We start from the raw sequence: 51,475 nt of genomic DNA on the forward strand, positions 1-51,475 counted from the left end.
CCTGCGCCGACCCACACGCATGACCCTGCGGGTGCAATGCGCCAGCGCCCGCCGCCGGGGCTCCACCGTCCCGGAGGCGTCGTCCCTCCCCGCTCTGAAGAGCGGATGAGGATCATACAGAGCCGAGAGCGCTCGACAGGTCGCGAGCCGACGGCCACGGTCCCGAAACGCGCGGTCCGGCCTCCCCCTCCATCCGAGAGCGGCAGGTGAACGACGTCGCTGGAGAATCGACCACGCCGCCAGCCTGGGATATTCCCCCTCCCGATGTGCGGAACCGGAGGATGCGCAGCGGGTCGCCTTAGGCGTCGCGGGCCCGCACCAGCCCATCGATGACGCCCTACCCCGTCCATCGGTCGAGCATCAATTGCTGGCCTGATTCGACGTCGGTGCCCCTCGTAGTCCCGTGCGCGAACGAGGCGCTCCCGAAGAGCGCCTCTCCGGAGCGCCGCGGCGGTGCGTGACCGATCAACTCTGCCCACGCCCGCGGGCGGCTGATCGTAGGACTGAGCCGTGGCATCGCCCATCGGGTGCTGCGAGCGAGCCTACGGAGGCATCCCCGTAATCGGTGCAGCGAGGGGTGGAGCCTGTCCGAGGACTGCAGCAGCGCCACGAGACCGTCCCGAGCGTTCATGAGACGGTGTCGAAGAAGCGGACCGTCGCGCACGTCGACGCCGCGACGTGGTGCGACGCCACGCGAGAGCAGCGTTGGCCCTGTCTACCCCCTGCCCTGCCCGATGGCCGTCCGTCGACCAAGCTACCAGGCGCGTAGGAAAAGCCGTGAGCGGCTGGGGCCGTCATGGACCGCTCCGGGGTGAAACTCCGATCGACCCGTCGCGGCCGATCGTGAATGGAAGGACGAGTTTGGTAGGTGGAGGATAACTCGATCGTGACGTGCGCGCGTCGAACCGCATCCAGGGCGACGTACCCGGGGATCCTCGCGCGACCGCCACGGAGCCATGCACCCTCGGACGGCATCCGGGTGCCTAGCCTGGTTCCTCCAGGACCCGCCGCGCGCGGTCGCGCCGAGGGGGGAGGGGGAACACCCGCGGGCCTCGGCGCATCGGATGCGCACCGACCGGAGTGGTCCCTGCCCCGCTCGATGTACGATCCGGAGGGATGGCGAGCGCCCGAGCGCATGGGACCGGCTCCGGTCACAATGTTGACCCGTGTCGCCCGCCGTGCTGGCGGAGTCGCTGTGCCGGGTCGCCGCGATGCCCTCCGCAGGGCCGATCCCGGGTCAGCGGTCCGCTTCCGTCGGGTGACGGATGCCGGACCAAGTCGATCGTCGCACGCCGAGCGTCCACGGTCACGGCGTCGCACGGATCTATGCCTTTGCGCGCGTACCGTGTGCGGCGACGGTACGGAAAGCGTTCGCGTGCCGCCGCCGTGTCGTCGCGCCGACGCCGCTTGACCGATCCCGTCCTTTCCGATGGCGCGAAGCCACGGCGTCCGGCACTCGATCCCAATGCGTGCGCACGCAGATTCCACCTAACGGCTCGGGCGCACCATCGATCGAGCGCTCGAGCGAGTGGGGTCGATGAACGCTCGGGGCGGACCGCGAAATCTCGGCGACGACATGAGTGAGAGATGCCCCCCGTGCCTGTGAAATTACCCGCGTGGTGCACCGCCCGAGCCGGGGTCCCGCCCCGCGCTGTCCCTGCACCGCCGATCTGACGGTTTCCACCGACGGCTTCGGTCTGGCGTCGGCCGTTGTCCGACCGATGGGCCAGGCATCTCAGCGCCAGGGTGGTCGCTCCGCCACCCATGAGCGTGCCCGCCTCTTCCCTTCGCCCTGGCTACGGCGCTTGTGGGGTCATCCCCGCTATGATGACGACCGGATCCCTGAAGGCCCGGGCTTAGCGGTAACTCGTCGCACCCGGGCCAGATGTGGCATACGCCATTCGTGGGCCTGTTCGCGATGCGCGATAGAGCGAGGCACTCGGGCAACGCGCGGCGGAGCCGGGTGCCGATCGGCGGCATCGTCCGCACGCCAATCCCGACCATCAGCATACATTCATCTGGTCCTACGGAATTCGTCGCGGAGGCCCCGCTCCACACTGCGCGCCGACACAGGCCGGGGTCGTACGCGTTCCGGCCGGATCGGTAGTCGCCCTGGCCGGATCCGGCCCAATCGGCGCCCGTCCGAGGCGATCGTTGGTGGACGATGCGCTCCGTCCGTTCATCCCACGGCGGGAGCGGCGAGGTCCCAACGGCGATCCATCGCGCGCACCCCGTCCGGGTGTTTTGGACGGATGCCGCCCTCGCCGCGCAGTCTCGACCCGAGCGCGTTCGGGTTCGAGGTGCTCGGGGCAACGTCTGGGACGTTGTGGCGACGCTCGAAACGATTCGCAGCATCGACCCATCAGTCCGCGCCCTGGGCACGTTCCAGACCCACTTATCAACAGTTTCGAATCGGCTCGTGAGCTCGACACCGCGTCCGCATCGACCACCGCCTGACCTCGAACCTCAGCCTCGGCTCGGGTCCGGCACGCGCCACGGGACCTTCCGCGGTCGGCGCAGAGGCGTCGCTCGAAGTCGCCCGTCGAGCGAGTAAAGCACTGTATCTTCGTGCAAATGAGCTGTGGCGATAAATCGGGCGATGATTCCGTGACGTGCGTCGGAACCGTCCCGCCACATTGCGGGCATGTCCGTTCCCGCAGTCGTCGAGCGATCCGGGTCGACCCGGCGTTAGCCGCGGCTAACCACGCCGTCCGGCTCACCAAACCGGCCGACTTGCCACGGCCCGGGGATAGCAACTATGGTTTGCCATCGCTGGATCGTCGATTCCTCGGCTGCCAGCGATGCTATTGGTGGAAGAGGGGATGAGCGTGGCCCAGGCGCGGATGGGGGGCGAGACGGCGGACGCGGCAGCCTCCGCGCTGAAGGACCTCGTGCAGAGGCACGGCGAAGCGCTGTCAATCGAACTGCAGGCGCACCAGAGGAAGACGTTCGCACCGGAGTCCGAGAAGACGATACGCCCCTTCGCGCCCGCCGAGGCGGCGCGACTGCTCGGCATCCACGAATCCTACCTGCGGCAGGTCGCGGCCGGCGACAAGGCCGGCGCTTCGGCCCAGAAGGGGGCGCGGCGGAGCTACAGCGTCCAGGACATCAGCGACCTCCGCCACGCCCTCGACCAGGGCGCGCGGGGCAACCGGCGCTACCTGCCGCACCGCGGCGGCGACGAGCACCTGCAGGTCGTCACCGTGATGAACTTCAAGGGCGGCAGCGGCAAGACGACCACCGCCGCCCACCTGTCGCAGCACCTCGCGCTCCATGGCTACCGGGTGCTCGCCATCGACCTCGATCCGCAGGCGAGCCTGTCGGCCCTGTTCGGGCATCAACCGGAGACCATGGTCGGGCCGAACGAGACGCTCTACGGGGCGATCAGGTACGACGAGGCGAGGCGGCCCATCGCCGAGATCGTCCGGGGGACGTACATCCCCGAGCTGCACCTGATCCCCGCCAACCTCGAGCTGATGGAGTTCGAGCACGACACCCCGAAGGCCCTCATGGGCCGGCGGGAGGGCGACACGCTGTTCTTCGCGCGCATCGGGCAGGCGATCGCCCAGGCGCAGAACCTCTACGACGTTGTGGTCATCGACTGCCCGCCACAGCTCGGCTACCTAACCCTCTCGGCCCTGACCGCCGCGACGGCCGTGCTCATCACCGTCCACCCGCAGATGCTCGACGTGATGTCGATGTCGCAATTCCTGCAGATGACCGGTGACCTCCTCGACGAGGTGTCGCGGCACGGGGCTTCGACGTCCTATGATTGGATGAGGTACCTCGTCACCCGCTTCGAGCCGGGCGACGGACCGCAGAACCAGATGGTCGCGTTCCTGCGATCGATCTTCGGCGAGCACGTCCTCATCCACCCGATGCTGAAGAGCACCGCGATCTCCGACGCCGGCCTCACGAACCAGACGATCTTCGAGGTCGAGCGTCAACAATTCACGCGGGCCACCTACGATCGCGCGCTCGAGTCGGTCACGAACGTGAGCGCCGAGATCGAGGGGCAGATCCGCAAGGCCTGGGGGAGGGCGTGATGAGCCGCAAGGCGTTGTTCGTTGGGCGCGCGGCGCCCGACCCCGCCGTCCAGGCCGAGCCCACGGGAGCTCAGGCCCTGAACCGCCAGCGCGCGCGCCCGATCCTGGGCGCACCGGGTCTCATCCCGGACGCCGAGGCCCGGCCTGTGGGCGCGATCGGCCAGTCGCTCGGCGAGTTCAGCGAGCGCGCGCGGCGCGCCGAGGAGGTCGAGCGCCGCCTGACCGAGGGGCAGGTCATCGTTGAGCTCGACACCGACCTCGTCGATCCCTCGTTCGTCTCCGACCGCATGCCGGTCTCCGAGCAGGCCCTGTCCAGCCTGACCGAGATGATCCGCGACCACGGGCAACTCAACCCCATCCTCGTGCGTCCGAGCCCGGACGACGGCGGCCGGTACCAGGTCGCTTTTGGGCACCGCCGCCTGCGCGCCGTGAAGGCCCTTGGCCGGGGCGTCCGGGCGGTCGTCCGCAAGCTGACCGACGAGGAACTCGTCATCGCGCAGGGGCAGGAGAACCACGAGCGCGAGGACCTGTCCTACGTGGAGAAGGCGCTGTTCGCGCATAGGCTGGAGGGGCGCGGCTTCCCCAGAGCCACAATCATGGCCGCGATGTCGATCTACAAGAGCGACCTTTCGAACATGCTGTCTGTCGCGACAAAGATTCCCGAGCCGGTGATCTCCGCCATCGGCCCGGCCCCCGGGATGGGACGGCGGGGCTGGATCGAGCTCGCTGGCCTCTTCGAGCGGCACCGCGGGGACGTCGAGGCGGCGATCGCGTCCCCATCTTTCGGGGGGCTCGACAGCAACGCTCGCTTCAAAGCCGTGATCGGCGCCACCCGGACGAGGCCCGCGAAGGCCGCGGCCGAGACGTGGTCGACGGCGGGCGGGCGCTCGCTGGCCAAGGTCGTGAGGAACGAGGACCGGATCACGCTGACGATCGACCGGCGCAGGTCGCCGGAGTTCGCTGAGCGCGTCCTCGCGCGGTTGCGCGACCTCGTCCAGGAATTCGAAGCCGCCCCGTAAGGGATGGCCGCGATGGCGTGAGTACCCCACTAACCAGGAGCAACAGCGGCAAAAGAAAAAAGGCCCCCGAAGCGTCTCCGCCCCGGAAGCCCTCTCTTGTGTTTGGCGACTGAGAGAATCACACTTCCGCACATCGCAGTCAAGGTGCGACGCCGTTTCGGCGACTGGATTTCTTTGCCCTCGCGAAAGGCAAGGATCATGGGACACATAACGACGCCCTTCGGGCGGCGAACGCTGTCGCTCGGCATGGCGGCGGCGCAGGTCGCCGTGCGCGATCTCGAGGGCAAGGTCGCCCACAAATGGAAGGTCTTCCGCTCGATCACGGAGTGCAAGGAACTGGTCGGCGTCTCGGACAGGGCCCTGGTGGTGCTGAATGCGCTGCTGACTTGCCTGCCGGAGACCGCGCTGGCGGCCGGCGACCTCGTCGTCTTTCCCTCCAACAAGGCGCTCTCGCTGCGGTCCCACGGCATGGCCGAGACCACCCTTCGGCGACACCTCGCGTCCCTGGTGGACGCCGGCCTCCTGATCCGGAGGGACAGCCCGAACGGCAAGAGGTACGCTCACCGGGGGGAGGGGGGCATCGAGCTCGCCTACGGCTTCGACCTGTCGCCGCTGCTCGCGAGGGCCGAGGAGTTCTCCCGCTTGGCCGCGGAGGTCGAAGCGGCCAAGCGCAGCGCGGCGATGGCGCGCGAGCGCGTGACCATCTATCGCCGGGACATCGGCAAGATGATCGAGGCCGGCGCGGCTGCCGGGGCAGATTGGCGGCCCTACCGGGAGGCGTTTGCCGGTCTTTGCCAACGTCTTCCCCGCAAGGTCACCGTGGAAAGTGTCGCCCCTTTGGTTGACTCCCTGCACGCTTTGGCGATGGAGGTCAGCAGCGCCTTGGAGTGCCTCGTCTCGAATCAGAAACTAGGCGGCAATGCGACCCAGGACGGCGCGCAGATCGAGAATTCAAATACAGATCCCATTACTGAACTTGAACCTGCCTATCAAAAGGAGCAGGGAGGAGGGACGGCGCCAAGACGGCTCCCCCTGGAGCTGGTATTGCGGGCGTGCCCTGACATAGCGATGTACGGGCGGGAAGGGGTGGGCGACTGGAGGGACCTGCTCACCGCCGCGGGCCTTGTGCGCGGTATGCTTGGCATCAGCCCTTCTGCCTGGCAGGCGGCGCGGGAGACGATGGGCGACGAGGTCGCGTCCGTCGCGGTGGCGGCCATTCTGCAGCGGACCGACGCGATCCGGAGCCCGGGCGGTTACCTCCGCGCCTTGACCGAGAAGAGCAGGGCGGGGACGTTCTCGGCTTGGCCCGTGCTCCTCGCGCTCGTCAGGAGTGGTGGTCCGACCGAGGCGGGATCGACGGCGCTCGTCCCGGTGGCCCGACCCGGGCCGCGTGCGCTGAGGCAATAGCGGGGGGCGCACCGGACGCGGTTCGGGGCGAGACGCCCCGTCGATCCCCCGTGCACGCCCGCGCTCTTTCGCGGCCCGTCGCTCGACCTCGTCCCTGAGCAGGCGGCTTCGCGGGTGCGCGTGCCATCGCGAGGGGCCTTCGACATGCGTCCGTGTGCGTCGTCGCGCTGGCCGGGACCGCGCCCGTCCCGACCGGAACCTTGCGACTGTGGAGGGAAAGGGCGGTGCGCCGCTTGTGATTAGGCGTGGAATTTTGACCCCCATGTGAGGGGGATCGGCGTCCAACTTTGACCCCCTCGAGTGCAATTCGAGCAAGCTGCACGTCCTTGTTGCGGGACGGGCGGTGGGGGGGATGAAAGGCGTGGACACGATTGCGCGCATCAGGCGCGAGTTCTTCATTCGAGGCCGGTCCATCAAGGAGATCGTCCGGGATCTGCACGTGTCCCGGAACACCGTGCGCAAGGTGGTGCGCACCGGCCGCACCGCGTTCGAGTACGAGCGTGAGGTCCAGCCGATGCCCAAGTTCGGGCAGTGGCGGGCTGATCTGGACGAGATGCTGGCCGCCAACGACAGCAAGGCGGCCCGCGAGCGGCTCACCATGATCCGCGTGTTCGAGGATCTGCGCGGCCGCGGCTATGCGGGCGGCTACGACGCTGTCCGGCGCTACGCCCGGGGCTGGCGGCGCGAGCGGGTCGCGGTGACGGCCGCCGCCCACGTGCCGCTGAGCTTTGATCCGGGCGAGGCCTACCAGTTCGACTGGAGCCACGAGATCGTGCTGATCAACGGCACCACCGTCACCATCAAGGTGGCCCACGTCCGGCTCTGCCACAGCCGCATGCTGTTTGCGCGGGCCTATCCGCGCGAAAGCCAGGAGATGGTGTTCGACGCCCACGACAAGGCCTTCGCCTTCTTCGAGGCGCCTGCCGCCGCGGCATCTACGACAACATGAAGACGGCAGTCGAAACGATCCTCGTCGGCAAGGAACGACAATATAACCGCCGTTTTCAGCAGATGTGCGCTCACTATCTCGTCGATCCCGTCGCCTGCACGCCGGCGTCGGGATGGGAGAAGGGCCAAGTCGAGAACCGGTCGGCCGGTGCGCGAGCGCTTCTTCACGCCCCGCCTGCGCGTGAAGAGCATCGAGGAGCTGAACAGGTGGCTCCTCGATCAGTGCGTCGCTTACGCCAAGGGCCATCCCCATCCCGAGAACAAGGAGATCACGGTCTGGCAGGCGTTCGAGGCGGAGCGGCCGAGCCTCGTGCCCTATGTCAGCGCCTTCGACGGTTTCCACGCCGTGCCGGTCTCGGTGTCCAAGACGTGCCTGATCCGCTTCGACAACAACCGTTACTCGGTGATGGCGAGCGCCGTCGGCCGCCCCGTCGAAGTGCGGGCCTATGCGGAGCGGATCGAGTTGCGCCAGGGCGGCCATGTCGTGGGCGAGCATGTTCGCAGGTTCGGCCGCAACGAGACCGTATTCGAGCCCTGGCATTATGTGCCGGTGCTGGCCGCAAGCCCGGCGCCCTGCGTAACGGGGCGCCGTTCAAGGATTGGTGCTGCCGCCCGCCTTCGAGCGCGTCCGGCGCAAGCTCGCCGGCGCCGACGATGGCGATCGCCAGATGGTGGGCCTGCTGACGGCCGCCATGGACGACGGGCTGGAGGCCGTCGAGGCTGCCTGCCTGGAGGCGCTCGAAGCCGGCGTCCACTCGGCCGACATCATCCTCAACATCCTGGCCCGACGCCGCGAACCCGCGCGCGTCATCACCATCGATACCCCTGACGCGCTGCGCCTGCAGCACGAGCCCGTCGCCGACTGCGCGCGCTATGACACTCTGAGGAGCATCATGTGATGGAACGTTCCGAAATCCTGGCCACGATGGTGGACCTGAAGCTTTACGGCATGAAGGCCGGCTACGACGAGATCATCACCACGGCGTTGAAGCGCCAGCACGAGCCGCAACGCATCGTCGGTGATCTGCTGCAGGCCGAGATCGCCGAGAAACAGGCGCGCTCGATCAAGTATCAGATCACCATCTCCAAGCTGCCTTTAGCCAAGGACATCGAGGATTTCCGGTTCGAAGGCACGCTCATCAACGAGATGCTGGTGCGCGATCTCGCCGGCGGCGAGTTCCTTGCTCACCAGCGCAACGCTGTCCTGGTGGGCGGCACCGGGACCGGCAAGACTCACCTCGCCATCGGGATCGCCCGAGCCTGCATCCGCAACGGCGCCCGTGGCCGCTATTTCAACGTCGTCGACCTCGTGAACCGGCTCGAAGCCGAAGGCCGCGCCGGCCGCCACGGCCGCATGGCCGACTACCTGTCGCGCATGGACTTCATCGTGCTCGACGAACTCGGCTATCTGCCCTTTGCCCAGTCTGGCGGGCAACTCCTCTTCCATCTCATCAGCCGCCTCTACGAGCAGACCTCCGTCATCGTGACGACCAACCTGGCCTTCGGTGAATGGCCGAACGTGTTCGGCGATGCCAAGATGACGACCGCACTGCTGGACCGGCTCACCCACCATTGCGAGATCGTCGAGACCGGCAACGAGAGTTGGCGCTTCAAAAACCGCGCCTCGGCCTGAGCATCACGCCACCGCAGCCGCCCGGCTGCGCAACCCTGACCCGCTTCGCCGGGCGGCCGCTACCGCCTCAGATTGCAGCAAGGGGGTCAACATTGGACGCCGATAGGGGGTCAAATTTCAACGCCGATTGACAGTTCTCATGCCGACCGATGATGCGGTGCAGTTGGGTCTGTTGACCAACGCCATCAAATATGCGCCTCCGAGAGTGCCGGGCGACATCGCGCTGACCGTGACGGAGCTTGAACAGGGCGAGATCCGCTTCGAGCTTCGCGACCACGGCCTCGGGTTGCCGGCGCAGTTCGATGCAGCGACGTCGCGGAGCCTCGGCATGAAGCTGATCGCACGCCTCGCTCGCCAGCTCGGTGGCAAGCCGGTCTGGCAGAACGCCGATCCCGGCACGCGCTTCGTGTTGGAGTTCACTCCTCAGGAACGGGCTGACTGAGGTTCGCCGTGCGCGGCGACGCCGAGCATCTGACCTTCGACGCCGGTCTGCCCGGGCGTCGGCGATCCTGGTCTGCCGACCCCTGTCCAGTGAACCCACCGCAGCGGTCGGCCTCCACGCCGTGGCATGAACTCTTCCAGGTTGGCCATGCCTGTCGATCGAGAAGGCGTCCTCACGCTGCCGAGCTTCGAAGGGGCGTCCGAGACGCACACCGGTCGCCCTGCAGCCGTGCCCAACGAAAGCAGTTCCGACCGTCACTCTTGGCTCGGTACAGGGCGGCATCGGCCACGGTCAGAAGATCGAGCCCTGGCTCTCCCGCCACCCGCGTGACGCAGCCGGCGCTGATGGTGACGACGCCGTGCTGACTCGCGGCATGCGGGTCCCGCAGATCCGAGACGGCTCGCAGCACCTCTCCGGCGACCCGATCGGCCTCGGTGAAGCCGAGCCCCGGTACGACGGCCACGAACTCCTCCCCGCCGTAGCGCGCGACCAGTCCGCCCAGGGGCGACATGACACCATCTATGGCGGAGCCGACGCGGCGCAGCACGGCATCGCCGGCGACGTGGCCGTAGCTGTCGTTGTAGGCTTTGAACTGGTCCACGTCGATCATGAGCAGGGTCAGCGCCTTGGCATCTGCGATCGCGGCCGACAGGACCTGCTCGAGCCCGCGGCGGTTGGCGAGCCCGGTGAGCGGGTCGGTCAACGTTTGCTCGACGAGCCGGTCCTCACGATCTTTCTCCGCCGTGATGTCGATCACGACGCCGGCGATGCCCGACACGAGCGGGCCGTTGTGGACGGCACGGCGAAAGCACCTCAACCATCGCACCTCGCCGAGCGCGTCGACGATCCTGAACTCCTCGGTTCTCTGAGCCACCCTGCCATTCAGCAGGTCGATGAAGCAGGTGTCGTCTCGATCGTCAGGGTGGACGACGTCCAGCCACTCGGCCATGCTCATGACGGGCAGGTAGCGCGCGCCGAGGAGACGGGAGAAGCTGGGTCCGAGATCGAAGGTACGGCGGACGGCGTCGTAGAACCAGTGCGCGCCGCCGAGCGCCTCCATGGCAAGAGAGAGCCTTGCATTCGACTGCTCGAGCTCGTCTCTGATGCGACGTTCCTCGGTGACGTCGGTGACGATGCCGAGAATGCTCGGCCACCCATCCGGTCCCTTTGCCAGCGGGTAGAGGGTCGTCCGAATGGTCATGTCCCCGCGAGGGGTCGGCACGGTGCTGTCGCGCTCGAGGGTGCGTGCCGTGCGCAGGCAGAGGTCGTAGCTTCCAGCGATGCGCTGGGCGATGTCCTCTGGAAAGGCCTCGGACAACGACCCTGGCCATGTGATCGCGTCACCCCGGCCCGTCCATAGCTCGACGGCCGCCGCGTTGACCTGGGCGAAGACGTAGCCCTCCGCTCCCCGATGTTCCACCACATAGGCGGGGACGGCGATCTCCGCGACAGCGATCATGAGCGGGCTCTCGAACGGGTCGGCCGTGCGCGAGTGCTCGACGCGGTTCGGTGACCATGGCGCTGATGGTACAGCGTCTTCCTGCTGCCGAATTAATGGGCAATCGTTGCGGAATGTTGAAGATGCTTCATGGTCGAGGATGAGAATCGACCTGTGATGATCGCGTACCGTGCGCATCGCTGAGACGTCGAGATTGCGCTGTCCGTCGGCGGTCTCGCCGTCGTGGACGAGCAGGGCCCCACTCAAGGTAGGCTCCTGTCGAGCCGTCGTTTCCCCCACGGGGTAGGGGTTCATGTCCGGACATGATGACACCTCTCGGGACCGGGTGTCAGGGACACGCTCTGCCCAGTTCGTCATCGCGTTGTCGCCAACTGTGCGCAGCTAACGATCATCGCGCAGGAGTTAACCGAACTGGCAGAAAGATCTTCAACACGGCGGCTTCTAGGTTAATGTGTGTTAACCAGCATTCAGCGGAGCAGATCGTGCTGCAGCGCCTCATCGGTCGACCATCGTTACCTCTTTCCCTGCTGTTCTCGACCCTCTGGGTTCTGGGATGCACTGGCGAGGCTAGCGCCCACGTGAAATGGTTCTGCGCCTTCGACGTCGCCGGCCAACCGGTCGGCCTGGCGAACGTGCTGTGCCTCGACTTCGAAGAGCTGACGGCCCTGACGATCTTCGTGCTGGTCGCGGCCGGCATCATCGAGCGGACGCCGCTCGGCACCGCGCTGCTGCGGTCCATCGTCAGCTTCATGGCACCGGTCCGGTGGAACTCGGACATCCTGATCCGGGCCGTCGCGGGGTTCTTCTTCGTCAACCTGTGGAGCATCGGCGGCATCATCATCACGCCCGAGCTCAAGACGACGTCCCAGCTCATCCCGCTCCTGCAGCTCGGGATCGCCGCCTGCCTGCTGTGGCGCCATACCCTCGTGCTGTCGGCCGCCGGCATCGTCGTCCTCTACGGGGTCGCGCTGCACGACTACGGCCTGTTCCACCTGCTCGACTATCCGATCTTCCTCGGCCTCGCCGCCTATCTGGCGCTGACGGGCCTCGGCCGGGAGCCCTTCGGCCTGCGCCCGCTCGACATCGCCCGCTGGGCCGCCGCGGTCACGCTGATGTGGGCGTCCATCGAGAAGTGGGCCTATCCGGAGTGGACCTCGCCGCTCTTCGTCACCCACCCCAACGTCGCCATGGGCTTCAGCCCGAGCTTCTTCATGCAGGCGGCCGGCGCGGTGGAGTTCGGCCTATCCTTCGCCCTGATCTGGACGCCGCTCTGCCGCCGCGCCTCGGCGCTGATCCTCGCCGGCATGTTCCTGTCCGCCGTGCTGGAGTTCGGCAAGATCGACGCCATCGGCCATTCCTGCATCATCGCCCTGGTGTTGGCCATCGCGGCGGACGACCGGGTCGAGCCGGTCCGGGTGCGGCAGATCGTGTGGACGCCGCTCGGCTACGCCGCCTCCCTCGCAGTCATCCTGCTCGGCTACTACGAGCTCCACGCTGTGCTGTTCGGCACCACCCTGACCTGAACGCCTCCCACGCCCATCCTTCGACCGCCCGGGATCCGCGCCCGGGCGGTTCGGCGTCCGGCGCCTGTCACTCCCGCACCGTCACCGCCAGCTTCATCTTGGGGTGGATGCCGCAGAGCACGTTGAACGTGCCGGCCTTAGTGAACACGATGTCGGCCTTGGCGCCCGGCTCCTGATCGCCGGAGTCGAAAGAGAAGTCGGGATCGTCGATATAGGCGTGGTGCATGAGATCGCCGTCGTCGTTGACGACCTCGACCGTGTCGCCCCGGTGGATCGTCAGCGCCCCCGGCAGGAAGGCCCGTCCGCGCTGGGAGACCACGAACTTGATGCCCGTCGCCGCCAGGGACGCCCCGGTCGTGAGGGTCAGAAGTACCGCCAGAACGGGTAGGGCTGATGCGGTTCTCGACAACTGACATGTGCGAAGCTGCATGGACCATCCCTCCGCGCGTTGAGGAGTCGCTTGACCGATCTTCAAGTCGCGAGGGGATCGTCGCCGTCCTGAGTTAAGCCTCAGTTGCGACGCGGAGGCTGGCTTCATCAGACATTTACCCTCTCACCTCAAGGTTGATCGATCTAGGGCGCGTGACGTAGGGCGAGAGATATGCGGTTGGCTTCCGTGGCACGGCGCTTCCGGCACGGCACCAGTCTCGACAGGGTAGCGCGGCTCGTCCTCACGATCAGAGCCCGGATCCTCATCGCCTTCCTGATCATGACCGCCATCACCGCCGCCCTCGGGAGCTTCGCGGTGGTGCGCCTGCAGGAGGTGGGTCAGCTCATGACCCGCACCTACGACCAGTCCCTGATGTCGGTGAACTACGCTCGTGCCGCTGCCGCCGACTTCGCCGCGATGGAGAACGCCTTCATTCGCTGCTCGCTGGCGACCGACCCCGCCGAGGTGGGTAGGCTGCGCCAATCAGTCGGAACTCTGCACACATCGCTGCTTGAGGACATCACGATCGCGAGCGAGCGGGCGCAGTCTGCCCGCGCCATGATGGCGGGCGAGCGCGCCCGGCAGGCCGTCGAGCGATGGGACGTGGCCCGCTCCGAGGCGGGGTCGCGACGGGAACGGGACTGGCGCGCCCTCGACGTGGACGCCGCGGCGTTGAATGAGCAGATCGACCTGCTCGTCAACTACACGGCCGGTGACGGCTTCGCCTACCGAGGCGAGGCCAGGGCCATCGTGGCCTCTGATGTCCGCGCCACGCTGATCTACACTGCTACGGCCCTGCTGCTCGCCGCCTTGGTGGTGTTCTACATGGCGAAGCGCATCGTCGGCCCGGTGGCGGCGGCATCCGATGCCGCCCGCGAGATCGCGGGCGGCAGGCTCGACGGCGTCATCCCGCAAGGCTACGGCGACGAGCTCGGCGCCCTGCTGGCCGCCATGACGGTGATGCGCGACAACATCCGGGGCATGATGGAGCGAGAAGTCGCCCAGCGGCGGTTCGCCCAGACCCGCCTCGCCGACGCGCTGGCGGGGTCCGACGAGGGCATCGCCGTCGTCGACGCATCCGGAGCGATCGTGCTGGCCAACCAGCGACTGGCGACGTTCCTCGAGATCTCCCCGAAACTCCTGCGGGCCGGCACGCCGGCGGACGCCGTGGCGGCGATGCTCGACACACCCGCGCTGCGCAGCGGGGCCGTGCTGGAGTCCGACATCCCCGGGCCAGACGACGGAGAGATGCGCCGCATCGGCGATCGCTGGCTGCGGATCAGCCGCAGCCCGACACAGGACGGCGGCTTCGTCGCCATGGTTGGCGACGTCACAGCTCTGAAGCGACAGGAGGAGAGGCTCCGCGCCACCAATCTCGGCTTCGATGCGGCGCTGGAGAACATGTCCCAGGGCCTGTGCCTTTACGACGATCGAAGCCGCCTCGTGGTGGTCAACCGCCGGTTCGCCGAGATCTACCGGCTTGACCCGGCCGACGTCCGCCCCGGCATCAGCTTCCGCGAGGTGATCGGGCTGAGAAGCATCGCCGGCCACCACGGGCCCTGCGACTTGGACGAACTGCACGACAGCCGGCTCGAGGCCATACGGCGCGGCGGGGGCGCCGTACTGGAGGAGTTGAGCGACGGCCGCACGATCGCCATCGCGCATCGGGGCACGGCCGACGGAGGCTGGGTGGCCACCTACGAGGACATCACGGAGCGCCTCGCGGCCGAGCGTCAGATCACCTTCTTGGCCCGCCACGACGCGCTGACGCGGCTGCCGAACCGCACCGTCTTCGCCGAGCGGGGCGAGGAGGCGGTGAAACGCCTCGGCCGGGGCGAGGGCTTCGCAGTGCTGTACCTGGACCTCGACCGATTCAAGCAGATCAACGACACGCTGGGCCACGCGGCCGGCGACGCGCTGCTGCGGGGCGTCGCTGACCGGCTCGAGGCCTGCGCACGCGAGGTCGACACCGTGTGCCGGTTCGGCGGCGACGAGTTCGCGATCCTGCAGTGCGGGGTGGCGCGCGACGAGGATGCCGTCGTGCTGGCGAAGCGCATCGTCGAGGTGCTGCGTCCGCCGTTCGACGTCGGCGGCAGGCCTGTGTCGGCCGGGGTGAGCATCGGCATCGCCGTTGCGCCCCGGGACGGCTCCTCCTTCCTCGCTCTCACGCGCAATGCCGACGCGGCCCTGTACCGGGCCAAGGCGGACGGCCGCGGCGTGTGGCGCTGCTTCGAGCCCGAGATGGATGCGCGCCTGCAGGCGCGCAGCGCGCTCGAGGTGGATCTGCGCCGCGCCCTCGTCGATGCGGAGTTCGAGGTCCACTATCAGCCGCTCCACGATCTCGCGCTCGACCGTTTCGGCGGCTGTGAGGCGTTGGTGCGCTGGCGCCATCCGTCGCGCGGGCTGGTGTCGCCGGCGGAGTTCATCCCCGTCGCCGAGGCGATCGGGCTGATCGTGCCTCTGGGCGAGTGGGTGCTGCGTCAAGCCTGCCTCGACGCCAGCTCCTGGCCGCCACACGTCAAGGTGGCGGTGAATGTGTCCTCGGCTCAGTTCGCACAAGGCCGGCTTGTGCGGGCCGTCGAGGGCGCCCTCGCGACCTCCGGGCTGGAGCCGAGCCGCCTGGAGCTCGAGATCACGGAAACGGCGCTGCTGTCGGAGGCGGACGCGACGAAGGAGGCCCTGCACGCGCTGCGGCGCCTGGGCGTGCGCATCGCTATGGACGACTTCGGCACGGGCTACTCGTCGCTGAGCTATCTGCTGAGCTTCCCGTTCGACAAGATCAAGATCGACCAGTCCTTCGTGCGCGACCTGGAAACGCGGAGCGAGGCCGGGACGCTGGTGCGCACGATGGTGCAGCTCGGGCGCAGCCTCGGCATGCGGGTCACGGCCGAGGGGGTCGAGACCGAGCGACAGCTGGAGCAACTGCGCCGGGACGGCTGTGACGAGATCCAGGGCTACCTATTCAGCCGTCCCGTGCCGGTGGGCGAGGTGCAGGCCATGCTGACGATCGGCAGGACCATATCGGTCTGAGCTCGTATCGAAGCCGTATGATCGTCCACGGGGTTTTGGCGAGGCACCTCGCGATCTTCAACGGCGAGGACGGGAATGGAGACGGGGAGGTAGCGATCGCCCTGGAGAGAGGCCGGCTGCACTCGGGGCGATGACGAAGCCGGGATCGTCTTGGGGGCCGGGCAGCGTTACCCGCTGTATCTGCCAGCCCCTCCCAGGCTGCGCGCCGTCGCTGACGCGTCCGATGGGGTCGGCGTGAAATGGGGCTGTCTCGGACCGCGGAAGTCAGCTGCACTGTTGCGCCAAGCCGAATATCGTTTTGAGCGAAGTCAGGACCTGGTGAACTCGGGTCGCCAGGATCGCCGACGACTGGCTCCCAAGCCGCGCATCCTCCATCCCTGGCCACACCAGCGCTTTGTTGTCGAACACCCGAGGTGGCAGCGTATGCCTGCGGCGAGGGCCGCCTTGTGAGAGGGGCCGTCGACGATCGAGACTGCGCGTATGGACAGCCATACGCACAGTCTCCTGCCTGAACGTCTCGAGGTCATCGAGATCGGGCGCCGCCGTCGCTGGTCGGAGGAGGAGAAGCTCCGCATCGTGACGGAGTGCCTGGAGGCGCCGCGGCTGGTGTCGGCGACGGCGCGTCGTCACGGCATCACGCGGTCGCAGTTGATGGCATGGCGCCGAGCGTTGAAAGTCGAGCGTGTCGCTCCCGAGCCGGCTCCGGCCTTTGTGCCCGCCGTCCTGGTGCCCGAGCCGGCGGCGAAGAGCGAGCCGGCGCCACGCCGGAGGAGGCCGCGGCAGGCCGTGCAGGGCCGCATGGTGATCGAGGTGGGGCGGGGGCGTCGCGTGGTGGTGGACGGCGCCGTGGACGCGGAAGCGCTCGCCCGCGTGCTCGACGTGCTGGACCGGCGATGATCCCGGTCCCGTCCGCCGCCCGGGTGTGGATCGCGGCCGGCCACACCGACATGCGTCGCGGCATGAACGGCCTAACGCTGCTGGTGCAGGAAGGCCTCAAGCGCGATCCGTTCGCGGGCGACCTGTATGTGTTCCGGGGCCGGCGCGGCGACCTGATCAAGTGCCTGTGGCACGACGGGCTCGGCCTGTCGCTCTACGCCAAGCGCCTGGAACGGGGCCGGTTCGTGTGGCCGTCCATGGCGGGCGACAGCGTGACCATATCTCCCGCGCAGCTTGGATACTTACTCGAAGGGATAGACTGGCGCCACCCACAGCAGACTTGGCGGCCGAGCCGGGCAGGATGAGCCCTGGACTGTTATCAACACTATCGATGCCCATCGATCTGGCGTTACCTGAAGATCTGTGATCGGATCTGCTCATGGCGAAGCGGCCCAAGTCCGAAAAGATCGACGTCGAGGCGCTGCGCGCAGCCCTGGTGGCCGCCGAACTCCGAGCCGACCAGGCCACGGAGCGCGCCGATGAGGCCCGGGCCGCAGCCGATCGCGCCGAGGCCGAGGCGGCCGCGGTGAAGGCGCAGCTGTCGGGCGACGCGGCGCTGATCGCCCACCTGCGGCTGGAGATCGCCAGGCTCAACCGGACCCTCTACGGCCAGCGCTCGGAGCGCACGCAGCGCCTCATCGACCAGTACGAGCTGCAACTCGAGGAGCTCGAGGCCTCGGCGGCCGCCGACGCCCTCGCGGCCGAGAAGGCCGCCGCCAAGGCCGCGATGCCGGCGCCGACGGAGCGTCGCAAGCCTTCGCGCCAGCCTTTCCCGGCCCACCTGCCGCGCGTGCGCGTCGTGGTGCCGGGCCCGGGCGCCTGCCCGTGCTGCGGGGATACGCGCCTGTCGAAGCTGGGCGAGGACGTCACCGAGACGCTGGAGGTGGTGCCGCGGAGCTGGACCGTGATCCAGACCGTGCGCGAACGCTTCTCCTGCCGCGCCTGCGAGAGCATCACCCAGCCGCCCGCGCCCTTCCACGCCGTGCCGCGCGCATGGGCTGGGCCGAGCCTGCTCGCCATGGTGCTGTTCGAGAAGTACGGCCAGCACCAGCCGCTGAACCGGCAGGCCGAGCGCTACGCCCGCGAAGGCGTTCCCCCCAGCCTGTCGACGCTGGCCGGTCAGGTGGGCGCCTGCGCGGCGGTGTTGGAGCCGCTGTTCCGGCTCATCGCGGCCCACGTCATGACGGCGGGGCGCCTGCACGGCGACGACACCACAGTGCCGGTGCTGGCCAAGGGCAAGACCAGCACGGGCCGCGTGTGGGTCTACGTGCGCGACGACCGGCCCTTCGGCGGCGCCGATCCCCCGGCGGCCCTGTTCCACTTCTCGCCCGACCGCCGGGGCGAGCACCCACAGGCGCATCTGGCGAACTGGACCGGGGTGCTGCAAGCCGACGCCTACGGGGGCTATGGCAGGCTCTACGAGGGCGGGCGCAAGCCTGCGCCGATCACCGAGGCCGCGTGCTGGGCTCACGCGCGGCGCAAATTCTTCGAGATCGCCGACATCGAGGCCGCGGCGCGCCAGAGGGCCAGGAAGAAGGTGGCGGTGATCGCGCCGCTGGCGCTCGAAGCCGTGCGACGCATGGACGAGCTATTCGCCATCGAGCGCGAGGTGAACGGCCGTCCTGCAGCCGAGCGGCTGGCCGTGAGACGCGAACGCTCCGCGCCCATCGTGACGGCCTTGGAGGGCTGGATGCGCACCGAGCGCGCCCGCGTGCCGCGGGGCTCCGAGGTAGCGAAGGCGATGGACTACATGCTGGAGCGCTGGCCGTCCTTCGCCCGCTTCCTCGACGACGGGCGCGTGTGCATGACGAACAATGCCTCGGAGCGGGCCCTGCGCGGCTTGGCCCTCGGCCGCAAGGCGTGGCTGTTCGCCGGCTCGGATCGCGGCGGCCAGCGGGCGGCGTTCTTCAACAGCCTGATCGTGACCGCCAAGCTGAACGACGTCGACCCGCAGGCCTGGCTGGCCGACGTGCTCGGCCGCATCGCGTCCCACCCGGCCCAGAGCCTCGGAGAGCTGCTGCCGTGGAACTGGCGGCCCATCCCGACCGAAACGCCGAGCCTCGACGCCGCGGCCTGACCCAGGCCTCCCCGACCCGCAATCACGGCGCTGCGAAACCCGCAAGCGCCATTTCCGCGGCCCTCGGCGTAGGCGTACGCCTGTCGCTCGGCGACCGCTGCTGCTTGGCCCTGGCCAAGCGTGAAGGCCGGCCCGTCCTCACTGCGGAGCGGCGCTGGCCGCTCATCGCTGAGGCTGCAGGGGTTGTGGTCGAACTGATCCGATGAGGGCTCGGCGGCCGCGAGAGGAGAGGCCTGTCGCAGAACACGTTGCGAAACGCTTCCCTTTCACGACAGACTTTTGCGACACCCTCTCTCCTCGACGTGGCCCCGGCTCGGGGCGGTGTCGCAGAACTTAGGAATTGTGCGACACATCGGCGGCAGGCCGGTCCTCCATGGTGGCGTTCAGGCGCTTCCTCACCTTCGCGATCGTGCCCTTGCTGCAGCGGAAGGTGTCCTGGATCTGCTGCCAGGATGAGCCAGTCCGCAGCATGGTGGCGATGCCCTCGTTTCGGGCCGCATTCTCGCGCCGGCCCTTGTAGGTGCCGGCCGCCTTCGCCTTGGCGGTACCCTCGGTGTGCCGCCGGCGGCGGTCCTCGTAGTCCTTGCGCGCGACCGCGGCCAGGACGTCGAGCAGCATGGCGTTCACGGCGGCTAGCATGCGGGCCGTGAAGTGGTCGGCCGGGGCGGTGACGGTCCACGACGTCGGCAGGTCGAGGGCGACGATGCGGAGCTGCTTGGCTTCGATCTCGGCCCGCAGCTGGCGCCAGTCGGGCTCGGTGAGGCGCGACAGCCGGTCGACCTGCTCGATCAGGAGCACGTCGCCGGGATGGCAGTCGGCCAGCAGGCGGAACAGCTCCGGCCGCGCCAGCTTCGCCCCGTTCTCGTTCTCGACGTAGCGAGTCGCGATGGCCAGACCGTGGTCCTCCGCAAAGGCATCGAGGCAGGCCCGGGCGCGATGCGCATCCTGCTCGGCGGTCGAGGCTCGGAGGTAAGCGCGCACGAACATGGACCACCGCTCCATTTAAGGTGGTCTACTATGAAAAGTCTGTTTTGGTTTGTCAAGCGCCGGTATGGTAGACTCACGCCGAAACGGTTCGCTTGAGGCATACCTAAACGGAGCCATCTCACAGTTGAATTCCTTATTTTCTGGGTTCGGTGCAGCGCCTAAATAGGTGTCATAGATTTTTGCCGGCCGCATGCTGACCGCAGTACGAGCGTGACGGGTTGATCCACATAAACTGAAGATATTATCGTGCGGCAATATCAGGAGCAAAGGTTGCCGTGTAGAACCGTACCATGGTGAACCGTTTCGTGGTCAAGCTTCGTGAGTTCGTCGAACTCACCGACAAAGAATGCAAGACGCTTGCGCGGGTGACCAGCAATCCTCGCGACTACAAACCGCGTCAGGATCTCATCCGCGAGGGCGATCAGCCCGGCCCTGTGTTCGTCATGCTGGAGGGGTGGGCTTTTCGCTACAAGGTGCTCCCTAACGGATCGCGTCAGATCATGGCCTTCATGATGCCGGGCGATGCCTGCGATCTCAACGTCGGCATGTTGGCGACCATGGATCACAGCATCCAAACAGCCACATCCGCTCAGGTTGCAACGATCTCGCGTCAGGTCATGGACGAGATGATGGATGCTCATTCCGGTATAGCTCGGGCCATGTACATCGCGCAGCTCGTCGACGAGAGCACGTTGCGTGCCTGGATCGTCAGCCTCGGCCGGCGCAGCAGCGCCGAGCGGGCAGCGCACCTGCTACTCGAACTCCATATCCGCGCCGTGCGCACCGGCGTAGCGGGCCAGGACGGCATGGAATTGCCCCTCTCTCAGCAGATCCTAGCGGACGCACTTGGGATGAGCACCGTGCACATCAACAGGGTGCTTCAGGAGCTGCGTCAATCGGGAGCCATCGCGTTGCAACGAGGGGTCCTGCACATTCGAGATGCGGCGGCGCTGACCAAATTTTCAGGGTTCGACGAAGGATATCTGCATCGGCGGTTACAGAAGCAGGGATGATGCTGCATTCCTATAACATTAACTGGAGATATTGTTTTCTGTTCACATCGTGGTACGAGAGGTCATCGTCGGCTCGATGTCCGGGGCGCTGGCGGCTGTGAGCTCATAGCTTGCGCCTCGCATGAGGCCGAGCCTATGCCGCTGTTCTCCATCCAACTTCGCAACTCGGAGTTTTACGCTCGCGACGACGAGGCCGAGCATGACAGCGCGGAGGCGGCGCTCGCTGCCGGTGTGTATAGTGCCATGCGCATGGCGACTGACGAGATTGCCCGTGGTTGCCGCAACGCGGCAATCGAAGTCATAGTCGAGCAGGACGATGGTGCGCCCTTGCTCAACTCTGTGGTGGCGATCTCTGTGTCACCTTTGATTGTGGCAGATAGACCGATCTTTAGGTATCTATGATTGGTCAGCTTTTAAGCTTTCTGAGATATAGCTCGTTGCTACGACGACGTGGCCACGTCGGGCAGTCATCGACGATCCCGGTAGTTCGCTTGAGGTGTACCCAAACCGAACCGGCTGGAGCCGCAATCTGACCGAGCCAAAGTCCGTCCGTCTCGGAAGCTAAACGATGCCCCAGCGAGACGCCATGCCCCGTTGAGGTATACCCACACGAGACTGCGCGAAACGCATGGCCCTCCGTGGCCCCGGCACCGATCCTGCTACGCTCCCGACATGCTGATGCGGGTCCCGCCGGACAGGACGCCCGAACAACCGCCGCGCTAGTGGCGCGACGCGGACGGTATCCTCGTCGCCCTGTTGATGTGCACGCTCCTGCTCGCCGCATTGATCGTCGCCTACGCCCTGTCGCTCGGTTGATCGACGGGCGGGGGGCACGTTCGTCGCCCCGTGATCGCCCGCATGCGCCGCTCGGCCCGCCGGAGCTCGGCCGCGTAGATCCGCGACGCGGCCCCCGGAGTGCCCGGCCACTACCAGAGCGCGGCCGAGGTGCATCACCGCCGCGACCCGCAGTCTTTCGAGCAACAGCCGTGCGGCCATTAGGACGAGGCTGGGCGCCCACCATACGAGGCAGGACGCCAGAGCGACCCACCACACCGCTCCTACGAGGACGTCGCGGGAATGAAGTGCAACTCCCTTGACTTCCGGTCGAATGGGGCCCAAGTCTAAATCATCGATCTTAGGCTGTTCGTTTAAGCCATCGTGCGGTGATGCCCCAGCACCCCGTACACGCTGATGACCTCTCCCTAGTACTCTCGATATCACCTCGCTCGACGCATCTGCGTTCGAGCGATCATCTACGCATGGGAACAGGAGTTCATCATGGCTAACGGCACAGTAAAGTGGTTCAACGCCACCAAAGGTTTCGGCTTCATCCAGCCCGACGATGGTAATCAGGACGTGTTCGTGCACATCTCCGCTGTCGAGCGGGCCGGCATGACCAACCTGTCGGAAGGTCAGAAGCTCAGCTTCGAGCTGACCAAGGACACCAGGTCCGGCAAGATGTCTGCGGACAAGCTCCAGGCCGAGTGACGTTGAGATCGTCCTTCCAGTCGCGGCGACCACGGATGTACTGGCGCCGCTGATCGAAGGACGATCGTCGAAGGTGAAGGGTCGGAGCGCTGCTTCGGCCCTTTTGCTCGTGGGCAGGGCGCGGCTCACGACGCTTTCCCGCCGAACGCCGCCACCTCACGCGCGAACGCCTCGCCGAGGTCGTCGTCGGCATAGGGGTCGGTGGCGACGTGGTCCGCCACCCATGAGGAGTTCGCCCGTAACCCCGGCAGCGTGCGGGCCGGCGTCTCTGCGATCTCCCGCTCGATCTCGCGCAGGACCACGACCGCCCCGCGCCTGGCTTGATCCGCTGCGGCGAACCCCGTGCGGACGTTGACCTCATGGCGCTCTGCGCACCAGCGGTCATGCGCCTCGATGATCTCCCGCCGCCGAGCCTCGGCCTCGGGCGTCCACTGCGCGGTGAACGTGGACGTCCGCAGCCATTCGACCCCGCGGCGAATGTATCGGCGCTCCCCCTCGTCCCCGATCGGGTCTGTGGGACTACATCCGCGCCCATGACCTGCAGGACCCGGCCGACAAGCGCGGGATCATCGCGGACGCCACGCTGCGGCCCATCTTCGGCGCCGAGCGGATTACGATGTTCGAACTTGCCAAGGTCATCGGCCCGCACCTCACCGCGGCGTGACAACAGGTTCGCACCCTCACATGCGGGCATGCTCGCATGTGAGCTGACTTCGGCACCCTCGCCGAGGTTGACGGCGCCGGGCTCCAGCCCCAGGCCACTCGCGCATGTTCACATGCACCCATGACGCCACGCGATCATTGGGCCATGCGAGGGAGCCACCATGCGAACGATCGCACTTGTGAACCAGAAGGGCGGGTGCGGTAATACCACGCTGGCGCTGCACCTCGCCGCCGTGTAGCGCGGCAATCTGGGGCTCTTCCGCACTTTCGGTGCAGGCGGAGCGGGTTATCGCATTGGCGGCGATGCCTCGTTCTTCACGCGGCCAGCATTCTGGCTCGGAGAACATCGTAGCCGGCGCGGCCGTACATGGAGCGCTTGAGCGTCTTCAGTCGGTTGATGTGTCCCTCGACCGGGCTCGTGCTCCAGGGCCCGGTGATGGCGGCCGCCACGGCCGCCTTGTCGCGCGCCACCCCCGTCGCCAGCCCGCTCAGGTCGCTCTCGGTCGCTGACGCGATCCAGGCGTCGAGGCCCGACGCATCGCCGCCCCGAACCAGGGCCGCAAACCTCCGCGCCAGGATGGAGGCGGTCGCCAGCGCGGGTTCAGCCGCCGTCAAGCGCTCCACGTACGATCGCTCGGCCGCCGTCAGGTCGTCGCGCTCGCACCCGAGCAGCCATGCGCACCGCCGCCGCGACGGCCGGGGCGCGGCGGACGGCATCGCAGCGGTTTCGGAGCTGCCAAACGGGTCGGCGCTCCGGAGCGGGGCCGCCCAGCGGGCGAGCGTCGCGAAGCTGCCCTTGTAGCCGTCGGCCACGATCTCCCGCCATAGCTGCCTCGTGTTCCGGCAACCCTCGCGCCAGCGGCGGTCGAGATAGGGGCGGAACGGATCGACGAGGCTCGCCACCGGAGGCCGGCGATGCTCCGGCTCGCCCCCGGCTGCCAGCCATCGCTCGACGGCGCGCTGGCTCATGCCGACTTCACGGGCGATCCGGCGCGGGGGCATGCCGTCGGCCTGCAGCTTGCTGATCGCGGCATAGCTCTCGGCGCGGGCCTGTCGGCGCTCGTTCCTCAACTCGTCGATGCCTGGATGGCACACCGGCACCTTGTGCAGACCCGGTTGCTCGGGCCTGCTTCGCTCGATGCCGCCCGCGGCCGACACGGCGCCGCGATGCCGGCCCACGGCGGCCCGGAGCGCGTCACCGAGGTTGTGGAGCAGGTGCCAGCGGTCGGCCGCCTGCGTGGCCCGGGGAGCGCCGTCCCGAATGGCCCGGGCGAAGACCGTGGCGCGGTCGCGCGCGATGACCGCCACGCCCGGATGTCGCTTCAGCCACGCCGACACGGTGCCGGCCTCGCGGTCGGGCAGGAGGTCCAGCACGCGCCCTTCTCGAGATCACATAGGATGGTGCCGTAGGTCTGGCCGCGCTTCCAGGCCCACTCGTCGATGCCGATCACGCGCAGCGCTTCGGGCGCCTCCCAACGGGCGCTGCGGATCAGCCGCAGCAGCGTGTCGCCGCTCACCGGCATCGCGAGACGGTGGGCCAGGCGCGATCCCGGCTCGCCGCCGACGGCCAGACCGATGTAGCGCTGGATGTCGCCGAGGCGTTGTGACCGCCGCGCACGAGGAGCGGCGACCAAGGGCAGCCGCTCAGCAAAAACCCGGCGCGGACAGTCGACCGTGGTGCAGCGGAAGCGCCGCGCCCGCACATGGATGGCGACGGGCCGCCCCTGGTGAGGCAGGTCGGCGAGAGTGCGGGTGTAATGCGAGTGTGTCCGGGACGAAGACCGCCCGCAAGCTGGGCAGGCTGCCCGGGTAGCACTCGGGTGCGTGGTGACGATGACGCGCTCGGGACCCGTGACGACACGGTCGACGACGAGGCCGGCGGGAATGAGGGGCAGAAGACGCTTGGACACCATCAAAGATAGGTTGTCGCCGTCACCTTGCAATCAGAGTGACGCCTGGGCTGCACCGAAAGTGCGGAAGAGCCCAATCTGGATGAGACTGATCGTGTCGCGGCGGTGGTCATCATGGCGGTGTTTGTCGCCGTAGTTCAAGCTGTTTCGGGGGGTGTGTCGCGGCGCGTCAATCAGCTGAGGTCTTGATTGTCGCGCGGGTCGGCGGTCGTCCCGGACCGCGCTTGCGCTCCAACGCGACACGCCGACGGTAGCTTTCGACGTTCATCTCGAAGATGGTGGCATGATGGACGAGCCTGTCCACTGCGGCGAGCGTCATGGTCGGGTCAGGAAATACCTTGTTCCACTCGCCGAAGGGCTGGTTGGCGGTGATCAACATGGACCGACGCTCGTAACGCGCGCCGATCAACTCGAACAATACACTGGTTTCGGCCTGATCCTTGGTGACGTAGGCGAAGTCGTCGAGGATGAGCAGGTCGAACCGGTCGAGCTTGTTGATCGCCGCTTCGAGGCCGAGATCGCGCCGTGCCACCTGCAGCTTCTGCACGAGGTCGGTGGTGCGGGTGAACAGCACCTTCCAGCCGCTCTCCACCAGGGCCAGGCCGATCGCCGCCGCGAGATGGCTCTTGCCGCCGCCGGGCGGGCCGAACAGCAGAAGGTTGGCCCCGGTCTTCAGCCAGGCGTCGCCCGCCGCCACCGCGCTCACCTGCGCCTTGGAGATCATCGGCACGGCGTCGAAGTCGAAGCTGTCGAGCGTCTTGCCGGGCGGCAGGCGCGCCTCGACGAGGTGTCGCTCGATGCGCCGGCGGTCGCGCTCCGCCAGTTCGTGCTCGGCCAGGGTGCCCAGGAAGCGGGCCGCCGGCCAGCCCTCCTTGTCGGCGCGGGCCGCGAAGTCCGCCCACATCGCCTTCATGCTCGGCAGGCGCAGCTCGTTCAGCATGATGCCGAGGCGGCCGGCGTCGATGGTCGAGGGCGCGCTCATGCGGCCTCTCCCACGGCGGCCGGGCCGAGCAGGCACTCGTAGCTCGCCAGGGACGCGAGCGCGACAGTGACGCGCGGAACCGAGGACGGGTCGGGGCCGAAGCGGGCCCGCAGCTCGTCGATGTCGGGCAGCAGGCCGGCTTCACGGATCTCGGCCAGGCGGCTCGCCAGTTCGGCCTCGCAACCGCGCTCGTGGGCCAGGGCCAGCAGGGCCACGGTGGTGCGGCAGGCTTCTCGCTCCGGCCGGGCCGCCAGCAGCGCGTCGAAGGCGTGCCGATAGGCCTCGCGCGGGAACAGCTGGTCGCGGTAGACGAGGCCGAGCAGGGCCATCGGCTTGCGCCGCAGCGCGTGGATCACGTGGTGGTAGCTGACGACGCTGTCGTCGCGCCCGTCCGGCCGCGGGCGCCCGCGCGTCAGCGTGGTGACGTGCGTGCCGCCGACGAACACGTCGAGCCGGTCGTCGTAGAGCCGCACCCGCAGCCTGTGGCCGATCAGGCGCGAGGGCACCGAGTAGAACACCTTGCGCAGGCGGAAGCCGCCCGAAGAGGTGACGCGCACCGTCACGTCCTCGTAGTCGCAGGTCCGGCGGTCGGGCAGGCGCTTGAGGTGGGGCCGCTCCGCCTCGATGCGCTTGGCGTTCCGGGCATTGCGGAGCCCGACGATGCCGTCCACGAAGGCCCGGTAGGCCGCAAGGTCGGGGAAGTCGGCCGAGGCGCGCAGCAGCAGGGCGTCGGCGAGCGCGCGCTTGAGGTGGCCGTGTGAACTCTCCACCGCGCCGTTCTCGTGCGCCACGCCGGGGTTGTTGCGCGTGGGCTCCATGCCGTAGTGGGCGCACAGCGCCTCGTAGCGCGCCGTGAGATCCGCCTGCGCGTCGCCGTCGAGGTTGCGGAAGGCCGCCGACAGGCTGTCGGTGCGGTGCTGGAGCGGCGCGCCGCCGAGCAGCCACAGGGCGTTCTGGAGCCCCTCGGCCAGGGCCACGAAGCTTTCGCCGCCCAGGATGACGTGGGCGTGCTCGAAGCCCGAGTAGGCCAGCCGGAAGTGGTACAGGCGGTGCTCCAGCGCCACGCCCGCGACAGTGACGCCGAGATCGGCCATGTCGGTGAAGTCGGACAGGCCGGAGCGGCCCGGCTCGTGGGTCTGGCGGAAGATGACGTCCTGCTCGGGCCCGTTCACGGCGCGCCAGGCGCGGATGCGGCGCTCCAGGGTGCGGCGGATGCCGGTGCCGAGTTCGGGGTGGCGGCGCATCACCTCCTCGAATACCGCGATCGGGCGCAGCCCGGGGGCGGCCTGCAGCATGGGCACCACCACGGCATCGAAGACTTCGCCGAGCGGATCCGGCCGCCGGCGGCCGCGGGGCGCCTTGCTGGTGGAGGGCAGGCGCGCCCTCTTGGCGATCCGATGCGCGGTGGCCTTGCTCATCGAGGCCTTGGCGGCCGCGACGGCCACGGTGTCGGTCTGACGGTGTTGCATGAAGAGCCTCATCTGGTGATCGGTCACGTGGCGGCCGGGCACGAGGACCTCCCTTCCAGACGAGGAAGGGCGCCTCACTGCCGGCCTGTCGCGATCACCATCCCGGCCCCGAAGAGGGCCGTCTCCGCTGTGCCGTTCCCTTCGGTCGAGCTTCGCTCTCCCTCACGGAACGGCACAGCGGCGAGCCTCATCCTGATTGACGCGAAGTCTCACCTTGATCGCCGCTGAACACCGCCGCGTTCTGGCTCGCGGGTGAGGACGTGCTTGTGGTCGACCTCGACCCGCAGGCGTCAGCGACCTAATGGCACGACGCGCGAGAACAACCCATGCCGCACGTCGAGAGGTACGCCTACGGCGAGGGCCGCAGAAACGGTGCTTGCGGGTTTCGTCGCGGCGTGATCGCGGGTCGGGAAGGCCCGGGGCTGAGCGTCGGGGTCAGGCTGCGGCGTCGAGGCTCGCCAAGGCGGCCGAGGTCGGCTTCCAGTTCCACGGCAGCAACTCGGCGAGGCGCTGGGCCGGGTGAGACGCGATGCGGCCGAGCACGTCGGCCAGCCAGGCCTGCGGGTCGACGTCGTTCAGCTTCGCGGTCACGATCAGGCTGTTGAAGAAGGCCGCCCTCTGTCCGCCGCGATCCGAGCCGGCGAACAGCCACGCTTTTCTGCCCAGGGCCAAGCCGCGCAGGGCCCTCTCGGCCGCGTTGTTGCTGAGGCACACGCGCCCGTCGTCGAGGAAGCGGGCAAAGGACGGCCAGCGGTCCAGCATGTAGTCCATGGCCCGGGCCACCTCGGAGCCGCGCGGCAGGCGGGCGCGCTCGGTGCGCATCCAACCTTCCAGAGCCGTCACGATGGGCGCGGAGCGCTCACCCCTCACCGCCAGCCGCTCGGCTGCGGGACAGCGGTTCACCTCGCGCTCGATGGCGAACAGCTCGTCCATGCGCCGCACGGCTTCGAGTGCCAGGGGCGCGATCACCGCTACCTTCTTGCGGGCCCGCCGGCGCGCCGCGGCCTCGATGTCGGCCAGCTCGAAGAATTTCCTGCGCGCGTGGGCCCAGCTTGCGTCAGGGTAAGCCCTGGAAAGGAGGACGGATGTGACCTGAAACCTTTCATCGTGATCCAGAGGGTTCGACACCCTCCCGGTAGAGGCGGAGCCCGCCAGCCGGAAGCGAGTCTTGCATGGGCGGCGGCAACGCCGCTCGTGAAGCGTATACAGCGGGTACTGAAGCCCTGCCGTAAGCCTCGAGATCATGAAAGCGTCGAAGCCTTCGCCGTGTTGGGTGCGGGGGCAGCACCGGGACGGCCGTCATGGTCAGGCCGTCCGGTTCGACCGGGGTCTTGGAGCAGGGCAAAGGTACGGGATGGGTCACCTGGGAACCTGAGAGGTCCCGCCGACACCCGCGTGGAAACCGCCGGAATGGGAGCGCCGGCTCAACAAGGCTCCAGGCCCGGTCGCCGGCTTGGCGACGACCGGGAGCGCTTCGGCGAGCACGAAAAGCCAGGACCATGCGGAAGCCCGAGGCGAAGGCATAAGCCGAAGGCCGAGTGCGGCGGGACGTCGTAGCGGCTTCATAGTACCGCCGAGGGCGGGGAACCGGGCTCACCGGGACCCGCCGGAGGGAAGGGGGCCGCCGCGCGCGATGAACCATTGACGGGAAACACGGGAGAGAACCCTGCGTCTCACAAACCTGTCCACGAAACGACAATGGATAGCCGATCTGGCGAGGACGCATCCCGAGCGGGTGCTGACCTCGCTGCACCACCTGATCGACCTCGACTGGATGGCCGAGGCCTATCGCCTGACGCGCAAGGATGGCGCGCCGGGCATCGACGGTGTGACGGCCAAGGACTACGAGGCGAACCTGGAGGCCAATCTTTCGGACCTCATGGCGCGCATCAAGTCCGGACGCTACGTCGCGCCGCCGGTGCGTCGGCATCTCATCCCCAAGGCGGATGGGTCGATGCGGCCGCTCGGCATCCCGACGTTGGAAGACAAGGTGGCGCAGCGGGCGATCCTCCTGCTGCTGGAGCCGATCTACGAGGCGGAGTTCCTGCCGTGCTCGTACGGCTTCCGGCCGGGACGCTCGGCCCATGATGCCCTGCGCGCTTTGCGCACGGGGTTCATGGAGCAGGGGCTCCGCTGGGTGGTGGATGTCGATATATCGAAATATTTCGACACCATCGACCACGGGCACCTGCGAAGCTTCCTCGACCGGCGAGTCACGGACGGCGTCGTCCGGAGGATGATCGACAAATGGCTGAAGGCAGGGGTGCTCGACAAGGGCGTCCTTCGCCGTACGACGGGAGGCACGCCCCAGGGTGGTGTGATCTCGCCGCTGCTCTCGAACATCTACCTGCATTACGTGCTGGACAGATGGTTCGAGACCGTGGCGCGGCCGCACCTGCGGGGGCGTTGCCTGCTGGTTCGCTACGCCGACGATGCGGTGATGGCGTTCGAGGACCACGCGGCCGGCATCAAGATGCTGGCCGTGCTGGGCAAGCGGTTCGGCCGGTACGGGCTCACGCTCCATCCGACCAAGACCCGCTTCGTGGATTTCCGGTTCCGGCGCCCGCAAGGGTGCCATCCGAGGGCAGCGGGAACGACGTTCGACTTCCTCGGCTTCACCCACGTGTGGGGAAAGTCGCGCAAGGGCAGGAACGTCGTCGCCCAGGTGACGGCCAAGGACCGTTACGCGCGGGCGCTCGCGTCCGTGAACGAGTGGCTCAGGCGAAACCTGCACCGCCCGTTCCGGGAGCAGCATACGCGTCTGTCACGGGTGATCCGGGGACACTGCGCCTACTACGGCATCACCGGCAACGGCCGGCGGATCCGTTGGTATCACAACCAGATCGTACGGGCCTGGAGAAAGTGGCTCGCGCGGCGCGGCCGCCACAGCAACCTGCCGTGGCAGCGCTTCCGAGCCATGCTCGCGCGGTACCCTTTGCCCGCGGCCTTGATCGTCCACAAGTACGCCGCTCCTTGAGCGAACCATGCGCGCGAAGAACCGGATGCGGGAAATCTGCACGTCCGGGTCTGTGAGGGGCGGGGATGGGAACATCCTCGCCTACTCGGCACGCGGCCTCGATGATCGGCGCGGGCTTGCGCCCGCCCTCGTACAGTCTGCCATAGCCCCCGTAGGCGTCGGCCTGCAGCACCCCGGTCCAGCCCGCGAGGTGCGCCTGCGGGTGCTCGCCCCGCCGGTCGGGCGAATAGCGGAACAGGGCCGCCGGGGGATCGGGCCCGCCGAACGGCCGGCCGTCGCGCACGTAGACCCACACGCGCCCCGTGCTGGTCTTGCCCTTGGCCAGCACCGGAACGGTGGTGTCGTCCCCGTGCAGCCGCCCCGCCGCCATGACGTGGGCTTCGATGAGCCGGAACAGGGGATCGAGGGCCGCCGCACAGGTGCCCACCTGGTCGGCCAGCGTCGACAGGCTGAGCGGCACGCCCTCGCGGGCGTAACGCTCGGCCTGGCGGTTCAGCGGCTGGTGCTGGCCGTACTTCTCGAACAGCACCATGGCGAGCAGGCTCGGCCCCGCCCATCCCCGCGGCACGGCGTGGAAGGGCGCCGGCGTCTGGCTGACGCCCTCGCAGGCGCGGCAGGAGAAGCGCTCGCGCACGGTCTGGATCACGGTCCACTGGCGCGGCACCACCTCCAGCGTCTCGGTGACGTCCTCGCCCAGCTTCGACAGACGCGTGTTCCCGCAGCACGGGCAGGCGCCCGGGGCCGGCACCACGACGCGCACGCGCGGCAGGTGGGCCGGGAAGGGCTGGCGCGAGGGCTGGCGTCGTTCCGTCGGCGCCGGCACCGCGGCCTTGGCGGCGGCTCTCTCGGCCGCGAGGGCGTCGGCGGCCGCCGAGGCTTCGAGTTCCTCGAGTTGGAGCTCGTACTGGTCGATGAGGCGCTGCGTGCGCTCCGAGCGCTGCCCGTAGAGCGTGCGGGTGAGCCTGGCGATCTCCAGCCGCAGGTGGGCGATCAGCGCGGCGTCGCCCGACAGCTGCGCCTTCACGGCGGCCGCCTCGGCCTCGGCGCGATCGGCTGCGGCCCGGGCCTCAGCGGCGCGCTCCGTGGCCTGGTCGGCTCGGAGTTCGGCGGTCGCCAGGGGTGCGCGCAGCGCCTCGACGTCGATCTTCTCGGACTTGGGTCGCTTCGCCATGAGCAGAGCCGATCATGGATGCAGATTCCGACGAAGCCGGCCGGGTATTCCGATTTCAAGCCGGCCAGCATTCCAACATGAAGCCGGCCACCGTTCCGATCTGAAGCCGGCCACGGCGATGGCGCCCCGCTGGTCGGGTTCGTAGATCGGTCGAGGAGTGTTTCGGGTCAAGCCAGCTGGTCGGCAGGGCGGTGCTTGCGCAGGCTGTCGCCGGACAACGCGATCCGGTAGGCGTTGTGGATCAGGCGGTCCAGCACGGCATCGGCCAGGGTCGGGATGGCGATCATCTCGTACCAGCGGTCGACCGGCACCTGGCTGGTGATCAGCACCGAGCCGGCGTCGTAGCGGTCCTCCACGATCTCCAGAAGGTCGCGCGCCTGCTCGGCGCTGAGGGGCTCAGGGCCCCAATCGTCGAGGATCAGCAGCCTGGCGCGGGCGAGCTGCTTGAGCAGTTTGGCATAGCGGCCGTCGCCGCGCGCCAGACCGAGCGCCGCGAACAGGCGCGGCACACGGTAGTACAGGACCGACAGGTCCTCCCGGCAGGCCTTCTGGCCGAGCGCGCAGGCGAGCCAGCTTTGCCGACACCGCACGGCCCGGTGATCACCGGTTGCGCCGGCTTCGGATCCAGTCGCAGCCGGACAGCTTGAGGAACAGGGCACGGTCGAGGCCGCGATGGGCGCGGTAGTCGACATCCTCGACGCTGGCCGGATGGCGCAGGTGGGCGGCGCGGGCGCGGGTTTCGAAGCGCTTCTGCTCGCGCAGGGTCTTCTCGTGCTCCAGGATGATGCCGAGCCACTCGGCGTGCGTCAGCGCCTGCGCTTCCGGGTTCCCGTCCAGGGTCTTGTAGCCCTGCGCCATGCCGTGCAGGCCGAGGCCGTGCAGAAGTTCGAGTGTGGGATGAGCAAGCATCGTCAAGTCTCCTATCAGTGGAAGTAGCCTGCGCCGCGCAGGTTCGGATGATCGATGATCTTCGTCGTTTCTGTTATTCGAGACTTTCGGTCGAGGTTGTTGGCAATGATGGAGGCGATGCTCTTGTAGGTGAGCGCACCGATGGCCGTGGCCCGGGCGGAGATGGCCTCGGCCCGAGCTGGGGCGAGGCCGCGAAACAGGCGCAGCACGCCCAGGCAGGTGCGGAAGCCCTGCTCGGGATGGGGACGCCCGCGCAGGATGGCGATGACGAGGCCCTCGGTTTCGGGGCCGATCTCCCGGCCCCAGCGCTCGAAGCGGGCCGGCGTCCATTCCGCGTAGCGCCGGTGAGCGCTCGGCATGTGCTCGACGTCGGTGCCGTGCCGGGCGCCGCCATAACGCCGGTCGTGGGCGGCGACGCGCTGGCCGCGGTGGAACACCTCCACGGTGCGCTCCGTCAGGCGCACGTCCACCTGCTCGCGGATCAGCGCATGGGGCACCGAGTACAGGAAGCCGGCAGCCTCGACGTGGTAGTCGAGGTTGACCCGTGCCAGCCGCCACTCGGCAAAGACGTAGGGTGCCGACGGCAGGGGCAGCAGGGCGGCCCGCTCCACGGCCTCGAACAGCGCCCGGCGCGTGGTGCCGAGGCGGCGCATGGGGTGGGCGTTGATGCGCTCCACCATGGCCGCGATGGCGGCGTTGCACTCGGCCAGCGAGAAGAACGTCTGGGCCCGCAGGCGTCCCAGGATGTAGCTCTGGGCGAAGCGGACGCCGTTCTCCACCTTGGCCTTGTCGCGCGGCTTCCTCGGCCGGGCCGGCAGCACGCCGATGCCGTAGTGCTCGGCCATGGTGCCGTAGGAGCGATTGATCTCCGGATCGTAGAAGGACGCCTTGTTGATCCCGCTCTTGAGGTTGTCGGGCACCACCGGCGCGGCACGCCGCCCAGAAAGTCGAACAGGCGCACGTGGGCGCCGATCCAGTCCGGCAGCGCCTGGGTCCACGTCGCCTCGGCGTAGGTGAGGCTGGAGGCGCCCAGCACCGCCACGAAGATCTCGGCCTGTCTCACCACGCCGGTGGCGGGATCGACGATGGGCACGCGCTTGCCGGAATAGTCGACGAACACCTTGTCGCCGGCGGCATGGTGTTGGCGCATCACCGGCGTGACACGGCGTTCGAACTCCTGTAAAGATCACAGAAGCGCGAGTAACCGTAGCCGCCGGGCTCAGATACACGATACTCTTCCCAGAGAACCATCAGGTTGACGCCGGGCCTGCGCATCTCGCGCACCATCGACGGCCAGTCTGGCTCGACGCGTCGTCTGACGCCTTGCTTCACGCCGACGCGGTCGAACAGCCGCTGTTCGAGGACGGCGTCGGTGATCTCTTCATCGATCGGCCAAGCCAAGCCCGCCGCTGACGCACGGGCGAGGTTGTCCTGGACGGTGGACCGCGCGATGCCGAGCGTTCGGCCGATCTCGCGGGCGCTCACCCCGTCGCGGGCGAGCCGGAGCATGTGTCGGATCTGTCGCATCGTCAGCTCTCTCCTGGCCGGCATCCCGATCTCCTCGCGTGGGGGGGCGAGGCAGGGTGCCGCGGTTGCTGACCTGCGGGGACGCTATTGCCGGATCAGGGTGGCCGGCTTCATCTCGGAACGGTGGCCGGCATCAAATCGGAATGGCGGCCGGCTTCATCTCGGAATCAGTGGCCGGCTTCGATCGGAATCCGCAATCATGGATCTTCACTGAATGCCAGGGATTTGTAAGTCGATACTGTTGAAAACGATCCTACCCTCATCCCGCTCGGCTCGGCCGCCAGGTCTGCTGCGGATGGCGCCAGTCTATGCCTTCGAGCAAGTAGCCGAGTTGCGCCGGCGTGATGGCCACGCTCTCGCCCACTGTGGCGGGCCACACGAACCGGCCCCGTTCCAGGCGCTTGGCGTAGAGCGACAGGCCGAGCCCGTCGTGCCACAGGCACTTGATCAGGTCGCCGCGCCGGCCCCGGAACACGTACAGGTCGCCCGCGAACGGATCGCGCCCGAGGCCCTGCTGGACCAGCAGCGACAGCCCGTTCATGCCGCGGCGCATGTCGGTGTGGCCGGCCGCGATCCACACCCGGGCGGCAGACGGGACCGGGATCATCGCCGGTCCAGCACGTCGAGCACGCGGGCGAGCGCCTCGGCGTCCACGGCGCCGTCCACCACCACGCGACGGCCCCGCCCCACTTCGATCACCATGCGGCCCTGCGCGGCCTGCCGCGGCCTGCTTCGACGCGGCGCTGCCTTGGCTTCAGCGGCCGGCTCTGGCACCACCACAGCGGGCACGAAGGCTGGCACCGGATCGGGAGCAGCACGCTTGACCTTCAGAGCGCGACGCCACGCCATCAACAGCGACCGGGAGATGCCGTAACGGCGAGCCGTCGGCGACACCAGCCGCGGTGCCTCCAGGCACTCCGTCACGATGCGGAGCTTCTCGTCCTCGGACCAGCGACGGCGGCGCCCGAGTTCGACGACATTGAGCTGCTGGGCCAAGGCTCTGACCTTATGGACGTCAATAAGGGCAGATCTCAGCCGCGAGACGCTCCTCCCACAAGGCGGCCTTCACCGCAGGGATACGTCGAGAGCGTGCAGCCGGCGCGGCTGGGCAAGGTGCTGGCCCACGCCCGCGAGATCGGAACGGGCGCGCTCATCATCGACACCGCGCCACACAACGAGGCCGCGGCGCTTGACGCCGCTCGCGCGGCGGACCTCGTCATCGTGCCGTGCCAGCCGTCCATCATGGACCTGCGCGCCATGCGGAGGACCGCCGACCTCCTCCGCCTCGTGAAGGTGCCGGCCGTCGCCGTGCTGAACAGCGTCCCGTCCTTCGGCGCCGTCGCGGACGAGGCGGCCGAGATGATCTCCGACGCGCTCGGCCTGCCTGTCTGCCCGGTGCGGATCGGCGACCGCGTGGCCTACAGCCGATGCTTGATCTCCGGCCAAGTCGCGCAGGAGGTCGAGCCAAGGGGCAAGGCGGCCAGCGAAGTCGAACAACTCCGCTTGTGGACAGGTGAACAGCTTGGCATGTCCGCACGCGCACAGTCGGACAGGTGAACACATGAATCGTTTCGCGAGCGGCTTGGGCGGCATCAAGAAGGCTCCCGGCCAGCCGCCGAGCCGGCAGGGCAAGGTCGCCATCTCGGCTTATTTCGACCCGGCCGTGAGGAAGCAGCTCGCCATCCTCGCCGTGAAGGAGGATCGGTCACAAGCCGCGCTCTTGGCCGAGGCGCTGAACCTGCTGTTTCAGCAGTACGGGGAGCCGCCCATCGCCAGGGCGTGAACACCCGAGCATGTGAACATGCGAGCCAGCGCACATAATCCCTTTCACCCTTGTGCGGCCCACGCCCTGAACACGGCCTCCTGGGTCGTGGTGGCCCTGCCGCTTCCCACCCGCCGGCTTCGCCGTTTCACCCCTCCCCGAACCGCCTCAACGCCTGCTCAGGCCTCCGCGCAGGCTGGTCCAGGATCTGTCGCGCCTCCTCGACGGCGACGTCGATCACGTTGTTGAGCGGCTTCACGGCCGCCGTCTTGCCGGTGACCTTGCGGAGGCTGAGCAGGGTTGCAAGCGCGGTCCTGACCGCTGCGATGGCATGGGCTGTCGGCATCGGCAGGTTGTAGCGCCGCGCCGGTTGTGGGCAAGGTGTGGGGCTGAGCGCGATCTGCGTCGTGTGAGGCCCGCGGTCCGGCAGGACGCGACCTGGTCGGGCCGCGGTCACCCCATGTTCGCCCGCGGCGCCCTCTCCGCGAACCGCCCCGGATGCCCGAGGTCGGCGGCGAGCTGCGCCAGCGCCTCGGCGGCCCGCGCCACGGCCGCGTAGTGAGCCCCTCCGATCGTCAGCCCGGCCATCTCGACGCACAGCGCGCAGTGGATCGGCGCGACTTGGTCGAGCAAGGTCAGGGCCGGCAGGCGCCCGGAGCGGCGGGCGGACATCAGAACGGCGCCTCAATGAGTTAGCTCTGGTCCTCACTGGACCGTCAGCAGGTCGACGACGTTCACGTCGACGCGCACCAGCGGCCTGCCACATCCGTCCGTCACGGACAGATGCCATGCTCCATCGTCGTGTACCAAGGACGCCCGGTCGAGCAGCATGCCCCCGGCCAGTCGGACGGCTTCGGTTCTCGCGGCTCGAACGTCGGGGAGATCGATGCCTTCTTCGTCCAACGCTTCTCTGCCGTTGTGGACGTAGAAGTGAAAGCGAGGCATGCGCGTTCTCCGGTGATCGGAAGCGCACAAGGCTCGCTCAGCCGCCGGTGCCCGATGTTCGATCCGACGATGGTCCTGCAACGGATGCGGCTTGTCGCCGGTTCGCGTGGCTGAATCATTTTCCCTGCGCGTTGGTACGGGGTGTAGGAGGCCTGTCCATGCCGGATTCCCCACCGACCCGCCGGTACTTCACCGAAGCGGCCCGCATCGCCGCTGCTGCGGCCAGAAAGGTAAAGCAGGAAGCTCCTGACGCGTTCGGTAAGCCGGAGCTGTTCATCGTCAAGGCGGGCACTCACGCCTTCACATGGGAGCTGCGCAGGTTCGGCGGCGTGGTGCTCCAACGCGGGCCCGAGGCGTTCCCGAGCCAAACCCTCGCGCGGGCTGATGGCATGCTGGCTCTGGCCGCGCTGTGCGCCTCGCCTGATCTGCCGACGTTCAAGCGAGAGCTGCGGCCGTAGGCATCCGGCCGGGAAGACGCGGGGCAGGTCAGCACTGGTGGGCGGGCGGGGTCGAAAGGCTCCGCCCGTTTCGCGTTGAAGCGCTGGCCTCGCGTCAGTTTGACACAAGGCCCCGGTCTGGGCGTGATGGGCGATGGTCCGGCGCGAGTCGCGGCGGCCGAACGGAGCAACGATGGCCGGATAGGTCGCTGAAACGAGAGAAGCCCCCACGCTTGCCGGCGAGGAGGCTTCTGGAATTGATGGGCTAGGAACCCTGAACAGTTCCGACGCTCTCACAGCACCCCGCGGGGTGTCAACGCGAAACCGCACGGTTCCGCGATCTAGGACGCACGCGCCGACGACGGCCCCAGCTTGGGGCAGGGTTCATGTTTGCGGACGACATCAGGCGAGCCCTGCCGGGCACGCCACGGGAGCGGCTTGCTGATCTGTCGGCGGCCGTGTGGAAGGGCTTTGCCTGCGGTGCCGTGTCCGAGGAGGACGCGCAGAGGCTCGCCGAGGAGATCGCGGCGCGCAAAGCGGTGCCTCCAATGCCGGCCGAGCCCAGGCGTCGGGTCGGATCTCGGCCGCGCTCGCCGGCCGCGATGGAGCGACGCCGGCGTTGGACGTCGTCGGGGTGGCTCCCGCTGCAGATCGCGGCGCGGTTCACGACGGCGAGGCTGCCGCCCTGTCCGCCATCGCCGCCGAGGTGGCGCGCCGCGGCCTGTGCCGGCTCTCCGTGTGGAGAGCCGACAGAGACCACCGGTTCGGAAAGCGGAGTTGCGCTGCCCAGTCCTACCCTGTCGCCCACGTCGATCATGCTGAGGAGCACAGAGGCTGCCGACTTCAGGTAGGCCAGAGAGCGGTCAGCCTGGCAGAGGACCTGACGACTTCTGGCAACAGTCGCATGCGCTCGCTGCAGGGTGGCTTGGTCAAGTGCCTGGATCGCTGCAATGTGGGAGGCCAGCCAGCTACGCCGCTGTCGAAGCCGTGATGACCCGGAATGACCGCCAATCGCAGCGTCCGCGAGCAGCATGATGCCCGTCACCCCCGGGGTGACGTGAACGGCCCGGATCTGAACGGCTGACGAACGGATGTCTGACGGGGTCCCGTCGTGATGAAGGAGGTCGGTCAAGCCTTTGGCCCTCGTACGGGCAATCTGGCTACACCGGGGATCCCGCCAGAGGCTTAACCTGTGATAGTTTCCGAGCGCACAAGACGCGCCTATATGACCTGATTGGGGTCATTCCGGCGGACTGTCATACATCTCCAGAGTGAACGTGAGGTCCGACCTATGCCGACCTTCTACTTCGATGTCTACGATGGCCAGAAAGCAACATACGACGAGTTTGGGGTCGAGCTGCCAAATTTGGACGAGGCGACCGATGAGGCGGCAGCCCTCCTGCCGGAGTTAGCCAGGGAGGTCATCCCTAGCCAGCAGTCCAACAGCTTCGGCGCAGCCGTGAGAGACGAGAACGGCAAGATCCTCTACCGGGCGGTGCTGCTGTTCCAGGGACAGAGAACAGCGGACGACGACAAGGCCTACTTGGCGGCCCTGTCGGACGCGCGCCGTCAAAGCCTGCGTAACGCCGACCTGAAGGCGACGGCGCGCGTGCTCGGGGATCGCCTCATGCGAAACGTCGACCACCTGCTGACAGTCCTGGACAGCTCGAAGGCGCAGATCGAGGCCAGCCACAAGGCAGTCATACCTCGCGGACCGGGCGGAGCCCTCTGAGCCTGATATTCGCAGGGGTGGGCGCTCTCCATGGCCGTGCGGTCGGCCACCAAGAACGATAACCTCAGTCGGAATCGCCGATCTCCTCATAGGTCATCTTGCCCCGGTACACGACCCGGCCCGCATCGTCCCGCACGTCGCAAGTGACGGTGTGCATATGAGCGACCAGCGGCTCTTCGAGAATGATGTCCGGCAGGATGATCCGCGCCTGTTCTACCGCGTCACCGAGAGTGGCTAACTCGTCCCCGACGCGGTCGCGATGCAGGCCACGGCTGTCCTGCACGTCAAAAAAGTACCGCGGCACAGAGCCGGTCCCCCGAAATCGATTTCACGCCGGGCCTCGTTTACCTCAACAGGGTCGCTCCACAACCCAGACGATTGCGACTCAGCTATGTAACCATGTGCTGGGTTAGGCCGAACGGCTCTCCCGCAGAGAGGACTGTATGCCTGATCGAATTTCGCCTGCTCAGCTTCGTGCCGCACGCGCCATGGTCGACTGGTCCATGTTGGACCTCGCGAAGGCTGCCAAGCTTTCGATCTCGACGGTGAAGCGCTTCGAGCGTGATGGGCACCAGCTCGTCTCGGCTGAAGCTATCGCGATGATGCGAGACGCCCTTGAGACGGAACAGGTGCGCTTCCTGCCCGACGATGGAAACGGACCAGGCGTGAGGTGTCGGCGACGTTGAGATTTGGACGCCGATGGCGGCAGGGCCGTGGTGATCGTGGTCTCGCGAGGCGCCGACCTGGGCTTGGTGCCCAAGAGTCGTGGCTAGATCGCTGTGCTGACGCGCGACACCCTCACCCGAGAAAGCTTCACGCTGCTCGTGCGGAGCACGCTGGCGGCGTTTTCCGTCCTTCGACTCAACCCGCGGCTCGGTTGCGAAATTGCCGCCCACGAGGCTGCTACGACGTCGATCCGCACGTGACCGGGCAGGGCTCATCGAATAGGTCCCCCATTGCCCGCTGCACCCGTGCCGTGACGGGCCGGCGGTGATGCTCCGGCGCCCCATGCAGGATGTGACATCGCTGACACAGCGAGGCGAGGTTGCCCGGCGCGTCGTTCGGCACATCGTGGTCGAGGTGGCAGACCGACAGGAACACGCGAGTGCGCCGCATCCGGAGAGCCGTGGTGTGCGGCGGCGGCAGGCACCAGTGATGCCGCCCGGTCCCACAGCGCCAAGCGAGCGCGTCCTCGTCCCACCACAGGCCGTCGCCGAAGCACAGGACCTCGCGCCCGTGGGGCCGCCCGCAACACCCGCACCGGTCGCCAGCGCGGCCGAGCCGGATCGACTGCGGAAGATCGCACCCGTTCAGGACATCAGGGCCATGATGGCGGACGAGGGTGGGCAACTAGGCGGGCTCGGGCGTGGACGAGCCCCGAGGCTACGGATCGGCGCTGGAGCGGAGCCGTGCGGCGGTGGATGGATAGAACGTCGAGCTAGGCGCCCCGTGGGACGCCCGACCTGCGAACTTGCGCAATCGCGCAAACTGACCCGGATGCTTGGCTCAGGTCGGAGTCGCCTGGGGGAGGCCTTCGCCTGCGGGGCGGTGTCCGAGGAAGACGCACAGCGTCTCGCCGAGGAGATCGCGGCGCGCAAAGCGGTGCCGGTCCGGCCGGCCGAGCCCAGGCGGCGCGTCGGGTCCCGCCCCCGGTCGAGCGAGAGCGTCGAGCGCCGCCGCCGGTGGGTCGCCTCGGGATGGATGCCGCCGCATCTCGCGGTACGGTTCACGGCTGGCGAGCTATCGGCGCTGTCCGTCGTGGCCGCCCAGGTGGCGCGGCACGGCCGCTGCGACTTGGCGCTCGACCACATCGCGTCGCTGGCCGGCGTCGGCCGCACCACCGTGCGCAACGCCCTCGCCGAGGCCCGCAGGCTTGGCCTGCTCACCGTCGAGGTGCGCCGCCTCCGCGCCTTCCGGAACGACACCAACGTGGTGCGGATCGCCTCGCCGGAGTGGCAGGCCTGGATCTCGATGCGCCGCTCGGCGCCGGGGCAGGGGGTGGGCACAAAACCGTGCGCCGCACGAGGTACAGGTATTTCCTTCGAGGGTATGAAGGGCGGGGCGCAGGCCGCTCGACGGGAGACGAGGCGATGGTCGAGGTGATCACCGACGGGCTCACGGGTGCCTCGATCGTAGCGGGCCTATGGGCCGTGTGGCTCTGGTGGTCCTCAACAAGAATGTTCCCGTTCAATCCGCAGTGGGGAATCGGCAAGGAACCCGTCACGTCGGAGCCAGCCTGGAGAGCCGAAACCGCGCTGTTCATGCAGGCTGTTGTTCGAGCGCGAGACCTCACCGGCAGGGCGGCGCTATGGGCAGCGGTGGCGATCACGCTGCACGCCATCGCCACCGTATTCGGCCACCTCTCCATGCCCGGATAATGCCCTGCGCCGCCCCTTCGGAGCCCGCTGACGGCATTTTCGGCCTCTCGGCGCAGAAGTAGCGGCCAGGGTGCAAAATCGCCGTCCACGGGGCTCCTGCGCTTCAGTGCGTAGGGTGTGACGTCCCTTCGCTTGTGGCCTTTCGGTGGTCCTTTGTTGCCCCTTGTGGCCCTCGCCAGCACGACCTCCGTCCGGAGCAAGCAATGCCCTCCCGACTACGTGGGAAGGGCGCTTGGCCTTGCTCGCTCCGCTCGGGTCGGCATGAACGCGGCGTCAACCACACCGCCCCATGGTGTCCCGGTCAGTCGCGCAATCCGCCGCGGCTGTCGGGTCGGGGGAGGCCGCGTCCGTACTGGCCTCCCCCAGGCGCCTCATGCGATTGGGTATGCTTCCTCGAACATGCATCCGAGTGCGCGTCAGGCAATGTAGATCATCTCCCGGCGGCGTTGGCGATCTGCTGCATCGTCCCAAGAGTGACGCCGCTGACAGACGGCTGTGAGGAGCACACTGAACGGGCTATGCGTTAACTACCATCATGGGTGGAGTCGGTAAGGGTTCGATGTGATCTTAGTTCAAGTCGTCCGGTGACGAAGGCGGCTGGGAGTGAGAGATTGACCGCGAGCATCCTCACCAACTCGTTCGCCATGACGGCGCTACAGAACCTGTCTGCGACCCAGGAAGCGCTCAACACCACACAGTCGCAGATCTCGTCCGGCCTCAAGGTTGCGACGGCGTCCGACAACGCGGCCTACTGGTCGATCTCCTCCACGCTGAAGTCCGACACGGGCGCTCTCTCCTCCGTGTCGGACGCGCTGAACCTCGGTTCGTCCGTGGTCGGCACCGCGACGGCGGCCGTCACCTCGACACTGACGCTGCTCAACAAGATCAAGACCGACCTCGTCACCGCCCAGCAGCCCGGTGCATCGCTGGCAGCCGTGCAGACCGACATCACGGCGCAGCAGCGCAGCATCGTCGCTGTGCTGGCCTCGGCGTCGTTCAACGGGGTGAACTTGGTCGACGGATCGTCCGGCGCATCCGCGTCCTTCGTGACCTCATTCACACGCAACGCCTCGGGCACGACGAGCGTCGGTAAGACCTCGCTCTCAACCGCAGGAGGTTTCGTCGCAGGCCCTCAGATCGCCGGAACGCAGCTCGTCGGTGTGGGTGGGCTGCTCTCCACCGGCTATCTCGCCTACTACGGGCTCAGCTCGGGAGCCTACGGCACCGCAGGCACCGGCACCGGGGCAAATGCTTATCAACCTGCCAGCCTGTTGTCGTTCAACATCACGTCGGCGACGCCGAGCGACCTGAAATTGCTTCAAGCTGCGGTGGACACCTATCTCGGGTATGTGACCACCGTCGGCACTATGATAGGCGCCACTCAGACCACCATCACCAACCAGCAGTCCTACGTCTCGTCGTTGTCCGACGCGATCACCTCGGGCGTCGGCTCGCTGGTGGACGCCGACATGAACGTCGCCTCGACGCGCCTGCAGGCCCTGCAGACTCAGCAGCAGCTCGGCATTCAGGCCCTGTCGATCGCCAACCAGAACAGCCAGCTCATCCTCAAGCTGTTCCAGGCGGCGTAGCAATCGAGCATTTCCACCTACACGGCCCCGTGAACAGGTCCCCGCACGCCCGCCGGGCCCGCACCGTAACGGCTCTCCGCCGCGCGTGCTCCGGCGCGTCGTGCAGGAGGTGGCACCGCTAGCACAGCGCGGCAGGCTGGGCCGATGCGGAAAGGCCGGAGCGACTATAAGCAGGTTCGCCCCATCGGACCCGGCCCGTGATGCTGACCGTTCCCCGATCATGGCACCCCGTCGCGACATCATCGTCATCGGCGCCTCGCGAGGCGGGGTCGACGCCCTGCGCAGGGTCGTGGGCAACTTCCCCGTTGATCTGCCGGCCGCGGTGCTGATCGTGCTTCACACGGCCCCGGACAGCCCCATGGCCATGGCGGACATCCTCGGGCGAAGCACCGCCATGCCGGTTGACTATGCTGAACAGGGCAGCAGGATCGAGCCGGGCCAGGTCTACATCGCGCCTCCTGGATGGCACACGGCCGTGGTCGCGGAGAGCGTCCTCGAGCTGCACCACGGCGAGCCGGTCAACTTCTCCCGGCCTGCCGTGGACGTGCTGTTTCGATCCGCAGCCCAGGTCTACGGCTCGCGCGTCATCGGCGTCGTGCTGACGGGTGGCGATCACGACGGCACCGCCGGTCTGCGCGCCATCAAGCTCGCCGGCGGCATCTCGGTCGTGCAGAAGCCCCAAGGGGCTGTCGACCCCGGCATGCCGATGAGCGCCATCTACGGCGACAGCCCCGACCATGTGGTGCCGCTCGGCGAAATGGCGAAGCTGCTGGTGCGGCTGGTCGGATTCGGCAGGATGCCGTCCTGAAGACTGGCTATGCGCTTCGAGAACTCAGGCGGCGGCAGCCCCATCCCTCGCCCGCCCCTCGTACACCTCTGCGAGTTTCACGAGGTAGGCTTCCTGCTGCAGGTGTGCGCCCGCCACTTCGACGCTCGATGCTGCCAGGGCTCTGGCCGACTGCTCGGCAGCACGCTCATGGGCGATAGCAGCCAAGCGTGCCCATCGATCCGTTGCCTGACGGCTCGCGTTCCCGACCGCCCTGAGGACCGTCATGCAGCCAATCTCGACGCGTTCGCCGCGACGTACTCCCGGTAGCGACCGATCACCATAGCGGCCGTGGCGCCTCCGCAGAGGCTCCCCGCGGCCTCGACGAATGCGTCGACCTTCTCACTCACCATCAGCTCAGCTTCGTGCTGCGCATCCGGTCCACCGAAGGTCATCTTCATCAGGCGAAGGCCGATGACACCGTTGGACTCGATGGAGAGCATCGTCGCCGCGTACCAGGGAAACAGCATGAGACTGCCTTTCAGACAGCGTCATGCTGCGGTGCAACAATGGTCGTCATCGAATGGATGTTCAAAGGGATTAAGCCACAGGGGAGGTAGGACATCCGGCAGATAGTCTCACATGGTTTTGCGCATGTGCTTGGCCGAGTGCTTCACGTGCCGCGAGCTGACCGTGGAGTCCCCGGCGTTGGACGAAGCTCCGAAGCCGCCAGCCTGCGAGTTGTGAGCCGTGGCGGCGTTGGCTGAGCCCGCTGTGACGGCAAGCGGCGAGGCAATCAGGAGGGCGGCGGCGGTGATGCGGAGAATGTGCATGAGCGTGTTCCTCTATGGTCCGCATAGAGGACAGATTGCTATCCGTGAAAGTTGCTTCGATCTTCGATGCACCACCATGAAATGTAGGCCCACATGAGCCGCCGCCGGCTTGAACGGTACAGGCGTCACCGCTTCCGGCGCTGCTGTCCGAGCCCGATGGTCTTCGCCAGTTCGCTGCGCTGACGCGCGTAGGCGGGCGCCACCATGGGATAGTCGTTCGGGAGACCCCACTTCGCCCGGTACTCGCCCGGCGTCATGCCGAGCCCGGCGAGGTATCTCTTCAGCGACTTGAGCTTGCGACCGTCCTCGAGGCTGATGATGAACTCGTCCGTGACGGACTTCTTGATCGGGACGGCGGGCTCTCGCTTCTCCGGTTCCACCGCGGCGGGCTCGGGCTCGCCGATGGTCGCGAAGGCGGCGTGGACCGACGCGATGAGGGCGGGGATCTCGGCCGGCGGGACGTGGTTCTGTGCGAGGTAAGCCGAGACGACCTCGGACGTGATCTCGACGAGGGCGACGGGTGCTGTGTCGGACATGCGGTCTCTCGCGTGACGATGGCGGCATGCCACCGATGGGAGAACGTCTCAAGTTCCGCAGATTGAGGTGGCTGACCAGCATGGGCTACCTCTGGCCGGCGAACGATCCTGAAATGGCCCAGCGCCGCGCGTGCGGAGCCCGCTGGCTGGCCCCGGGACTCTCCGGGGGCGGAGTAGCGCGTAGGGATCGAGACGGGTGTCCACGGGGCTCGGACGCGCTCATTCCTCCCCGAAGCGGCCCCCGAGCAGCGCCGCCGCACGCTCGGGGCCATCCTCGGGCGCCAGATAGTGCGCGCGATACGAGGTGAATCCGTCGAAGTCGGCCGGCAGGAGGTTGGTCGCCGCGCACTCCCGCATGATGCGCCGGCCGTGCGCGATCACGTTCCGCAGGCGCCGATCGTCATCGGGGCTGCGCGGGAAGTCGACCGCGCAGGCGTCGAGGTAGTCGGGCAGCGTCTCCACGGTGGCGTTGCCGGGTCGGGCGGGGATGCGGAGCGCCATCAGACGGTCCTTCTCCTGCGTCAGCTCTGTCCGCATGGGCTCGTTCGGGTCGGGAGCGCCGTAGGTCCGCGACTGGAGGGGCAATAGCCGCTCCTCGATGTCGTGAATCACCCGCACCTTCATGTGCACGGCAGCCGACTGGACGACGTACAGGATCTCCTGCGCGAGGCTATCAAGCAGGGGGCGCCGGAACTCGGCCGCCTCCGCGTCGGTCAGCTCGGCGGCGCCGATGCTCTCGTTCAGCGTCGCCATGACGGAACGCCGCTCGGCTATGGGCAGGGTCCGCGCCTGCAGGAACCCCTGCCGGATCGAGGACCGCGCCAAGGTCTTGAGCTGGTCGAGCGTGATCTCGGCCTTCCGGATCTCCTTCCTGAGCTGCGCCTTGACGCCGAACGCCTCGATGGCGCGGAGCCGGGGCAGGGACAGAGTCAGCATCGAGAGCAGGAAGAGACCGGCCAGGGTCCCCGCGATGTCCACGTGACCGCGGGTCGCGTAGACGGGAGCGAGCGCCAGGAGCCCGACGGCGAACAGCGCCAGGAGGATCTGCACAGCATCCTCCACCGCCTTGCGTAGATCCGCCATCGTCCTGATGTTGCCCACCCGATCCTCCACCGCGCGCCGATGCGCAACCCGATGCTGCCACGGCACGGGATCACCTGCCACGCTCCGACACCATGCTTGATTGCACGCTCCGGTGGAGCGCGCTAGCGTCAAGCTACCCCGGCCGAATCGGGGTAGCCCGGACCGCCGCCATGCGCCTCGCCCTCGCATCCATCGTCGTGACAACCGCGATCACAGCGGGATTGGCAACGGCTTGGGCCGGGTCACCCTTCTACGAACTGACCGAAGCGCAGAAGCGCAAGATCGTGGTGCCCGACATCAAGGCGCTGACCTACTGCGTCGCGGTACGCCTACGGCGAGGGCCGCGGAAACGGGGCTTGCGGGTTTCGTCGCGGCGTGATCGCGGGTCGGGAAGGCCCGGGGCTGAGCGTCCGGGTCAGGCTGCGGCGTCGAGGCTCGCCAAGGCGGCCGAGGTCGGCTTCCAGTTCCACGGCAGCAACTCGGCGAGGCGCTGGGCCGGGTGAGACGCGATGCGGCCGAGCACGTCGGCCAGCCAGGCCTGCGGGTCGACGTCGTTCAGCTTCGCCGTCACGATCAGGCTGTTGAAGAAGGCCGCCCTCTGTCCGCCGCGGTCCGAGCCGGCGAACAGCCACGCCTTGCGGCCCAGAGCCAAGCCGCGCAGGGCCCTCTCGGCTGCGTTGTTGCTGAGGCACACGCGCCCGTCGTCGAGGAAGCGGGCGAAGGACGGCCAACGCTCGAGCATGTAGTCCATGGCCCGGGCCACCTCGGCACCGCGCGGCAGGCGGGCGCGCTCGGCGCGCATCCAGCCTTCCAAGGCCGCCACGATCGGGGCGGAGCGCTCGTGCCGCGCCGCCAGGCGCTCGGCCGTTGGCCGGCCGTTCACCTCCGCTCGATGGCGAACAGCTCGTCCATGCGCCGCACGGCTTCGAGCGCCAGCGGCGCGATCACCGCCACCTTCTTGCGGGCCCTCTGGCGCGCCGCGGCCTCGATGTCGGCCAGCTCAAAGAACTTCCTCCGCGCGTGGGCCCAGCTTGCGTCAGGGTAAGCCCTGGAAAGGAGGACGGATGTGACCTGAAACCTTTCATCGTGATCCAGAGGGTTCGACACCCTCCCGGTAGAGGCGGAGCCCGCCAGCCGGAAGCGAGTCTTGCATGGGCGGCGGCAACGCCGCTCGTGAAGCGTATACAGCGGGTACTGAAGCCCTGCCGTAAGCCTCGAGATCATGAAAGCGTCGAAGCCTTCGCCGTGTTGGGTGCGGGGGCAGCACCGGGACGGCCGTCATGGTCAGGCCGTCCGGTTCGACCGGGGTCTTGGAGCAGGGCAAAGGTACGGGATGGGTCACCTGGGAACCTGAGAGGTCCCGCCGACACCCGCGTGGAAACCGCCGGAATGGGAGCGCCGGCTCAACAAGGCTCCAGGCCCGGTCGCCGGCTTGGCGACGACCGGGAGCGCTTCGGCGAGCACGAAAAGCCAGGACCATGCGGAAGCCCGAGGCGAAGGCATAAGCCGAAGGCCGAGTGCGGCGGGACGTCGTAGCGGCTTCATAGTACCGCCGAGGGCGGGGAACCGGGCTCACCGGGACCCGCCGGAGGAAGGGGCCGCCGCGCGCGATGAACCATTGACGGGAAACACGGGAGAGAACCCTGCGTCTCACAAACCTGTCCACGAAACGACAATGGATAGCCGATCTGGCGAGGACGCATCCCGAGCGGGTGCTGACCTCGCTGCACCACCTGATCGACCTCGACTGGATGGCCGAGGCCTATCGCCTGACGCGCAAGGATGGCGCGCCGGGCATCGACGGTGTGACGGCCAAGGACTACGAGGCGAACCTGGAGGCCAATCTTTCGGACCTCATGGCGCGCATCAAGTCCGGACGCTACGTCGCGCCGCCGGTGCGTCGGCATCTCATCCCCAAGGCGGATGGGTCGATGCGGCCGCTCGGCATCCCGACGTTGGAAGACAAGGTGGCGCAGCGGGCGATCCTCCTGCTGCTGGAGCCGATCTACGAGGCGGAGTTCCTGCCGTGCTCGTACGGCTTCCGGCCGGGACGCTCGGCCCATGATGCCCTGCGCGCTTTGCGCACGGGGTTCATGGAGCAGGGGCTCCGCTGGGTGGTGGATGTCGATATATCGAAATATTTCGACACCATCGACCACGGGCACCTGCGAAGCTTCCTCGACCGGCGAGTCACGGACGGCGTCGTCCGGAGGATGATCGACAAATGGCTGAAGGCAGGGGTGCTCGACAAGGGCGTCCTTCGCCGTACGACGGGAGGCACGCCCCAGGGTGGTGTGATCTCGCCGCTGCTCTCGAACATCTACCTGCATTACGTGCTGGACAGATGGTTCGAGACCGTGGCGCGGCCGCACCTGCGGGGGCGTTGCCTGCTGGTTCGCTACGCCGACGATGCGGTGATGGCGTTCGAGGACCACGCGGCCGGCATCAAGATGCTGGCCGTGCTGGGCAAGCGGTTCGGCCGGTACGGGCTCACGCTCCATCCGACCAAGACCCGCTTCGTGGATTTCCGGTTCCGGCGCCCGCAAGGGTGCCATCCGAGGCAGCGGGAACGACGTTCGACTTCCTCGGCTTCACCCACGTGTGGGGAAAGTCGCGCAAGGGCAGGAACGTCGTCGCCCAGGTGACGGCCAAGGACCGTTACGCGCGGGCGCTCGCGTCCGTGAACGAGTGGCTCAGGCGAAACCTGCACCGCCCGTTCCGGGAGCAGCATACGCGTCTGTCACGGGTGATCCGGGGACACTGCGCCTACTACGGCATCACCGGCAACGGCCGGCGGATCCGTTGGTATCACAACCAGATCGTACGGGCCTGGAGAAAGTGGCTCGCGCGGCGCGGCCGCCACAGCAACCTGCCGTGGCAGCGCTTCCGAGCCATGCTCGCGCGGTACCCTTTGCCCGCGGCCTTGATCGTCCACAAGTACGCCGCTCCTTGAGCGAACCATGCGCGCGAAGAACCGGATGCGGGAAATCTGCACGTCCGGGTCTGTGAGGGGCGGGGATGGGAACATCCTCGCCTACTCGGCACGCGGCCTCGATGATCGGCGCGGGCTTGCGCCCGCCCTCGTAGAGCCTGCCATAGCCCCCGTAGGCGTCGGCCTGCAGCACCCCGGTCCAGCCGGCGAGGTGCGCCTGCGGGTGCTCGCCCCGCCGGTCGGGCGAATAGCGGAACAGGGCCGCCGGGGGATCGGCGCCGCCGAAGGGCTGGTCGTCGCGCACATAGACCCATACGCGGCCCGTGCTGGTCTTACCCTTGGCCAGCACCGGAACGGTGGTGTCGTCCCCGTGCAGCCGCCCCGCCGCCATCACGTGCTTCTCGATGAGCCGGAACAGCGGCTCCAGCACACCCGCGCAGGTGCCCACCTGGTCGGCCAGGGTCGACAGGCTGAGCGGCACGCCTTCCCGGGCGTAGCGCTCGGCCTGCCGGTTCAGCGGCTGGTGCTGGCCGTATTTCTCGAACAGCACCATGGCGAGCAGGCTCGGCCCCGCCCATGCGCGTGGCACGGCGTGGAAGGGCGCCGGCGTCTGGCTGACGCCCTCGCAGGCGCGGCAAGCGAAGCGCTCGCGCACGGTCTGGATCACGGTCCAGCTGCGCGGCACCACCTCCAGCGTCTCGGTGACGTCCTCGCCGAGTCTGGACAGGCGCGTGCCGCCGCAGCACGGGCAGGCGCCCGGGCCCGGCACCACGACGCGCACGCGCGGCAGGTGGGCCGGGAAGGGCTGGCGCGACGGCTTCCGACGCTCCGTCGGCGCCGGTATCGCGGCCTTGGCAGCGGCCTTCTCGGCCGCGAGGGCGTCGGTGGCCGCCGAGGCCTCGAGTTCCTCGAGTTGCAGCTCGTACTGGTCGATGAGGCGCTGCGTGCGCTCGGAGCGCTGGCCGTAGAGGGTCCGGTTGAGCCTGGCGATCTCCAGCCGCAGGTGGGCGATCAACGCGGCGTCGCCCGACAGCTGCGCCCTCACCGCGGCCGCCTCGGCCTCGGCGCGATCGGCTGCGGCCCGGGCTTCGTCCGCGCGGGCTTCGGCGGCCGCGAGGGCTGCGCGCAGCGCTTCGACGTCGATCTTCTCGGACTTGGGCCGCTTCGCCATGAACAGAGCCGATCATAGTTCTTCGAACAACGCCAGAGTGGCGAGCATCGATAGTGTTGATAACAGTCCCGTCTTCATCCTGCTCGGCTCGGTCGCCAAGTCTGCTGTGGATGGCGCCAGTCTATGCCTTCGAGCAGATAGCCGAGTTGCGCCGGCGTGATGGCCACGCTCTCGCCCGCCGTCGCGGGCCACACGAACCGGCCCCGTTCCAGGCGCTTGGCGTAGAGCGACAGGCCCAGCCCGTCGTGCCACAGGCACTTGATCAGGTCGCCGCGCCGGCCCCGGAACACATACAGGTCGCCCGCGAAGGATCGCGCCCGAGGCCTTCCTGCACCAGCAGCGACAGGCCGTTCATGCCGCGGCGCATGTCGGTGTGGCCGGCCGCGATCCACACCCGGGCGGCGGACGGGGCCGGGATCATCGCCGGTCCAGCACGTCGAGCACGCGGGCCAGCGCCTCGGCGTCCACGGCGCCGTCCACCACCACGCGCCGCCCCCGCCCCACCTCGATCACCATGCGGCCCTGCGCGGCCTGCCGCCGAGCCCTTCGAGCCATTGGCTTGGCCTCGGAAAGGGTTTCGGGCACCACCACGGCGGGCACGAAGGCCGGCGCCGGATCGGGAGCAGCACGCTCGACCTTCAGCGCGCGACGCCACGCCATCAACAGCGACCGGGAGATGCCGTACCGGCGAGCCGTCGGCGACACCAGCCGCGGTGCCTCCAGGCTCTCCATCACGATGCGGAGCTTCTCGTCCTCGGACCAGCGACGGCGGCGGCCGAGTTCGACAACGTTGAGCTGCTGGGCCAAGGCTCTGACCTTATGGACGTCAATAAGGGCAGATCTCAGCCGCGAGACGCCCCTTCCACAAGGCGGCCTTCACCGCAGGATACGCGTCGCGCGAGTGACGCTGGCGGACCCGGACGGGGCGGTCCAGTACCGCGCCGGCCTCCTGGCGAACTACGTCACGCGGCAGCTCCAGCGATGCCCGCGCGAGATGAACGCGCTGCTTGAGCTCTACGAGTCCACCTACGGCGACGGGGAGGCTGAGCGCTTCATCCAAGGTCCCTACAGCTCCGACCTGCCGCGGGCCGTCTTGTCGGTGATCCGGCCGCAGCTCGACGCCAAGGTGGAGGAGGCGAAGCAGGCGGAGCAGGCCGCTTATTCGGAGGAGCTGGCCCGGCAGTCCGAGGCCGATCGGCGGATGGCAGAGGAGCGCGCTGCCACCGCGAGGGCTGAGGCGGATACCAAGGCGACGGAGGCCAGGG

46 protein-coding genes and 8 pseudogenes are annotated in these 51,475 nt (G+C 68.0%); 27 read left to right on the top strand and 27 right to left on the bottom strand.

Translation table 11 applies throughout. From position 1 onward, the window contains the following. The first annotated feature begins 2,843 nt into the window (after nucleotides 1-2,843). From repA to L7N97_RS29040, 6 genes and pseudogenes are all read left to right on the top strand, one after another. On the top strand, nucleotides 2,844-4,046 hold the full coding sequence (repA, locus tag L7N97_RS29015; RefSeq protein ID WP_237482931.1) for a plasmid partitioning protein RepA: 1,203 nt from the start codon (nucleotides 2,844-2,846) through the stop codon (nucleotides 4,044-4,046). Next, nucleotides 4,046-5,065, top strand: coding sequence for a plasmid partitioning protein RepB (gene repB, locus L7N97_RS29020; RefSeq protein WP_237482829.1), 1,020 nt, complete (start codon nucleotides 4,046-4,048; stop codon nucleotides 5,063-5,065). The genes repA and repB overlap by 1 nt, the downstream gene beginning before the upstream one ends. 198 nt (nucleotides 5,066-5,263) lie before the next feature. Continuing rightward, nucleotides 5,264-6,472 carry a plasmid replication protein RepC gene (repC, locus tag L7N97_RS29025; RefSeq protein WP_237482831.1) on the top strand — a complete coding sequence of 403 codons (1,209 nt, stop codon included), beginning with the start codon at nucleotides 5,264-5,266 and terminating at the stop codon, nucleotides 6,470-6,472. A gap of 352 nt (nucleotides 6,473-6,824) precedes the next feature. Beyond that, nucleotides 6,825-8,307, top strand: a pseudogene (istA, locus tag L7N97_RS29030) (IS21 family transposase); the annotation flags it as partial. 11 nt (nucleotides 8,308-8,318) lie between these two features. Further along, nucleotides 8,319-9,053 (top strand): IS21-like element helper ATPase IstB, encoded by a 735-nt coding sequence (istB, locus tag L7N97_RS29035; RefSeq protein WP_237478175.1) that lies wholly within the window; start codon nucleotides 8,319-8,321, stop codon nucleotides 9,051-9,053. Nucleotides 9,054-9,192: 139 nt separating this feature from the next. After that, on the top strand, nucleotides 9,193-9,495 hold the full coding sequence (locus tag L7N97_RS29040) for an ATP-binding protein (RefSeq protein WP_237482833.1): 303 nt from the start codon (nucleotides 9,193-9,195) through the stop codon (nucleotides 9,493-9,495). A 172-nt stretch (nucleotides 9,496-9,667) separates the two neighbouring features. Here the strand turns inward: L7N97_RS29040 and L7N97_RS29045 are convergent, their stop codons facing one another. Next, complete coding sequence (locus L7N97_RS29045) at nucleotides 9,668-11,200, bottom strand: sensor domain-containing diguanylate cyclase (protein WP_237482841.1); 1,533 nt, start codon at nucleotides 11,198-11,200, stop codon at nucleotides 9,668-9,670. Between the two features lie 332 nt (nucleotides 11,201-11,532). On the opposite strand from L7N97_RS29045, the gene L7N97_RS29050 reads away from it, so the two are divergent. Then, nucleotides 11,533-12,477 (top strand): hypothetical protein, encoded by a 945-nt coding sequence (locus L7N97_RS29050; RefSeq protein WP_237482843.1) that lies wholly within the window; start codon nucleotides 11,533-11,535, stop codon nucleotides 12,475-12,477. Nucleotides 12,478-12,544: 67 nt separating this feature from the next. On the opposite strand, the gene L7N97_RS29055 is transcribed toward L7N97_RS29050, so the two are convergent. After that, nucleotides 12,545-12,907 (bottom strand): cupredoxin domain-containing protein, encoded by a 363-nt coding sequence (locus L7N97_RS29055; RefSeq protein ID WP_237482845.1) that lies wholly within the window; start codon nucleotides 12,905-12,907, stop codon nucleotides 12,545-12,547. Between the two features lie 186 nt (nucleotides 12,908-13,093). Between L7N97_RS29055 and L7N97_RS29060 the strand changes: the two genes are divergently transcribed. The 4 genes from L7N97_RS29060 to tnpC (L7N97_RS29075) all read left to right on the top strand — a co-directional run bounded on the left by L7N97_RS29060 (nucleotide 13,094) and on the right by tnpC (L7N97_RS29075) (nucleotide 18,950). Continuing rightward, nucleotides 13,094-15,937, top strand: coding sequence for an EAL domain-containing protein (locus L7N97_RS29060; protein WP_237482847.1), 2,844 nt, complete (start codon nucleotides 13,094-13,096; stop codon nucleotides 15,935-15,937). A 480-nt stretch (nucleotides 15,938-16,417) separates the two neighbouring features. Further along, the gene (tnpA, locus tag L7N97_RS29065) at nucleotides 16,418-16,834 is read left to right on the top strand and encodes an IS66-like element accessory protein TnpA (protein WP_237482848.1); all 417 of its coding nucleotides are present in this window, start codon (nucleotides 16,418-16,420) and stop codon (nucleotides 16,832-16,834) included. Next, nucleotides 16,831-17,178 carry an IS66 family insertion sequence element accessory protein TnpB gene (gene tnpB / locus L7N97_RS29070; protein WP_237482850.1) on the top strand — a complete coding sequence of 116 codons (348 nt, stop codon included), beginning with the start codon at nucleotides 16,831-16,833 and terminating at the stop codon, nucleotides 17,176-17,178. The genes tnpA (L7N97_RS29065) and tnpB (L7N97_RS29070) overlap by 4 nt, the downstream gene beginning before the upstream one ends. Before the next feature lie 74 nt (nucleotides 17,179-17,252). Further along, nucleotides 17,253-18,950, top strand: a complete 1,698-nt coding sequence (gene tnpC, locus L7N97_RS29075; protein ID WP_237482852.1) for an IS66 family transposase — start codon at nucleotides 17,253-17,255, stop codon at nucleotides 18,948-18,950. 333 nt (nucleotides 18,951-19,283) lie between these two features. On the opposite strand, the gene L7N97_RS29080 is transcribed toward tnpC (L7N97_RS29075), so the two are convergent. Then, nucleotides 19,284-19,937, bottom strand: a complete 654-nt coding sequence (locus tag L7N97_RS29080) for a recombinase family protein (RefSeq protein ID WP_237482854.1) — start codon at nucleotides 19,935-19,937, stop codon at nucleotides 19,284-19,286. Nucleotides 19,938-20,227: 290 nt separating this feature from the next. Between L7N97_RS29080 and L7N97_RS29085 the strand changes: the two genes are divergently transcribed. The 3 genes from L7N97_RS29085 to L7N97_RS29095 all read left to right on the top strand — a co-directional run bounded on the left by L7N97_RS29085 (nucleotide 20,228) and on the right by L7N97_RS29095 (nucleotide 22,438). Beyond that, the gene (locus tag L7N97_RS29085) at nucleotides 20,228-20,950 is read left to right on the top strand and encodes a Crp/Fnr family transcriptional regulator (RefSeq protein ID WP_237482856.1); all 723 of its coding nucleotides are present in this window, start codon (nucleotides 20,228-20,230) and stop codon (nucleotides 20,948-20,950) included. 135 nt (nucleotides 20,951-21,085) lie between these two features. After that, the gene (locus L7N97_RS29090) at nucleotides 21,086-21,352 is read left to right on the top strand and encodes a DUF6894 family protein (protein WP_237482858.1); all 267 of its coding nucleotides are present in this window, start codon (nucleotides 21,086-21,088) and stop codon (nucleotides 21,350-21,352) included. 876 nt (nucleotides 21,353-22,228) lie between these two features. Next, nucleotides 22,229-22,438, top strand: coding sequence for a cold-shock protein (locus L7N97_RS29095; RefSeq protein ID WP_237482859.1), 210 nt, complete (start codon nucleotides 22,229-22,231; stop codon nucleotides 22,436-22,438). Nucleotides 22,439-22,563: 125 nt separating this feature from the next. Here the strand turns inward: L7N97_RS29095 and L7N97_RS29100 are convergent, their stop codons facing one another. Then, nucleotides 22,564-22,740, bottom strand: coding sequence for a hypothetical protein (locus L7N97_RS29100; protein WP_237482861.1), 177 nt, complete (start codon nucleotides 22,738-22,740; stop codon nucleotides 22,564-22,566). Nucleotides 22,741-22,949: 209 nt separating this feature from the next. On the opposite strand from L7N97_RS29100, the gene L7N97_RS30645 reads away from it, so the two are divergent. Then, nucleotides 22,950-23,102, top strand: a complete 153-nt coding sequence (locus L7N97_RS30645; protein ID WP_428981073.1) for an SWIB/MDM2 domain-containing protein — start codon at nucleotides 22,950-22,952, stop codon at nucleotides 23,100-23,102. A gap of 314 nt (nucleotides 23,103-23,416) precedes the next feature. On the opposite strand, the gene L7N97_RS29105 is transcribed toward L7N97_RS30645, so the two are convergent. From L7N97_RS29105 to tnpC (L7N97_RS29125), 5 genes and pseudogenes are all read right to left on the bottom strand, one after another. After that, entirely contained in the window at nucleotides 23,417-24,475 is a 1,059-nt protein-coding gene (locus tag L7N97_RS29105) for an ISL3 family transposase (RefSeq protein ID WP_237482862.1), read from the bottom strand. Next, entirely contained in the window at nucleotides 24,424-25,014 is a 591-nt protein-coding gene (locus tag L7N97_RS29110) for a transposase family protein (RefSeq protein ID WP_237482865.1), read from the bottom strand. Before L7N97_RS29110 ends, L7N97_RS29105 begins: the two co-directional genes overlap by 52 nt. 166 nt (nucleotides 25,015-25,180) lie before the next feature. Further along, nucleotides 25,181-25,993 carry an IS21-like element helper ATPase IstB gene (gene istB / locus L7N97_RS29115; RefSeq protein ID WP_237482867.1) on the bottom strand — a complete coding sequence of 271 codons (813 nt, stop codon included), beginning with the start codon at nucleotides 25,991-25,993 and terminating at the stop codon, nucleotides 25,181-25,183. Further along, entirely contained in the window at nucleotides 25,990-27,504 is a 1,515-nt protein-coding gene (gene istA / locus L7N97_RS29120) for an IS21 family transposase (protein WP_428981072.1), read from the bottom strand. Before istA (L7N97_RS29120) ends, istB (L7N97_RS29115) begins: the two co-directional genes overlap by 4 nt. A 393-nt stretch (nucleotides 27,505-27,897) precedes the next feature. Continuing rightward, nucleotides 27,898-28,512 (bottom strand): annotated as a pseudogene (gene tnpC / locus L7N97_RS29125) (IS66 family transposase); the annotation flags it as partial. A gap of 685 nt (nucleotides 28,513-29,197) precedes the next feature. Between tnpC (L7N97_RS29125) and ltrA (L7N97_RS29130) the strand changes: the two are divergent. After that, nucleotides 29,198-30,439, top strand: coding sequence for a group II intron reverse transcriptase/maturase (ltrA, locus tag L7N97_RS29130; protein ID WP_237482870.1), 1,242 nt, complete (start codon nucleotides 29,198-29,200; stop codon nucleotides 30,437-30,439). An 88-nt stretch (nucleotides 30,440-30,527) separates the two neighbouring features. Here ltrA (L7N97_RS29130) and tnpC (L7N97_RS29135) read toward each other — a convergent pair. The 5 genes and pseudogenes from tnpC (L7N97_RS29135) to tnpA (L7N97_RS29155) form a co-directional block, all read right to left on the bottom strand. Next, nucleotides 30,528-31,610: pseudogene (gene tnpC / locus L7N97_RS29135) on the bottom strand (IS66 family transposase); the annotation flags it as partial. Nucleotides 31,611-31,777: 167 nt separating this feature from the next. Next, nucleotides 31,778-32,519: pseudogene (gene istB / locus L7N97_RS29140) on the bottom strand (IS21-like element helper ATPase IstB). 14 nt (nucleotides 32,520-32,533) lie between these two features. Continuing rightward, a pseudogene (gene istA / locus L7N97_RS29145) lies at nucleotides 32,534-34,046 on the bottom strand (IS21 family transposase). Between the two features lie 259 nt (nucleotides 34,047-34,305). After that, nucleotides 34,306-34,653: an IS66 family insertion sequence element accessory protein TnpB gene (gene tnpB, locus L7N97_RS29150; RefSeq protein WP_237482872.1), complete on the bottom strand. Its 348-nt coding sequence runs from the start codon at nucleotides 34,651-34,653 to the stop codon at nucleotides 34,306-34,308. Then, nucleotides 34,650-35,042: an IS66-like element accessory protein TnpA gene (gene tnpA / locus L7N97_RS29155; protein ID WP_237482874.1), complete on the bottom strand. Its 393-nt coding sequence runs from the start codon at nucleotides 35,040-35,042 to the stop codon at nucleotides 34,650-34,652. The genes tnpB (L7N97_RS29150) and tnpA (L7N97_RS29155) overlap by 4 nt, the downstream gene beginning before the upstream one ends. Nucleotides 35,043-35,135: 93 nt before the next feature. Between tnpA (L7N97_RS29155) and L7N97_RS29160 the strand changes: the two genes are divergently transcribed. Next, nucleotides 35,136-35,603: a ParA family protein gene (locus L7N97_RS29160; RefSeq protein ID WP_237482876.1), complete on the top strand. Its 468-nt coding sequence runs from the start codon at nucleotides 35,136-35,138 to the stop codon at nucleotides 35,601-35,603. Between the two features lie 4 nt (nucleotides 35,604-35,607). Next, nucleotides 35,608-35,829: a ribbon-helix-helix domain-containing protein gene (locus tag L7N97_RS29165; protein ID WP_237482879.1), complete on the top strand. Its 222-nt coding sequence runs from the start codon at nucleotides 35,608-35,610 to the stop codon at nucleotides 35,827-35,829. A 127-nt stretch (nucleotides 35,830-35,956) separates the two neighbouring features. On the opposite strand, the gene L7N97_RS29170 is transcribed toward L7N97_RS29165, so the two are convergent. From L7N97_RS29170 to L7N97_RS29180, 3 genes are all read right to left on the bottom strand, one after another. Continuing rightward, the gene (locus L7N97_RS29170; RefSeq protein ID WP_237482881.1) at nucleotides 35,957-36,154 is read right to left on the bottom strand and encodes a hypothetical protein; all 198 of its coding nucleotides are present in this window, start codon (nucleotides 36,152-36,154) and stop codon (nucleotides 35,957-35,959) included. A gap of 107 nt (nucleotides 36,155-36,261) precedes the next feature. Beyond that, entirely contained in the window at nucleotides 36,262-36,480 is a 219-nt protein-coding gene (locus L7N97_RS29175; RefSeq protein WP_237482883.1) for a hypothetical protein, read from the bottom strand. Between the two features lie 33 nt (nucleotides 36,481-36,513). Beyond that, a complete protein-coding gene (locus L7N97_RS29180) occupies nucleotides 36,514-36,753 on the bottom strand; it encodes a DUF6894 family protein (protein ID WP_237482884.1) in 240 nt (79 codons plus the stop codon). A gap of 158 nt (nucleotides 36,754-36,911) precedes the next feature. Here L7N97_RS29180 and L7N97_RS29185 point away from each other — a divergent pair, with 158 nt between their 5' ends. Together L7N97_RS29185 and L7N97_RS29190 are read left to right on the top strand one after the other, a co-directional pair. Continuing rightward, nucleotides 36,912-37,211, top strand: coding sequence for a hypothetical protein (locus L7N97_RS29185; protein ID WP_237482569.1), 300 nt, complete (start codon nucleotides 36,912-36,914; stop codon nucleotides 37,209-37,211). Nucleotides 37,212-38,481: 1,270 nt separating this feature from the next. Then, entirely contained in the window at nucleotides 38,482-38,922 is a 441-nt protein-coding gene (locus L7N97_RS29190) for a DUF6894 family protein (protein ID WP_237482886.1), read from the top strand. 64 nt (nucleotides 38,923-38,986) lie between these two features. Here L7N97_RS29190 and L7N97_RS29195 read toward each other — a convergent pair whose 3' ends face one another. Continuing rightward, on the bottom strand, nucleotides 38,987-39,226 hold the full coding sequence (locus L7N97_RS29195) for a DUF6894 family protein (protein WP_237482888.1): 240 nt from the start codon (nucleotides 39,224-39,226) through the stop codon (nucleotides 38,987-38,989). A gap of 184 nt (nucleotides 39,227-39,410) precedes the next feature. Here L7N97_RS29195 and L7N97_RS29200 point away from each other — a divergent pair, with 184 nt between their 5' ends. The 5 genes from L7N97_RS29200 to L7N97_RS29220 all read left to right on the top strand — a co-directional run bounded on the left by L7N97_RS29200 (nucleotide 39,411) and on the right by L7N97_RS29220 (nucleotide 43,697). Continuing rightward, complete coding sequence (locus tag L7N97_RS29200) at nucleotides 39,411-39,608, top strand: helix-turn-helix domain-containing protein (RefSeq protein WP_237482890.1); 198 nt, start codon at nucleotides 39,411-39,413, stop codon at nucleotides 39,606-39,608. A 1,015-nt stretch (nucleotides 39,609-40,623) separates the two neighbouring features. After that, nucleotides 40,624-41,025: a GntR family transcriptional regulator gene (locus tag L7N97_RS29205; RefSeq protein WP_237482899.1), complete on the top strand. Its 402-nt coding sequence runs from the start codon at nucleotides 40,624-40,626 to the stop codon at nucleotides 41,023-41,025. After that, on the top strand, nucleotides 41,013-41,300 hold the full coding sequence (locus tag L7N97_RS29210) for a hypothetical protein (RefSeq protein WP_237482901.1): 288 nt from the start codon (nucleotides 41,013-41,015) through the stop codon (nucleotides 41,298-41,300). The genes L7N97_RS29205 and L7N97_RS29210 overlap by 13 nt, the downstream gene beginning before the upstream one ends. Before the next feature lie 611 nt (nucleotides 41,301-41,911). Further along, nucleotides 41,912-42,889: a flagellin N-terminal helical domain-containing protein gene (locus L7N97_RS29215; RefSeq protein ID WP_237482903.1), complete on the top strand. Its 978-nt coding sequence runs from the start codon at nucleotides 41,912-41,914 to the stop codon at nucleotides 42,887-42,889. Between the two features lie 220 nt (nucleotides 42,890-43,109). After that, complete coding sequence (locus L7N97_RS29220; protein ID WP_255722523.1) at nucleotides 43,110-43,697, top strand: chemotaxis protein CheB; 588 nt, start codon at nucleotides 43,110-43,112, stop codon at nucleotides 43,695-43,697. Nucleotides 43,698-43,721: 24 nt separating this feature from the next. Here the strand turns inward: L7N97_RS29220 and L7N97_RS29225 are convergent, their stop codons facing one another. From L7N97_RS29225 to tnpC (L7N97_RS29250), 6 genes and pseudogenes are all read right to left on the bottom strand, one after another. Further along, entirely contained in the window at nucleotides 43,722-43,943 is a 222-nt protein-coding gene (locus L7N97_RS29225) for a hypothetical protein (protein ID WP_237482906.1), read from the bottom strand. Then, entirely contained in the window at nucleotides 43,940-44,185 is a 246-nt protein-coding gene (locus L7N97_RS29230) for a hypothetical protein (protein ID WP_237482908.1), read from the bottom strand. Before L7N97_RS29230 ends, L7N97_RS29225 begins: the two co-directional genes overlap by 4 nt. 108 nt (nucleotides 44,186-44,293) lie before the next feature. Beyond that, complete coding sequence (locus L7N97_RS29235; RefSeq protein ID WP_237482712.1) at nucleotides 44,294-44,488, bottom strand: hypothetical protein; 195 nt, start codon at nucleotides 44,486-44,488, stop codon at nucleotides 44,294-44,296. A 125-nt stretch (nucleotides 44,489-44,613) separates the two neighbouring features. Beyond that, nucleotides 44,614-45,024 (bottom strand): Ros/MucR family transcriptional regulator, encoded by a 411-nt coding sequence (locus L7N97_RS29240; RefSeq protein ID WP_237482909.1) that lies wholly within the window; start codon nucleotides 45,022-45,024, stop codon nucleotides 44,614-44,616. A 219-nt stretch (nucleotides 45,025-45,243) separates the two neighbouring features. Beyond that, a complete protein-coding gene (locus L7N97_RS29245) occupies nucleotides 45,244-46,239 on the bottom strand; it encodes a hypothetical protein (RefSeq protein ID WP_237482912.1) in 996 nt (331 codons plus the stop codon). A gap of 283 nt (nucleotides 46,240-46,522) precedes the next feature. Continuing rightward, nucleotides 46,523-47,136, bottom strand: a pseudogene (gene tnpC / locus L7N97_RS29250) (IS66 family transposase); the annotation flags it as partial. Nucleotides 47,137-47,819: 683 nt separating this feature from the next. Here tnpC (L7N97_RS29250) and ltrA (L7N97_RS29255) point away from each other — a divergent pair. Beyond that, nucleotides 47,820-48,752, top strand: coding sequence for a group II intron reverse transcriptase/maturase (gene ltrA, locus L7N97_RS29255; RefSeq protein ID WP_237482914.1), 933 nt, complete (start codon nucleotides 47,820-47,822; stop codon nucleotides 48,750-48,752). Between the two features lie 396 nt (nucleotides 48,753-49,148). On the opposite strand, the pseudogene tnpC (L7N97_RS29260) reads toward ltrA (L7N97_RS29255), so the two are convergent. The 3 genes and pseudogenes from tnpC (L7N97_RS29260) to tnpA (L7N97_RS29270) form a co-directional block, all read right to left on the bottom strand. Continuing rightward, nucleotides 49,149-50,210: pseudogene (gene tnpC / locus L7N97_RS29260) on the bottom strand (IS66 family transposase); the annotation flags it as partial. Nucleotides 50,211-50,284: 74 nt separating this feature from the next. After that, nucleotides 50,285-50,631: pseudogene (tnpB, locus tag L7N97_RS30650) on the bottom strand (IS66 family insertion sequence element accessory protein TnpB). Beyond that, entirely contained in the window at nucleotides 50,628-51,017 is a 390-nt protein-coding gene (gene tnpA, locus L7N97_RS29270; RefSeq protein ID WP_237477091.1) for an IS66-like element accessory protein TnpA, read from the bottom strand. Before tnpA (L7N97_RS29270) ends, tnpB (L7N97_RS30650) begins: the two are co-directional and overlap by 4 nt. Before the next feature lie 94 nt (nucleotides 51,018-51,111). Here tnpA (L7N97_RS29270) and L7N97_RS29275 point away from each other — a divergent pair. After that, nucleotides 51,112-51,475: hypothetical protein (locus L7N97_RS29275; protein ID WP_237482918.1), on the top strand; the 364-nt coding region annotated here is incomplete at its 3' end.

The sequence above is a fragment of the Lichenibacterium dinghuense genome, from assembly GCF_021730615.1.
GTDB classification, from domain to species: Bacteria; Pseudomonadota; Alphaproteobacteria; order Rhizobiales; family Beijerinckiaceae; genus Lichenihabitans; species Lichenihabitans dinghuensis.

Bases quoted from the DNA above. Each gene is read 5' to 3' on its own strand.
- repA (WP_237482931.1), top strand. From the start codon at position 2,844: ATGGGGGGCGAGACGGCGGACGCGGCAGCCTCCGCGCTGAAGGACCTC.
- repB (WP_237482829.1), top strand. From the start codon at position 4,046: ATGAGCCGCAAGGCGTTGTTCGTTGGGCGCGCGGCGCCCGACCCCGCC.
- repC (WP_237482831.1), top strand. From the start codon at position 5,264: ATGGGACACATAACGACGCCCTTCGGGCGGCGAACGCTGTCGCTCGGC.
- istB (WP_237478175.1), top strand. From the start codon at position 8,319: ATGGAACGTTCCGAAATCCTGGCCACGATGGTGGACCTGAAGCTTTAC.
- L7N97_RS29040 (WP_237482833.1), top strand. From the start codon at position 9,193: ATGCCGACCGATGATGCGGTGCAGTTGGGTCTGTTGACCAACGCCATC.
- L7N97_RS29055 (WP_237482845.1), bottom strand. From the start codon at position 12,907: ATGCAGCTTCGCACATGTCAGTTGTCGAGAACCGCATCAGCCCTACCC.
- tnpA (WP_237482848.1), top strand. From the start codon at position 16,418: ATGGACAGCCATACGCACAGTCTCCTGCCTGAACGTCTCGAGGTCATC.
- tnpB (WP_237482850.1), top strand. From the start codon at position 16,831: ATGATCCCGGTCCCGTCCGCCGCCCGGGTGTGGATCGCGGCCGGCCAC.
- tnpC (WP_237482852.1), top strand. From the start codon at position 17,253: ATGGCGAAGCGGCCCAAGTCCGAAAAGATCGACGTCGAGGCGCTGCGC.
- L7N97_RS29080 (WP_237482854.1), bottom strand. From the start codon at position 19,937: ATGTTCGTGCGCGCTTACCTCCGAGCCTCGACCGCCGAGCAGGATGCG.
- L7N97_RS29085 (WP_237482856.1), top strand. From the start codon at position 20,228: ATGGTGAACCGTTTCGTGGTCAAGCTTCGTGAGTTCGTCGAACTCACC.
- L7N97_RS29090 (WP_237482858.1), top strand. From the start codon at position 21,086: ATGCCGCTGTTCTCCATCCAACTTCGCAACTCGGAGTTTTACGCTCGC.
- L7N97_RS29095 (WP_237482859.1), top strand. From the start codon at position 22,229: ATGGCTAACGGCACAGTAAAGTGGTTCAACGCCACCAAAGGTTTCGGC.
- L7N97_RS29110 (WP_237482865.1), bottom strand. From the start codon at position 25,014: ATGGTGTCCAAGCGTCTTCTGCCCCTCATTCCCGCCGGCCTCGTCGTC.
- istB (WP_237482867.1), bottom strand. From the start codon at position 25,993: ATGAGCGCGCCCTCGACCATCGACGCCGGCCGCCTCGGCATCATGCTG.
- tnpB (WP_237482872.1), bottom strand. From the start codon at position 34,653: ATGATCCCGGTCCCGTCTGCCGCCCGGGTGTGGATCGCGGCCGGCCAC.
- L7N97_RS29165 (WP_237482879.1), top strand. From the start codon at position 35,608: ATGAATCGTTTCGCGAGCGGCTTGGGCGGCATCAAGAAGGCTCCCGGC.
- L7N97_RS29170 (WP_237482881.1), bottom strand. From the start codon at position 36,154: ATGCCGACAGCCCATGCCATCGCAGCGGTCAGGACCGCGCTTGCAACC.
- L7N97_RS29175 (WP_237482883.1), bottom strand. From the start codon at position 36,480: ATGTCCGCCCGCCGCTCCGGGCGCCTGCCGGCCCTGACCTTGCTCGAC.
- L7N97_RS29180 (WP_237482884.1), bottom strand. From the start codon at position 36,753: ATGCCTCGCTTTCACTTCTACGTCCACAACGGCAGAGAAGCGTTGGAC.
- L7N97_RS29185 (WP_237482569.1), top strand. From the start codon at position 36,912: ATGCCGGATTCCCCACCGACCCGCCGGTACTTCACCGAAGCGGCCCGC.
- L7N97_RS29190 (WP_237482886.1), top strand. From the start codon at position 38,482: ATGCCGACCTTCTACTTCGATGTCTACGATGGCCAGAAAGCAACATAC.
- L7N97_RS29200 (WP_237482890.1), top strand. From the start codon at position 39,411: ATGGTCGACTGGTCCATGTTGGACCTCGCGAAGGCTGCCAAGCTTTCG.
- L7N97_RS29205 (WP_237482899.1), top strand. From the start codon at position 40,624: ATGCCGCCGCATCTCGCGGTACGGTTCACGGCTGGCGAGCTATCGGCG.
- L7N97_RS29210 (WP_237482901.1), top strand. From the start codon at position 41,013: ATGGTCGAGGTGATCACCGACGGGCTCACGGGTGCCTCGATCGTAGCG.
- L7N97_RS29220 (WP_255722523.1), top strand. From the start codon at position 43,110: ATGGCACCCCGTCGCGACATCATCGTCATCGGCGCCTCGCGAGGCGGG.
- L7N97_RS29225 (WP_237482906.1), bottom strand. From the start codon at position 43,943: ATGACGGTCCTCAGGGCGGTCGGGAACGCGAGCCGTCAGGCAACGGAT.
- L7N97_RS29230 (WP_237482908.1), bottom strand. From the start codon at position 44,185: ATGCTGTTTCCCTGGTACGCGGCGACGATGCTCTCCATCGAGTCCAAC.
- L7N97_RS29235 (WP_237482712.1), bottom strand. From the start codon at position 44,488: ATGCACATTCTCCGCATCACCGCCGCCGCCCTCCTGATTGCCTCGCCG.
- L7N97_RS29240 (WP_237482909.1), bottom strand. From the start codon at position 45,024: ATGTCCGACACAGCACCCGTCGCCCTCGTCGAGATCACGTCCGAGGTC.